The organism is Kribbella sp. VKM Ac-2566 (assembly GCF_004366005.1).
Taxonomy (GTDB): domain Bacteria; phylum Actinomycetota; class Actinomycetes; order Propionibacteriales; family Kribbellaceae; genus Kribbella; species Kribbella pratensis.
In genome coordinates, this window is record NZ_SODT01000014.1 from 289,114 (window position 1) to 346,218 (window position 57,105).

Consider the following 57,105-nt stretch of genomic DNA (forward strand, 5'->3'; position numbering starts at 1 on the left):
GGTGGTGGTTGCTGGGGTGTGTGTCGGGCTGCGTGTTGTTGGCGGGTGGCGGGTGTTGGCGGGTCGGGTGGTGGTGGTTGCTGGGGTGTGTGTCGGGCTGCGTGTTGTTGGCGGGTGGCGGGTGTTGGCGGGTCGGGTGGTGGTGGTTGCTGGGGTGTGTGTCGGACTGCGCGTTGTTGGCGGGTGGCGGGTCTTGGCGGGTCGGATGCTGGTGGCTGCCGGCCTGTGGGACGAACTGTTGGACGTCCCAGGAGTGCGCGACCAATGGGCACGCGACGTTCTGCGTTGTCCGTGCTGCCATGGCTACGAGGTCTGCGACCGTCGGCTCGGCGTCATCGGAGGCAGCTCGGGTGCGGTCCCGTACGCGCAGATCGTGCGCCAATGGACCCACGAGCTCGTCTACTTCACCCCGCCCGACGCGCTCACTGCGACCGGACGATCCGCGTTGTCGGCCCGCGGGATCGGTGTGGTCGCGGGAACGGTCAGCCTCAGCCACAACCGCGCGGAGGTCACGTCCCGCCGCGGCACGGGAGTACAGCTGATCGTCGACGGTGGCCGCTTGCGCGGTGTGCAGTTGGTCGACGGCAGCGTGGTGGCGCGGGATGTGCTGTTCGTGCCGCCCGAGTTCGTACCGAACGACCATCTTCTGCGCAGCCTCGGTTGGGCGGTTGACGACGGCGGCTGGGGCGCAGTCGAGGCGACTGGACGCACCGGCGTTCCCGGCGTCTGGGGCGCGGGCGATGTCGTCGCCACCCGCCCAGGTCGCCACCGCCACCGCCACCGTCACCGCCGACGGCGCCGGCCGCGATCGCGCTCGACGCCGACCTGGTCGAGGACGACGTACGCAAAGCCGTTCACGACCTCGTGCACTGACCTCTCGCGCACACATCACCATCACAACACCAAGGAGCGATATGACCACCCCGAACCCCCGCACCAGTGCCGACCCCAGCCGGCGCGTGGCCGGCCCGCCGTCCAAGCATCAGTTGGCGTTGATGATCTGGCTGGCCGTCTTTCCGACCCTCACCGTGCTCAACCTGACCCTCGCCGACTGGCTGGGCACGCTCGCGCCCGTACTGCGCACGTTCGTGCTGGCCACGATCGCCGTACCGATCGTGATCTACGGCGTGATGCCGCAACTCCACCGGCTCCGCACCCGCATCCTGTCTCGATCCGCGGACCACTGAGCCATCCCACGAAGGAGCTCTGATGTCGACTCTGATCACCCACCCAGGACCTACGACCACCACCGATCTGCCGCTCTACCGTCTGCACCTCATGCGCGCCGGGTACCTCCTCATGGGCGTCGGTCTTGCCGTCGTCAAGTGGCCGATCCTCATCAGCCACGGCAGCTCCTGGCCGCTGTTCGAAGGAGTCGTCACCTGCATCCTCACCGCCATGTCGCTGCTCGCGTTCCTCGGGCTGCGCTACCCGGTCCGGCTGCTGCCGCTCCTTCTTTTCGAGTCCGCCTGGAAGCTCATCTGGCTCTCCGTCGTGGCACTACCCAAGGCAGTCGCCGGAGACATGGACTCGGCTACGCAAGCCATTGCGGTCAACTGCGCTGTGGTCCTGGTCATCCTCGCGGTCACGCCGTGGCGGTACGTCTGGCAGCAGTACGTGCGTGCTCCTGGAGACAGGTGGCGATGACGTCAGACCTCTGGTTGGGGCATGGCCTAGCCTTGAGGGGCTATGTCGCGTAGGAGGCCTTCGAAGTGGCAGCGGCCGGTCAGTGACCGGCCGCTCCTTGGTGGTACCCAGTCTCGCGAGGTGAAGGCGGGCGCCGAGTGGAACGTCCGCCGGGTGTCCGGGTCCGCGTCCGCGAAGTCGTACCGCTGCCCGGGCTGCGACCAGCAGATCCTGCCGGCCACCCCGCACGTCGTGGTGTGGCCGGAGAACCCGAGCCTGCTCGGTGCGATCGGTGGCAGCCAGTCGTTGGACGAGCGGCGCCACTGGCACACGGCCTGCTGGCAGCGCAGTCGGTGAGCAGACGGTGAGCAGTCGGTGAGCAGTCGGTGAGCTCGGTGAAAGGGTGGAGGGCATGAAGCTTCCGGTCACGGCGTACGGCGACACTGGTACGCCGGTCGTGGTGATGCACGGATTGTTCGGCTCGGGGCGGAACTGGATGACCGCCGCGCGCCGTCTCGCGGACCGGCACCGGGTGTTCGCGTTCGACCTGCGCAACCACGGGACCTCGCCGCACGTCGAGACGATGAGCTACCCGGAGATGGCCGACGACGTCCGCGAGACGATCGAGTCGCTCGGGCTCGGGCCGGTCGCGCTCGTCGGGCACTCGATGGGCGGCAAGACCGCAATGCTCACCGCGCTGCAGTACCCCGCGGCGGTCGAGCGGCTCGTCGTCGTGGACGCGGCGCCGGTCGCGTATCCGCCGGCGTTCGTCGAGTACGCCCGGGCGATGCGGAACGCCGACCTGTCGTCGATCACCCGCCGGGCGGAGGTGGACGCCCAGCTCGCCGACGCCGTACCGACGCCCGGGACACGCGCCTTCCTGCTGCAGAACCTGATCCTCGACGCCGACGGTGCGCGGTGGCGGCCCAACCTGCCGGTGATCGAGGCCGCGCTGCCGGCGATCTCCGGCTGGCCCGCGGTCGAGGGACGGCAGTACGACGGGCCGACGCTGTTCATCTACGGCGGCAAGTCCGACTACGTCCAGCAGGACCACCGCGCGACCATCGCGGCGTACTTCCCGCACGTCCAGTACGCCGAAGTCCCGGAGGCCGGGCACTGGGTCCACGCCGAACGCCTCGACGACTTCCTCGCCCTGCTCACACCGTTCCTTCCCTGACGCCGCGGAGTTACATTCGCGAGCAGGGGAAGGGGGCCACCATGCCGGCCTTTGCGGGAATCGATGATCTCGCGCTGACGGTCACCGACCTGGATCGCAGCGAGCGCTTCTACACCGAGATCCTCGGGCTGAAGCCGCTGATGGACTTCGGGACCGTGCGCACGTTCGTCGACCGGGCGAGCGGGTTCGTACTGTCGCTGTGCAGGCACGAGCTCGGGACAGCCGCGCCGTTCACCGAGCTGACAACGGGTCTCGACCACGTCGGGATGGCGGCGGCGAGTCGGGACGAGCTCGTCGAGTGGGAGCGACGCTTCGAGGCGCTCGGGGTCACGTACACGCCGATCCGGGACGAGGCGTTCGGGTCGCACCTGAACTTCCGGGATCCGGACGGCATCGCGCTCGAGCTGAGTGCCTCCAACGAGGTGTACGACGGCTGGATGGCGGAACTGCGGGCCCGCGACATCCCGGCGGACGAGATCCGCGCGCGTGTGATGGACTACCTGGGCTCGCTCGGAACCTGACACCGGCAAACGTTTGTCCGTAATCCATTGACCTTCACCTGAAAACATCGGTAAGTTTTCAACCCAGTTCCTGCAGGATCCACGATCTGGGGTGGTGGCGATGGTGGTCCGGACCGGCGCGCAGCGTCTGGCCGAGGACCCGGGGTTGGTGCCGGACGGGCGCCTGGGACTGATCACGAACTTCACCGGCGTGCTGCCGGACCTCACGCCGACCTCGGTCGCGTTGCGTGCGGCCGGGTTGCCGTTGACGGCGTTGTTCGGTCCCGAGCACGGCCTCCGCGGTACGGCGCAAGCGGGTGAAAGCGAAGGCGAGGGCGTCGACCCCGACACCGGACTGCCGGTGTTCGACACCTATCGGCGTACGGTGGCCGAGCTCGACGACCTGTTCTCCGGTGTCGACGTACTGCTGTTCGACATCCAGGACATCGGGACGCGGTTCTACACCTACATCTGGACGATGTACGACTGCCAGCAGTCGGCCGCCCGGCTTGGTATGCCATTTGTGGTGCTGGACCGGCCGAACCCGCTCGGCGGCCTACGGGTCGAGGGCCCGCTGCTGCAGCCCGGGTTCGAGAGCTTCGTCGGGCGGGCGCCGATCCCACTCCGGCACGGACTGACGGTCGGCGAACTCGCCCTTCAGTTGGGTACGGCAACGGTCGTCGAGGCGGAGGGCTGGAGCCGTACCTCGACCGGGACCGGTCTGCCGTGGGTGCCGCCGTCGCCGAACATGCCGACACCGGAGACGGCTTTGGTGTACCCCGGCACCGGCCTGTTCGAGGGCACGAACCTGAGCGAGGGCCGCGGTACGACGCGACCGTTCGAGACGATCGGAGCGCCGTACGTCGATGACCGGCTTGTGCCGGCGTTGCGCGCGTGTGAGCTGCCCGGGGTGATCTTCCGGCGGACGTGGTTCGAGCCGGTGTTCCACAAGTACGCGGGCCAGCCGCTGTCCGGCGTACAGCTGCACGTCGTGGACCGCGATGCGTTCGAGCCGGTGCGGACCGCGCTGACGATGTTGCGGGTGCTGAACGAGCTGTATCCCGACGACTTCGATCTGTTGCCGTCGCTCGACAAACTGTGGGGTTCGGACTCGCTGCGGAAAGCCTTGGAGGCCGGTGACGACCCGGTCGAGCTCTTGCCCGCGGCAACCACACCGGCCGACTGGGTACGCGACGGAGTACTGCTCTACGAAGGGGCTGCCCGATGATCCGTTCGTTCCAGGTCGGCGACGGGCCGGCACTGGCTGCGGCCTGGGCCGCCGCGGCGCCGGCCGACCCGATCAGCTACCAGCGGTTCCGTGACCTGTTCCTGCTCGACCGCAACTTCGACGCGGCCGGTCTGCAGGTGGCCGTGATCAATGATCAGGTCGTCGGCGCCGCGTACGCCGTCCGCCGGCTGATCGCCGTCGACGCCGACGACCTGGAGCCGGCGTCCGGCTGGATCCCGTTCTTCTTCGTGCATCCGGAGTACCGCGGTCGTGGTCTCGGGCGCGAGTTGTTGTCCGCGGCAATGGACTGGCTCCGGTCCCACGGGCGGTCCGAGGTCTACTTCTCGTCGTACACGCCGAACTACTTCCTCCCCGGTCTCGACGCGGCGCGCTATCCCGCCGCGGCTCGATTGCTCGCCGAGCTCGGCTTCGAGCGCGGGTACGACGCGGTCGCGATGGACCGCAGCCTCGTTGGGTACGCCGTTCCGGACGAGGTCCGTAAGCGGATCGACGCGCTGACGGCCGAGGGCTACAGCTTTGGTACACCATCCGGCGACGAGCTGACCGCGCTGATCGCGATCGCGGGCGCGGAGTTCAACCCGGACTGGGCGCGCGCGATCCGCGAGGGCGTCGTGTCCGGTCTGCCACTCGACCGCATCGTGGTAGCACGCGACCCCAGTGGAGCGATCCTCGGCTGGGCGATGCATGGGACGTACGAGGCGGTGATCGACCGCTTCGGGCCGTTCGGCGTCCTGCCGGCCTCCCGCGGCACCGGGCTCGGGAAGGTGTTGCTGCACCTGACGCTCGAGCGGATGGTCGCCGCCGGCGCGCACAGCGCCTGGTTCCTGTGGACCGGCGAGAAGTCCGCCGCCGGGCAGCTGTACCTGAAGACAGGTTTCGACATCACCCGCACGTTCACCATCCTCCGGGCGCCCCTGGTCCCGGATGGCGGGAAGGAATGACATGAGGATTTCCAGAGGTCTGCGGCTTGCTGTTGCGCTCGGACTGTTCGCCACGGCCGCGGCCTGCGGCGGCGGTGGCGGCGCGGCGGGCGGCAGCGGCGACAAGGTCGAGCTGACGCTGCTGAGCCACTACAGCGACGGCCCGTCCAAGGAAGGGCTGGACAAGATGATCCAGCAGTGGAACAAGGAGAACCCGAAGGTCCAGGTGAAGGCGCAGGTGGTCAAGTTCGACGACCTGCTCACCACGATGACGGTCCGGCAGACCGGCGGCCGCGGCGCCGACATCGTCAGCGCGTACGGCCTGTGGGGCGGCCAGCTGATGAAGGCGAACGTCGTGGCCAAGGTGCCGGAGGACATCGCGACCAAGATCAAGGCGGAGTACAGCCCGGCCGCGCTCGGCGCGGTGACCACCGGCGACACGCTGCTCGGGTACCCGACCGAGCTGAACACCTACGTGCTCTTCTACAACAAGAAGATCCTGGCCGCGGCCGGCATCAGCAAGCCGCCGACCACCTGGGCCGAGCTCGCCGACGCGGCCAAGAAGACGGTGCAGCGCGATGCCAAGGGCAACATCCAGGTCGAGGGCCTGAGCCTGATCCAGGACGGCGACAACAAGTCCGTGCACCCGTTCCTGTCGCTGCTCGACGCAGCCGGCGGGAAGTTCCTCGGCCCGGACGGTACGGCGCAGTTCGACAACGCCGAGGGCAAGGCGGCGCTGAAGTTCGAGGCCGACCTCGCGGCCGCGAAGGCGACCAACCCCTCGATCATGCCGACCAAGCAGTTCCGCAGCGGCGGTGTCGCGATGGCGATCCAGGCCGGCTGGTGGATCGGCAGCCTGAAGACCCAGATGAAGGACAAGTACTCCTCCGACGTCGGCGTGACCGCGATCCCCGGGCCGACGGCGGGCAGCAAGGGCTCGCTGGCGTACGGGTTCTTCATGGGCGTGAATCAGCGCAGCAAGCACGCCGACGAAGCGTGGAAGTTCCTCACTTGGATGAACGAACACAAGGCGGCCGACGGTCAGGTGACCGAGACCGGCAAGTGGCTGGCCGACCAGGGCCTGATCCCGCCGCGGACCGCTGACCAGGCGGCGTACAAGAAGTCGTTGTCCGACCCGAACCTGGCGCCGATCTACGACGCGGCGACGTACGCGATGGCCGAACCCAACCAGCCGGGTGCGTACGAGGCGAAGACCGCGCTGCACAACGCGCTCATGGGTGTGCTTGCCGACGGCAAGAACCCGGACGACGCGCTGGCGCAGGCGGCCAAGGCGGTCAAGCCGCAATGACGTCCGCGGTCGGCAGGGTCGGCACGTTGGCGGTGCCGGCCCAGCGCGTCGGAAAGCTGCAGCGCGAGGGACGGGCGGCGTACCTGTTCCTCGCGCCGGCATTGCTGTTCTTCTGCGTGTTCCTGATCCTGCCGTTCATCTTCGCGATCGTGCTCGCGTTCTCGGACTGGGGCGGCTTCGACCTCGGGACCCTGAAGTGGGCCGGTACGGCGAACTTCGGCGACGTCCTGAGCTTCGACGGGACGTTCGTCAAGCCGATCCTGGTGAACACGCTGCTGTTCGCCTTCGGGTCGGTGTTCCTGGCCACGTTCGGGTCGGTGCTGGTGGCCTACTGCATCGATCGGCTGGCGTTCCAGGGGTTCTGGCGGGTGCTGTACTTCCTGCCCGTGGTCGCCACGGTCGTGGCCATCGGCAACGTGTGGAAGATGATGTACCAACCGGCCGGGCTGATCAACGGTGTGCTGAACAAGCTCGGTGTGAACAGCATCGGGTTCCTGTCCGACGCGTCGTACGCGCTGCCGTCGGTGACCGTCGTACAGGCCTGGGCCTCGATCGGCGGAGCCGTCCTGATCCTGACGGCCGGGCTGAAGGCAATCCCGGAGATGTACTACGAGGCGGCCGAGGTGGACGGGGCGAACTCGTGGCACATGTTCTGGTCGATCACGTTGCCGTTGCTGCGGCCGGCCTTGCTGTTCGTGCTGATCACGCAGTTCATCGGCGGGTTGCAGTCGTTCGCGCTGATCATCGTGATGACGGGTGACGGCGGGCCGGTGAACGCGACCAACGTGGCGGCCTTCGAGATGTACCAGCGGGCGTTCAAGTACGGCGCCTGGGGCACGGCGAGCGCGATGGCGATGGTGCTGTTCGTGATCATCCTGGCGATCACCCTGCTGCAGTTGTGGGTCGCCCGGCGGCGCGGGGAGGAGACCTCGTGAGGCGGCACGGCAAGTTCCCGTGGTTCGCGTACCTGGTCGTGATCCTCGGCGGGGTCGCGATGGTGATGCCGTTCCTCGACATGGTGATGAGCTCGTTCAAGGGCGCGGGCGAGTACGGCGTGATCCCGTACAAGCTGTTCCCGGAGTCGTTCGATCTGGACAACTACCGCGAGGCGTTCTCGCAGCTGGAGCTGCCACGGCTGTTCCGCAACAGCGTGATCGTCACGGTCAGCGTGACGGTGTCGGTGCTGATCACCTCGGCGCTGGCCGGGTACGCGCTGGCCAAGCTGAGGTTCCGCGGGCGGGCGGTGATCTTCCGGTTCATCCTCGCGACGATGATGCTGCCGCCGTTCCTGCTGCTGATCCCGACGTTCCTGATCATGCTCAACTGGCCGCTGGCCGGCGGCAACGACTTCCTCGGACGCGGCGGCGACGGCGGGCTGACGACCAGCCTGCTGGCGCTGATCCTGCCGTTCACGGTCTCCGGGTTCGGGATCTTCCTGATGCGGCAGTTCATGATCTCGCTGCCGGACGAGATGCTCGAGGCGGCCAAGATCGACGGCGCGAACCAGTGGCAGATCTGGCGGCTGATCGTGCTGCCGCAGACCAAGCCGGTGGCGATCACGCTCGGGCTGATCACGTTCATCGGCACCTGGAACGAGTACATCTGGACGCTGCTGATCTCGTCGTCCGACCCGTCGTTGCAGACGCTGCCGGTCGGCATCCAGCTGCTGCAGAGCTTCCTCGATCCGGACCGCACCATGCCGATCGTGATGGCCGGCCTGGTGATCAGCACGTTGCCGGTGCTGGTCGTGTTCCTGGTGTTCCAGAAGTACTACGTGCGTGGCGTCGTACTCAGCGGCCTGAAGTGAGGAGATTGTTGTGACCAGATCAGTGCTCGCCATCGGGGCGCACATCGGCGACATGGACCTGACCGCCGGGCCGACGCTGGCCAAGCTCGTCCTGGAGGGCGCGTCGGCGACGATCGTCGCGCTCACACCGGGGGAGCGCGGCCACCCGCGGCTGACGCCGGCCGACTACAAGAAGCAGAAGATCGCGGAGGGTACGGCGTTCGCGGAGGCGATCGGCGCGGACTTCCTGGTCCTCGACCACAGCGACGGCTTCCTCCCGGACACCGACGACGTGGCCCTGCAGCTCGCCCAGATCATCCGCGAGAAGCAGCCCGACACGATCATCACGCACTGGAAGCACTCGATCCACCGCGATCACGAGCACACCGCTGTGCTGGCCGAGCGCGCCCGCTTCCTCGCCGGTCTGCCGATCGATCCCGCGGACGACTTCGCCGCCATCACGCCGTACGCCGAACTGGCCGCGAAGCTCGCCGCACTGCCGCGGCACGGCGTGCGCTCGTTCCTGCACGCGGAGAACTGGGAGGACATGGAGGGCTTCACGCCTTCGCTGTACGTCCCGATCTCCGACGAGGCGTTCTACCGCTGGGTGTCCGCCATCCGGCACCAGGCCTTCGCCCGCGGCGAGACGTACGGCTTCCGGTACATCGACTACTACACCGCGCTGATGACGACTCGCGGCTGTCTGGCGTCGTACCCCCGGGCGTGCGCCTTCCACACCGATCAGTCCCCAGAGGTCACCAAACTCGCCGGACCATAGGGGATCTGTCGGCGTTTGGTCGTACGGTCAGTGGTGGCTCTGTCGGCGGATGGTGGGAGTAGGCGTGAGTGAAGTCCGGCTGGTTGTTCAGGGTGACGACTTCGGGATGTGTCATGCGGTCAACGTGGGGACGGTGCAGGCCTTTCGCGAGGGGATCGTGACGCAGGCGTCGACGATGGCGGCCTGCCCGTGGTTCACGGAGGCGGCCGCGTTGGCGCGCGAGTTCGCGATCCCGGTGGGTGTGCATCAGACGCTGACGTGTGAGTGGGACTTCCTCCGGTGGCGGCCGTTGACGGACGGTACGTCGTTGGTGGGGGAGGACGGCACGTTCCGGCGTACGGTCGAGGAGTCCAAGGCTGCGGTCAGTCACGCGGACGCGGTACGGGAGTTGTCGGCGCAGGCGGCGAAGTTCGCGGCGGAAGGGCTGACGCTCGAGTATCTCGACGTACACATGGGTCAGGCAGCACCGGCGGCGTACGACGAGGTCTCGGCGGCGCTCGGGAAGCCGTTCATCTACGGGCCGGAGGAGTCGAAACGGTTCACGTCGATCGAGACGTTGAGCGACCGCGACGCCGCCGAGAAGAAGCCCTGGCTGCTCGAGTACCTGGACAAGCTGACGCCCGGCGTCCACCTGCTCGTCACGCACTGCGCAGCCGCCGAACCGGAGCTAGCAGCAATCCACCGGCCCGGCTCATACACCTACCGCTGGGCCGAGGAGTACCGCCTCTCCGACCAGGCGATGGTCACCGACCCGGAGATCCGCCAAGCCATCGAGGCCCACGACATCGAACTCACCACGGTCCAGGCTGCCTTCTGATTCACATGCCCTTGATGCGCAGGGCGCCCGGGGGTGAGCCGGTGGCGGCTTTGATGTGGCGGGTGAGGTGGCTGACCGAGTGGTAGCCGGTCAGGTCGGCGATGGCCTGGAGAGGGAGGGTCGAGTTGCGGATGTGGGCCAGGGCGTGGCGTAGGCGTACTGCCTGAAGGGCGGCCTGCGGGCTGGTGTTGCGGAGGCGGGTGAACGCGGCCCGCAGGCCCGACTGCGAGACGCCGAGGTCGGCTGCGACCTGCGCGATGCGGAGACCGGCCGCGAAGCGTTCCTCCAAGAGCTGCTCGGCTTGGGCGACGAGTTGTTCGGCGAGCGTTGTGGGTGGGGTGGCTGCGGCACGGCGGAGGCGGAGATCCAGCTCGGCCAGGAGCAGGGAGCGGAGGTCCTCGCTCTCGGTTTCGCGGACCAGGGCGTCGAAGACCCGGCGCAGGGTGTGGTCGGTGTCGTCGTAGCACAGGCGCGGCCAGGGGTGGGTGGTTGCGGCGTCGACCTGGAGGAAGCGGTTCGCGTACCCGGTGCGGCTCTGCTCGGCGTGCCAGGTGTGCGGCGGGGTGAGGAGCACGGTGCCCGGAGTGGCGTCGTACGTCTCGTCGCCGACGGGGCAGGTGATCCGGCCGCGAACGTAGTACACGAGCTCCCACGACGTGTGCGCGTGGGGCGGATAGTCCTTGCCGGGCGCCGCCGTGTGTACGCCGGCGCCGAGCAGCCGTGGCGATTTGTGCATAAGCCCTGTCGCCTCCTGCATTGTTTCTCAGGTTACGTCGCAACGATGCTGGCATCGATTCGTGCATCTTGTGAAGGAGCACTCCGATGGATATGGCGACCGCATTACGCGATCTCGGCGTCACTGACGACGTACTCACGCAGGACGAGAAGGACCAGCTCGACCGCCACGGGTTCCTTCCACTGGAGGGGATTCTCACGGCGGAGGAGGTGGCCGCGATCAACGAACGGCTGGCCGAACTGACCGCGGCCGAGGGGGATCGGGCCGGCCTCGAGGTGCATCAGGAGCGGGGTACGGACCGGTTGGCGGATCTGGTGAACAAGGATCCGAGGTTCGAGGTGTGCTTCAGTCACCCGCGGGTGCTGGCGGCCATGCGGCACGTGCTGGGCGAGTTCAAACTCTCGTCCCTCAACAGCCGCGCGGCCCTACCCGGTGAAGGGCGCCAGGGCCTGCATGTGGACTTCGGGCATCCCGTCCAACCGGGCGAGTACGAGGTCTGCAACTCGATCTGGCTCCTCGACGACTTCACCCCCGAGAACGGCGCCACCCGCGTGGTCCCCGGTTCCCACCGCCGCGGCACCATGCCCGGCGACGAGATGCCCGACCCGGGCGCCGACCACACCGACCAGATCCAACTGACCGGCCAAGCCGGCACGGTCGTCATCTTCAACAGCCACCTCTGGCACGGCGGCACCCAGAACCGCACCGACAACCCCCGCCGAGCCCTGCACTCCTACTTCGCCCGACGCCACCTACCCCAGCAGCTCGACCAGCAGACCTACATCCGCCTCAACACCTACAACCGCCTGACCCCCGCCCAGCACTTCATCCTCGACGTCACGTGTTCCTAGCTAGGAGGCGTCGGCTTTGCGGACCCAGACTTCTCGGATGATGAGGAGGATGGCGGCGGCTGACGGGATGGCCAGGAGGGCGCCGACGACGCCGAGGAGGGCGCCGCCGAGGAGGGCGGCGATGACCGTGACGGCGCCGGGGATGTCGACGGCCCGGCGCATGATGCGCGGTGCGACGAAGTAGTTCTCGACCTGCTGGTAGATGACGCCGTAGATCAGGCAGGCGATGCCGATCCCGAGGCCGCCGGTGAAGCCGATCAGCGCGACCACGACGACGCCGATCAGGCCGCCGACCATCGGGATGAAGTCACAGAACATCACCACGATCGCCAGCGCCACGGCGTACTCCCGCAGCCCGATGATCTCGAGAAAGATGAACATCATGACACCGGCGGTCAGCGCCACCAGGAACTGGCCGCTGACGTAGCCGCCGACCCGGCCGAGGACCTCGTCGCCGAGGATCGAGACGCGGGTACGGCGGGTGCTGGGGACCAGGCTGTACGCCGCCCGCTTCACCGAGGGGAGCGAGGCGAGGAAGTACAGCGTCAGCACCAGGATCGTGAACGTGTTGAACAGCGCGCCCGCGACCACCTTGCCGACGCCGAGGATCCCGCCGAACGCACGTTGCGCCAGCGCCGGGTCCTGGACGTATTCCTGGGCCTTCTGGATGAAGTGGTACTTGTCGTCCAGCTCGTTGAGAGTCTTCGACTTGTTCAGCAGGTCGAGCCACTCGGGCGCGTTCTTGATCAGGCTGTTGATCTGGTCCGAGACGACCGGGACGATCGCGACGGCGACACCGGCGACCGCGAGGATCATCAGCAGGAACACCACGCCGACGGACAGGCCGCGCTTCAGTCCGCGGCGCATGAACCACTCGACCAGCGGGTTCAGGCCGACCGCAATGAACATCGAGACCAGCAGCAGGATCAGGACCGAGCGGGCCTGGCCGGCTGCGTTCCACAGACCCAGGGCGACGAGTACGCCGAGTGCCGCGAAGAAGCCGAACGTGAACGGGTTCCCCCGGCGCAGCGGCGGACCCGGCGTACCCATACCGACGGACGGGTGCCGCTCTTCGATCAGCAGTTCGTCCGCGAAGTTCGTGTCGTCGTCGTCCGCATGCGCGGCGGCAGCAGCCTCATCGGCTGCCTCGGTTGCGGATTGTTCGCTCTTGTCGGCGGCGGCCTGGGCTTCCGCGGCGGCGGACTTGGCTTCGCGCGTGGCGTCGGCCAGATCCTTGTCGGGGGTCGCTGTGGAGGTGTCGTCGCCGGATGGCGTCACATCTTGTCCTTCGGGGATCGCGCGCGCGCGGTGGCCGCATCGGTCTTCTCGTCGTCCGCGGGCGACTCGTCGTCGGAGGACTTCGCCGAGCTGGAGCGCCGCTTCTGGACCCGAGTCTCCTCGCTCGCGAGGTCACCCAGCCGGAACTCGTCGACCATCGTCGAGTCCTTCGGCTTGTCGTCGTCGTCCGAGTCCTCGGCACCGGCCGTCTCGACCAGGTCGGCAGAATTGGCGATGTCGGCAAGCTCGGCGAGGTCCGCGGCGTCGGCAGCGGGGTCGGCCGGGCCGCCGGCGGTCTTGCTGGTCTGGCCGGCGAGGTTGCCGGCGTCCTTCGGGTCGATGCGCAGGCCGGTGTCGATCCGGGTCTCGTCGACGCGGGCGTCCCCGGCGTCGATGCCGACGAACGGGCTCGAACCGGTGAACGGGCCCTCGGTGTCGTACGACGACTCGCGCGAGGATCCCGCGGCAGGCGTCGCCCCCGGGAACGGGTTGTCGGCCGGCGTCGTCGCCGGGAACGGGCTGTCGTCATCCCCGAAGTCCGCGGCAGCGCCCGAGTCAGCCGCCGTACCTGCCCCGGCCGGAGCCGAACCCGAGCCAGCCGAACCCGAGCCAGCCGGAGCCGAGCCAGCAGGACCCGAGCCAGCAGGACCCGAGCCAGCAGGACCCGAGCCAGCAGGAGCTGAGTCGGACGGAGCTGAGGGGGCGGAGGGGTACGGGGTCGAGGGCTCTGAGGCGAAGGGGCTGCCGACACCCTGCCCCAGCGCACCGGCCGGGGGCCGGGGGGACTCGGCGGGCCGGGCGAACGGGTTTGCGTACGGCCCCGCGGCGGTCTCCGAGTCGAGCTCGGCGGCCTGGCGGGCGATGTTGCTGGCGATCTCGTTCAGGCCGGCGATCTGGGTGAGGATGCCGTCGCGGCGCTTCGCCAGGCGCTCGGTCTCGCGGGCGACGACGGTCCGGGACCGCTCCGCCTCGTCGGCCGCGTTCGCCAGCTCGGCCTCGGCGCGGGTACGCGCGGTGGTCAGCAGCTGCTCGGCCTCCCGGCGGGCACGCGCGAGCGTCCGCTCGGCCGACTCCTCCGCCTCGGCGCGGATCTTGCGGGCCTGCTCGGTCGCCTCGGCCACCCGGCGCTCGGACGCCTCGGCGGCCTCCTTCATCTGGGTGGTCAGGCTGTCGGTGTCGGCCGCGATCTGCTGGTGCTTGTCGGCCAGCTCCTTGGCCTGCTGCTCGCGCTCGTCCGCCAGCCGCGCGCGCAGGGCTGCCGACTCGCGCTGGATCGCGGTCCGGATCTTCTCGGCCTCGTGCAGCGCCCCGTTCTTCAGCGTGCTCGCCTGCGACTCGGCGGTCAGCTGCAGCTGCTCCGCCTTCCGCCGGGCCGCCTGCAGCACCTCGGCGGCCTCGGTTTCCGCCGTACGCCGCAGCTCGGCCGCGTCACCCTCGGCGGTACGGCGCATGCTGTCCGCCTCGTTCAGCGCGACGGTCCGGATGTCCTCGGCCTCACGCTCACCGGTCGCCCGCGCCGCGGCAGCCTCCTTGGCCGCGTTCGCGCGGAGCTCCTCCGCCTCACGCTTGGCTTCGTCGAGCGCCTCGGACGCCTGGTCCTGGGCGAGCCGGAGGATCTGCGCGGCCCGGTCGCCGAGCCCGGCGTACGACGGGTTGGCGCTGGCCTCGAGCTGGCGCCGCGTCTCCGCGAGCTCGTGCTGCATCGGCGCGACACTCTGCTGCAGCTCGTCGGCGCGGTTGCGTGCCTCGACGAGTTGCATCTCCAGCGCGCGGACATAGTCGTCCACGGCCTGCTTGTCGTACCCTCGGCGACTGACCGGGAAGCCCCCGGCCGCAGTCGCCGTGCGGTCGAAGAACGGCAGGCTCGACTCGTCAGGCATTCTCCCGAGGTTCCCTTCTGGCGGCTCAGTGTGAATCCCCCACCTTAAGCCTGTCAGAACCGACTCGAAACCAGCCAATCGGGAGTCGGTGGCAACTACCTGTTGCGGAAGCGGTTGATGGCGCCCAGGTGCTGCTCGCGCAGCGCGGGGTCGCGGACGCCGAGGCCTTCGGTGGGGGCCAGGGTGAGGACGCCGACCTTGCCCTGGTGGAGGTTGCGATGGACGTCGTACGCCGCCTGCGCGGTGTCCTCGAGTGGGTAGACCTTGCTGACCGTCGGGTGCACCATGCCTTTGGCGATCAGCCGGTTGGCCTCCCAGGCCTCGCGGTAGTTCGCGAAGTGAGAGCCGATGATCCGTTTCAGGTTCATCCAGAGGTACCGGTTGTCGTACTCGTGCATGAACCCGGACGTCGACGCGCACGTCACGATCGTGCCGCCCTTGCGGGCGACGTACACCGACGCCCCGAACGTCTCGCGGCCCGGGTGCTCGAACACGATGTCCGGGTCGTCCCCGCCGGTCAGCTCCCGGATCCGCGCCCCGAACCGCTTCCACTCCTTCTGGTCCTGGGTCGTCTCGTCCTTCCAGAACCGGTACCCCTCCGCCGTCCGGTCGATGATCAGCTCGGCGCCCATCGCCCGGCAGAGCTCCGCCTTCTCCGGCGACGACACCACGCACACCGGGATCGCCCCGCCGTTCAGCGCGAACTGCGTCGCGTACGACCCCAGACCGCCGGACGCGCCCCAGACCAGCACCACGTCGCCCTGCTTCATGTTGGCGCCGTTCGCGGACACCAGCTGCCGGTACGCCGTACTGTTCACCAGCCCCGGCGACGCAGCTTCCTCCCACGTCAGGTGGGCCGGCTTCGGCATCAGCTGGTTCGACTTCACCAGCGCGATCTCGGCGAGACCGCCGAAGTTCGTCTCGAATCCCCAGATCCGCTGCTCGGAGTCGAGCATCGTGTCGTTGTGCCCGTCCGGCGACTCCAGCTCGACCGACAGGCAGTGCGCGACCACCTCGTCGCCCGGCTTCCAGGCGTTGACGCCCGGTCCGGTCCGCAGTACGACGCCTGCCAGGTCGGAGCCGACCACGTGGTACGGCAGGTCGTGCCGGGCCGTCAGCGGCGACAGCTTCCCGTACCGCTTCAGGAACGAGAAGGTCGACACCGGCTCGAAGATCGACGTCCAGACGGTGTTGTAGTTGATCGCGCTGGCCATCACCGCGACCAGCGCCTCACCCGGCCCGAGCTCGGGCGTCGGTACGTCGTCGAGGTGCAGACTCTTGCGCGGATCCTTCTCCTTGCTGTCCAGCCCGTCGAACATCGCGGCCTCGTCGGCATGGACGGTGATTCCGCGGTAATGCTCCGGTACGTCGAGCTCTCCGACGGCGGCGTTGTCGCCGGAGAGGATCGCCTCAAGGATCTGCTTCACGAAAGTACCTCCTGCAGCGGCGGTCCCGTAACAAATCGGTGAGCGGAACTTACCGTTGAGTATGCGCCCCTGGCTGTGCGCTGTAACACAGCGAGCGACGGTTGAGACGACCGTCACTTTTCCAGTCCACCGTTGTCAGTGGTCTTATCGCCTCGAGGTCACCGCAGACGCGTGTGGAGCCGTACCTGGGTGAAGTCGTCCCCCGACCGCAACTGCGCCAGGTCGCACAGTTGGTTGGCGAGCCAGACGCCTCGCCCGCCGAGCCCGTCCAGCGGCGGCAGCACGCGTCCGACGAGCAGGTCGTCGATCCGCCCGCAGTCCCGTACGTCGCAGATCAGCGTGCCGTCGGCGATCCACACCGCCAGCCGCCCGCGTCCGCCGCCGAACCTGATGCTGTTCGTGCAGATCTCGTGCAACGCCAGCGACAGGTCCTCGAGCCTGTCCCTCGACACGCCGTGCGACGCCGCCTGCCCACTGAGCCACTGCCGGACCTGCCCGAGCTCGCCCGGCCCGAACTCCCACCGCTCGGCCCGGTCCGGTACGTCGTCGAGCGCGGTCCGGAACTCCTTCTCCGCAAGAGCTTCCGCGCCGGAATGCGTCACGGTCGGGTCGATGCCGACGGACGCCTGGTACGCGCAGTACAGCCGGAACGCCCGGTCCTGCGCGAACGCGATGTCGGACAGCGCCTCGTGCAGCAGCACCTCGTCGTACGCCGCCGCGCTTCGGCCCGGGTACGCCGGCTCGGAGAGCCCGCGCACCGGGCCGGGGTGCTGCTCGATGACGCTCCGCCAGTACGGGATCAGCCGCGCCGGGTTGCCCCCGGCAACGGTCATGTCGGTGAAACAGACCTCATGGTGGATCGGTCCGAGAGCGTCGCGCAGTACGGCGATGCGCTCCGGAGGCAGCACGGCCACGATGGTTTCCCCCGCCGCCAGACCATCCTGCATGAACGCAGCCGAGCGCTGCACGAACTCCTCGTCCGACACGTGGACAAAGGCGTCGTGCAGGAATCCGGCCGGCGCACCGTGCAAGGAGTCGGTGGCGCTGTCCTTCAGCACCCGAACAGCGTAGTCCGCCAACGACGCCGAGGAGACTCGAACAGCGCGCCGTCACAGCTAGTGCGAGGTTGATGGCTCCACGAGTTCGACCAGGACTCCGCCGGCCGACTTCGGGTGGATGAAGTTGACGCGGGAGCCGGCGGTGCCGCGTTTCGGCTCGTCGTACAGGAGGCGGGCGCCGCGGTCGCGGAGGACCGTCGAGACCGCGTCGAGATCGCGGACCCGGTACGCGAGCTGCTGGATGCCGGGGCCGCGCTGGTCGAGGAACTTCGCGATCGGCGAGGCGTCCGACAGCGGCGCCAGCAACTGGATCGAGGAACCCGAGTCGCCGACCGAGAGCATCGCCTCCCGGACGCCCTGCTCCTCGTTGATCTCCTCGTGCGCCACGGTCATGCCGAACACGTCGGCGTAGTACCGGACGGCCTCGTCGAAGTCGGGCACCGCGATGCCGACGTGGTCGATCGCGTCGAACAGCTGGTCCATCCCGTCAGCCTGGCGCAGCTCGCGGCAGTAGACCATCGAAAGTGGCTCACCTGACACCATCTGTGTGACCCGTCTGACGTGCGCGAGCAGCGGCGTACCAGTGCGGTCGCAGGTATCGTGACGGCATGTCTGACACGCGGAACCACAGCGTCATCGTCGCCGGTGCACGGACCCCGATCGGGCGGTTGCTGGGTGGCCTCAAGGGCTTCACCGGAGCAGAGCTCGGCGGGTTCGCGATCAAGGGCGCACTCGAGAAGGCCGGCGTCGCGCCGGACCAGGTCGAGTACGTGATCATGGGCCAGGTCCTGCAGGCCGGCGGCGGTCAAATCACCGCCCGCCAGGCTGCGGTCAAGGGCGGCATTCCGATGGATGTGCCGGCCATCACGATCAACAAGGTCTGCCTGTCCGGGCTGAACGCGATCGCGCTCGCCGACCAGCTGATCCGCGCCGGCGAGTACGACGTCGTCGTCGCCGGCGGCATGGAGTCGATGACGAACGCGCCGCACCTGCTCCCGAAGTCCCGCGAGGGCTTCAAGTACGGCGACACCGCGCTGGTCGACTCCATGGCGTACGACGGGTTGTGGGACGCGTTCACCGACCAGGCCATGGGCGCGCTGACCGACCAGGCGAACAACGAGCGCCAGAAGCTGAGCCGCGAGGAGCAGGACGAGTTCAGCGCCCGTTCGCACCAGCGCGCCGCCGAGGCCTGGAAGAACGGCCTCTTCGCCGACGAGGTCGTGCCGGTCGAGGTGCCGCAGCGCAAGGGCGACCCGATCGTGGTGGACAGCGACGAAGGTGTTCGCGGTGACACGTCGGTCGAGGTGCTGGGCAAGCTGCGGCCGGCGTTCGGCAAGGACGGCACGATCACGGCCGGTTCGGCGTCGCAGATCTCCGACGGCGGTTGTGCGGTCGTCGTGATGAGCAAGGCGAAGGCCGAGGAGCTCGGGCTCAGCTGGATCGCCGAGATCGGCGCGCACGGTTCGGTCGCCGGACCGGACTCGTCGCTGCAGAGCCAGCCGGCCAACGCGATCGTCAAGGCCTGCGCGAAGGAAGGCATCCAGCCCGCGGACCTCGACCTGATCGAGATCAACGAGGCGTTCGCGGCGGTCGGGATCGCGTCCGCTCGTGAGCTGCAGGTCAGCGACGACAAGGTGAACGTGAACGGCGGCGCGATCGCGCTCGGCCACCCGATCGGGATGTCCGGCGCGCGCCTCGTGCTGCACCTGGCCCTCGAGCTCGGCCGGCGCGGCGGTGGCGTCGGCGCGGCGGCCCTGTGCGGCGGCGGCGGTCAGGGCGACGCACTGATCGTCCGCGTTCCCCAGAAGTGATCTAGAGCTGATCGAGAGCTGATGCCACGACGTACGGCGCCGGTCGGTGAGCTGGTCGAGCGGGCCCGGGAGGGCGACTCCCGGGCCGTCGCTCGGCTGATCTCGCTGGTCGAGGACGAATCCCCGCTGTTGCGCGAGGTGATGGCGGAGCTGGCGCCGCACGCCGGTCACGCGCACATCGTCGGCATCACGGGCTCGCCCGGCGTCGGCAAGTCCACATCGACGTCGGCCCTGGTGTCGGCGTACCGCGAGACCGGGAAGCGGGTCGGCGTACTCGCCGTGGACCCGTCGTCGCCGTTCTCCGGCGGCGCATTGCTCGGGGACCGGGTGCGGATGCAGGACCATGCGACCGACCGAGGGGTGTTCATCCGGTCGATGGCGTCGCGCGGGCATCTCGGCGGGCTGTCGTGGTCGACGCCGCAGGCGCTGCGGGTGCTGGACGCGGCCGGGTTCGACGTGGTGCTGGTGGAGACGGTCGGAGTCGGGCAGTCCGAGGTCGAGATCGCCGGGATGGCCGACACGACGCTGGTCCTGCTGGCGCCGGGAATGGGTGACGGCATCCAGGCGGCCAAGGCCGGGATCCTCGAGGTCGGCGACATCTACGTGGTGAACAAGGCGGACCGGGACGGCGTCCAGTCGGTCACCCGGGACCTGCGGTCGATGCTGGCGCTGGCCGAGCGGCCCGAAGGCGCCTGGTCGCCGCCGATCCTCAAGACGGTCGCATCCCGCAACGAAGGGATCGCCGAGGTGGTGCAGGCGATCGAGGACCGGCTGGAATGGATGCGTGGGAACGGGGTACTGACCGAGCGGCGCCGCGGTCGCGCGCGGGACGAGATCGAGGCGATCGCGACGACGGCGTTGCGGGCCCGGTTCGCGCACCTGCACGGGGACGCGCGACTCGACGTACTCGCCGCGAAGGTCGCGGACGGCGGCACCGACCCCTATTCAGCGGCCGACGAGCTGATCTCTGCTTTGTGACACTTGTCTCGCCGTGGAACAATCGACCACGGTGTGTCACATCGTGTCTTTTGCTTTCGTTCACTGGAAGTTGTACCGATTTCGGGCAAATGCCGCAGGATTTCCGCCGGGTACGGCGATCTGCGTCTCAGGGCGGCGCGCCGATGGCTGCCGTGCCCCCGGATCCGTTACAGAATGGACCTTGTAGCTGGTGAGGATTGTGCGGTGGGCTGTGTTCAGTCAGTGACAATTGGTCACGGTCCGTGATACAAACTCAAAACACAGTCGACCGAGTGGTTAGGAACAAGGAGTGGCGACATGCCGAAGAAGCTGTTGATCTGGTCGCTCATCGCCTTTGCCGGCTTCTATCTGTTCACTCAGCCGGCCAACGCCGCGGGAGCGGTAGGGGGTGCGTTCTCGGCCGTTGGTGACGCGTTCGGAAGCGTCATCACCTTCCTGACGGCGCTGTTCAGCTGATCTGCCGTCTCTCGTGTCCCGTTGCGCGTCGTCGTGCGGGACACTTGAGTCGTACGGGGTCACACAACAGCGTGACAGGGGAGTGAGCGGATGGCCGGAATAGGCCTGTTCCGGATCTTCGACCCGAAGGTCCGGCGCCATCTGATCTCGGACGAGGGCGAAGTCGTCATCGACGAGGTGCGGCACCACTGGGTGGTGTTCACGGTGCCGATGCTCGAGGTCGTGCTCGCGGCGGCCCTGCTGCTCACGATGGCCACCACATCGATCGGCGGGCAGCCGGTGCTGCTGGCGATCGTCCTGGTGCTGCTCAGTCATGCCTTCTGGCAATTCCTCACCCAGCATCGCGACCGCTTCGTGGTCACGAACATGCGGGTCATGCGAATCCGCGGCGTCTTCTCCCAGACCGTCGCGACCACCCCGATCGCCCGGGTCCTCGACATCACGCTGCAGAAGCCGATCATCGGGCGGATGCTCGGCTACGGCCACTTCGTCTTCGAATCCGCCGCGCAGGACCAGGGCTTCCGCGAGATCAAGTGGGTCAGCCGGCCCGACGACCGCGACCTCACCATTCAGCGCGTGATCCAGCGCACCGGGCTGCGAGCCTCCGCGAGCGTCGACGTACTCCAGGGCGACGAGGACTCCGACGACGACGGCACCGGTCCGATCGGGATGGACTCGGCGCAGGAGGTCGCCGGTGCGTACGCGCCGGTCACGACGACGAGCAGCCAGCCTTCCCGGCCGGCACCGCCACCCTCCTCCGGCGCGAAGTCGATCTTCAACAGCGAACGCGGCAACTGGACCGACGAGGACTGACCCGGCTGCGGACAGCTGGTCAGGTGTTCATGGTGGACTTCGCGTCGAACAGGGCTCGGCGGCGTTCCCGATGTGCGCGCTCGGGATGATCGAGCGGCGCGCCGGCCAGCGCTTGGTCCAGCTCTGCGACGGCTTCGGCGTACCGCGAGGTGCGGGCGAGAAGTTCGGCGCGTACGGCGTGTTTGCGTGAGCTGGGCGGGATCTCGTCGAGCAGCTTGAGGGCCTTGTCGACGTCGCCGGTTTCGGCGATCGCGACGACGCGGGCGAGTTCGGCCGCGGGACTGGGGGAGACCTCGACCAGCAGGTCGTACAGCCGGACGATCTCGCGCCAGTCGGTCGCGGTGTAGCTGGGTACACGCGCATGCTCGGCCGCGATCGCGGCCTGCAACTGGTACGCGTCGGCTTGCCGCTCGGACCGCTCCAGCGAGTCGTTGAGGAGCGCGACGCCGCGGTCGATGAGGTCCTGATCCCACAGCGAACGGTCCTGTAGATCGAGCGTCACCACTTCGCCGGAGTCATCGACACGGGCCGGTCGACGCGCCTCGGTGAGGAGCAGGAGCGCCAGCACAGCGGTCGGTGTCGGCTGGTCGGGGAGAAGCGAGTGCAGGAGCTCAGCCAGCCGGATCGCCTCAGCACACAGGTCGACGTCGTACGCCGCTTCGCCCTCGGCCGGCGCGTGACCCGCGGTGTAGAGGCTGTGGATGACGGCGCAGACCGCGGGCAGCCGTTCGGGCAGCTCGGCCTCGGCCGGCACGCGGTACGGGATGCGCGCGGCGGCGATCTTCTGCCGCGCGCGGACCAGCCGCTTCGTCGTGGCGACCTCGGTCGTCAGCAGAACGCCGGCGATCTGTGCGGGTGAGAGGCCGCAGAGCGTGCGGAGCGCGAGAGCCACTCGGGTCGGCGGAGACAGCGACGGGTGGCAGCAGGTGAAGATCAGCCGCAGCAGGTCGTCCTGAACGACGGCTTCGGTCTCGACCTCGCGCTTGGTCAGCTCGATCAGGTCGGCGCCGTCGCGTTCCTTGGCGCCGCGGGATTGTTCTCGGCGGATGATGTCGATCGCCTTCCGGCGGGCGGTCACGGTCAGCCAGGCGCGCGGCTCGGGCGGTACGCCGGTCACCGGCCACGCACCCAGCGCCGCCAACGCCGCCTCCTGGACCGCGTCCTCGGCGAGCTGGACGTTGCCGACGGTCCGGATCAGGGTCGCGAGAATCCGCGTCCCCTCGATCCGGATCGTCTCGGCGACCGCGTCGTACCGCTCGTTCACGGGACCTGTGCTACTTCGCCACGATCACCGGGCGGACCTCGACCGCGCCGCCCCAGGCCGCCGGGATCTCGGCCGCGACCCGCACCGCCTCCTCGAGGTCGTCGGCCTCGATCAGGTAGTAGCCGGTCAGCGCTTCCTTGGTCTCGGCGTACGGCCCGTCGGTGGTGACCACCGGACCGCCGCGGGCACCCTCGACCCGGACGACGGTCGCCGTCGAGGTCGGATGCAGTACGGCGCTCGCCTTCACCTGCTCGGCGAACTCGACGCCGAACCTCCGGTACTCGGCCAGCTCCTCGGCCTGCTCGGGCGCCCACCAGTCGACGTCGGCGGTGTAGGTCAGTGCAAGGTACTGCGCCATCGGACTCCTCCTTCTCGCTGAGACCACTGTGGTCTCTCGGGCTGTGCTCTCTCAATGGGAGAACGAACAGCCCGCCCCCGAGAGGACATTGTCATTGCGAGGCCTCGGAAAGTCTTCCGCGCAACGCCCGCACGACGTCCGGATCGCCGGCCGTCTCGATCGCGTCCTCGCCGGCCCGCCCCCACAACCAGAGGTAGACCCGCGCCGGATCCCCAGAAACCTCCGCCAAGGCATCCCCCTCAGCCCCTTGTTGTACGTCGACACTCGTCGCGTCGGCGTGCACGGTCCAGGACCGGCCTCCCGCGGTCAGCCGAACGGTCGCGTCGATCGGGTAGGCGGTGTCGCCCTCCTCCCACCACGGCCCGCCGAGCGTCGGGTAGAGGACCTCGTCGATCCCGTCGAGGGCGAGGTCGGCGTCGATCGGTGTGACGACGCCATGCGCCTGCTCGACATCGATCCGGTGAATGACGGTCTCGTGTGCCATCCGCCGGTACCAGAACGCGGACGTGCGGTCGCGGGGGCTGAACGTCCACGTCTGCGTCGCGGTCCCGGCCGCCTCCAGGGCGTCGACGATCGCTGCGCGCGCATCGTCGTACCACTCCAGCGAAGTGAGGCCGGAGAAGTCCGGCGGCCACGGGTCGGGGAGGGCGCCGAGTTTCAGCACCTCGACCTTGTGGACGTACACCATCGCGACGTGCCGCACCACGTCGTCCACCGTCCACCCCGCACAACTGGGCACGGCCGCGTCGAGCCCGATCCGCGCAACCTCACCGAGCCGGGCGCTCTCCGTCCGCACGTGCTCCAGGAATCTCATGCCGGCACCCTCGCAGGCTCCATCGACAGTTTCTGATGCCGCGCGCCGTGAGCGCCGCCTGCCAGTTCTCGGTCCGTGGCCAGATCGATGGGGGACTAAGGTTCCGGTCATGGCCAGGAAGAGGGCGTTGCCGTTCGATCCGATCGACGAGGCGTCGCGGCAGTGGGGGCGGCGTTGGGGCGCCGTCGAGCAGATGCGGGCCGTGACGTCGCTGATGCGCGCGCAGCAGATCGTGATCAACGAGCTGGACGAGATCCTCCGCAAGCACGGGCTGACGTTCGCCCGGTTCGAGGCCCTCGTGCTGCTCACCTTCTCCCGGCGCGGATCGCTGCCGCTCGGGAAGATGGGGGAGCGGCTGCAGGTGCACCCGACGTCGGTCACCTCGATCGTCCGCCGGCTCGAGGCGGCCGGGCTTGTGACCCGGACGCCGCACCCGGACGACGGTCGCGCGGTCCTCTGCGAGATCACCCCCGAGGGCCGTGACCTGGTCGAACGCGCCACCGCCGACCTGGTCGCCGCCGACTTCGCCCTGTCCGGCCTCACCGACGAGCAGCTGAAGATGCTTTGGTCCGTCCTGGAACCCCTCCGCCACAACGCCGGCGACTTCAACTGACCCGAACCCGGACGATCGTGCCGGTTGGAAATAGTTGGACGTCCTAGTATTTTGGGACCAGTTCCCTAGGAGGTCTGACTGATGGATGCCGAGCAGATTGCGGCCGGCCGGAGCCGGTGGCAGCAGCGGTACGACGCCGCGCGCAAGCGGGAGGCGGACTTCACCACGCTGTCCGGCACCGAGGTCGAGCCGGTGTACGGGCCGCCCGAGGGTGTCGCCGACCCGCGGATGGAGCGGATCGGCTGGCCGGGGGAGTTCCCGTTCACCCGTGGTCTGTACGCAACCGGGTACCGCGGCCGGACGTGGACGATCCGCCAGTTCGCCGGCTTCGGCAACGCGGAGCAGACCAACGAGCGCTACCGGATGATCCTGAACGGCGGTGGCGGCGGCCTGTCCGTCGCGTTCGACATGCCGACGCTGATGGGCCGCGACTCCGACGACCCGAAGGCGCTCGGCGAGGTCGGGCACTGCGGCGTCGCGATCGACTCGGCCGTCGACATGGACCGGCTGTTCAAGGACATCCCACTCCAGGACGTCACCACGTCGATGACGATCTCCGGCCCGGCCGTGCCGGCGTTCTGCATGTACCTGGTCGCGGCCGAGCGCCAGGGCGCGGACATCTCCAAGCTGAACGGGACTCTGCAGACCGACATCTTCAAGGAGTACATCGCGCAGAAGGAGTGGCTGTTCCCGCCGGAGCCGCACCTGCGCCTGATCGGCGACCTGATGGAGTACTGCGCGACCACGATCCCGGCGTACAAGCCGCTCAGCGTCTCCGGGTACCACATCCGTGAAGCCGGCTCGACCGCCGCGCAGGAGCTCGCCTACACGCTCGCCGACGGTTTCGGGTACGTCGAGCTCGGGCTCTCCCGCGGGCTCGACGTCGACGTGTTCGCACCGGGCCTGTCCTTCTTCTTCGACAGCCATCTCGACTTCTTCGAGGAGATCGCGAAGTTCCGCGCCGCCCGCCGGATCTGGGCCCGCTGGCTGCGGGACGTGTACGGCGCCAAGACCGAGAAGGCGCAGTGGCTCCGCTTCCACACGCAGACGGCCGGGGTGTCGCTCACGGCGCAGCAGCCGTACAACAACGTCGTACGGACGGCTGTCGAGGCTCTCGCCGCCGTACTGGGCGGGACGAACTCGCTGCACACCAACGCGCTCGACGAGACGCTGGCGCTGCCGAGTGAGGAGTCGGCCGAGATCGCGCTGCGGACCCAGTCGGTGCTGATGGAGGAGATCGGCATCACGAACGTCGCCGACCCGCTCGGCGGGTCCTGGTACGTCGAGGCGCTGACCGACGCGATCGAGGCCGAGGCCGAGGCGATCTTCGCGCGGATCAAGGAGATGAGCCCGGACGAGACGATGACCGGCGGCATCCTGCGCGGGATCGAGGACGGCTGGTTCATGGCCGAGATCGCCGACGCCGCGTTCGAGTACCAGCAGAAGCTCGAGAAGAGCGAGAAGAAGATCGTCGGCGTCAACACGCTCACCGACACCGTGTCCGGCGAGCTGGAGATCCTCCGGGTCTCGCACGAGGTCGAGGTCGAGCAGTGCCGCGTCCTCGCGGAACGCAAGGCGCACCGCGACGAGGACCGGGTACGGCGTACGCTGTCGGCTCTGGTGGAGGCGGCCAGCGGCACTGGCAACCTGATCGAGCCCATGCTGGAGGCAGTGCGTGCGGAGGCCACGATGGGGGAAATCTGTCACGTTCTTCGGGAACAGTGGGGAGAGTACCGAGAGCCCGCCCGATTCTGAGGAGCCGCCACCGTCCGGGCGAGAGGCCCCTGGTGCGGCCGATTCCCCGGACGGACGGCGCGTCGTGGTCTGCGGTTCGGACCGCACGATGCTGCGGGTGGTCACCGAACTGGTGAGCTCGGGCGAACGCGTGACCGCGATCGTCAACCCCGCCTCCCGGCACTACGACCGGATCGGTGAGCTGGGCGCGACCGTGATGGGCGCCCGGGTGATCAGCGAGGCGTTGCTGCGGCGGGCCGGGATCGACGCCGACGACGACGGTACGCCGTCCACCGCGCGCGCACTGGTCCTGCTGGACACCGACGACGTACACAACGTGCACACCGCGCTGACTGCGCGGGACATGGATCCGGAGCTGCGGATCGTCGTACAGATGGTCAATCCGCGGCTCAGTAAGCAGCTGAACAGCCTGCTCGGCGACTGCGTGGTGATCAACGGGCCGTCGCTCGCCGCCCCCGCGTTCGTGTCGGACGCGCTGGAGGACGACGAGCTGACCTGGATGGAGCTCGGCGGTCAGCGGGTGGTCGTGGGACAGGCCGATCTGATCCGCGAGCCGCATCTGACGGTGCTCGCGGACACGACCTCGTCCGCGACGCCGCAGCTGTTGCCGATGGCCAGCGCCGACCCGGACGGTGACATCGTGCTCGGCACCGGCGTACGGGCGATCTGGCGCAGCCGCGACGTACGTCCGGCCGGCTGGTTCATGGGGCTCCGCGACATCCTGGACAGCCGGGTCCGGAAGATCGCCGCGGTGATGGCGTTCCTGGTCGCGGCGGGTACGGCGGTCATCCATTTCGTCGGCGGGATCGACTGGTGGCGCGCGATCTACCTGGCGGCCGGTGCGGTGACCTCGGCGGGCATCGAGGACAACGCGTTCTCCGACGCGGACCCGTGGGTGAAGGTCGCGGCGGTCGTCGTGCAACTGACCGGGATCGTGCTGATGGCGCTGCTGACCGCGGTCGTGGTCGACTCGCTGATCGGCGCGCGGCTGTCGCGGATCATCGGCGGTGTCCGCGGGCGGCCTCGCAATCATGTGGTGGTGTGCGGCCTCGGTACGGTCGGCGCTCGGGTGCTCGAGATCCTCACCGAGCGGGGCGTCGCGGTCGTCGGCGTCGATCAGGACGAGGACGCGCCGGGCATCCAGGTCGCGCACCGGCTGAAGATCCCGGTCGTGATCGGGGACAGCAGCAACGAGGAGACGCTGCGGTCGGCCGGCGTCCAGCGATGCCAGTCGGTGCTTGCGATCACCGACGGCGACATCACGAACCTGGAGTCGGCGATGGTGGCCCGGGACCTGAACCCGGACGCCCGGATCACGATGCGGATGTTCGACCACGACCTGGCGCAGCGGGTCGAGCGGCGGCTGGGCCTCGGCCACAGCCGCTCGGTGTCGATGCTGGTGGCGCCGGCGATCGCTGCCGCGGTCGCGAACCGGCGCAAGCAGGTGACGATCCCGGCCGGGCGCCGCGTGCTGCTGCTGACCGAGGTGACCGTCGAGCCTGGGTCGGTCGCCGACGGTCGGCGGCTCGGCGAACTGAACGAGGCCGAGGGCCTGCGGGTGCTCGCACGGCAGGATCGGGACGGTCCCTGGGAGTGGAGTCCGGCGTCCGAGCGGCAGGTCGAGGTAGGGGACCGGCTGGCGGTCGCGGGGACCCGGGCGGGCCTCGCCCGGCTGCTGATGGTGACCCGGGCGCAGCGCAAGTCGGCCGCGTCGTAGAGGATGGACCTGTGAACGTACGGAGTGTGCACGGAATGCGAGGACAGTGGTGAGCCAGTCCAACTTCTCCCGTCCAGGGGCGGTCGACCTGTCGTCCCTCCGTAAACCGGCCGGTGCGCCCGGCGCTCCTGGTGCTCCAGCGGGTGGTGCTGGGGGTGGCGCCGCGGGTGGCGGGCCTGCAGGTGCGTACGTGCTGGAGGTCGGCGAGGCCAACTTCCAGTCCGACGTCATCGAGCGCTCGCTCCAGGCACCGGTTGTCGTCGAGCTGTATTCGCCGCGGTCGCAGGGCTCGAACGCGCTCGGTGCGGTGCTGGCCCAGTTGTCGACCGAGTACGCCGGCAAGTTCCTACTGGCCCGCATCGACGTCGACGCGAACCCACAGGTCGCCCAGGCGTTCGGCGTACAGGCGGTGCCGGTCGTGATCGCGATCCTGCGGGGTCAGCCGGTGCCGCTGTTCCAGGGCGTCCTCGGTGAGCCCGAGGTCCGGCAGTACCTCGACCAGCTGCTGACGGTCGCCGTCGCGAACGGGATCACCGGGCGCGCCGAGCCGGTCGGCCCGGCGGCCGAGGCCGCCGAGGAGGAAGCGGCCCCGAACCCGCGGTACGAGAAGGCCGAGAACGCGGTCGCCGCGGGCGATCTCGACGGCGCGATTGCGGCGTACGAAGAGCTCCTGAAGGAGACGCCGAACGACGCCGAGGCGAAGTCGGGGCTGGCCCGGGTTCAGCTGGTGAAGCGTACGCAGAACGTGCCGGCCGACGTGCGGACGCGGGCGGCCGACGACCCGACCGACGTCGAGGCGCAGCTGCTGGTGGCCGACGTGGACCTGATGGGCGGGCATGTGGACGACGCGTTCGCACGCCTGATCTCCACGGTCCAGGCGACCTCGGGCGATGAGCGGAACGCCGTACGGCTGCACCTGCTCGAGCTCTTCGAGGTCGTCGGCGCGGACGACGAGCGCGTCGTCAAGGCGCGCCGCCGGTTGATGGCCGCGCTGTTCTAACTCTTCGCGAGTGTGCGCCCGCCGGTTCTCGTCGGGCGAGTGCACTGGTCTGACCAGTGCACTGGTCGGCGGATGTTACTTTGCCTGGCCGGAACCGGTCAGTGTGAATTCTTGTAATTGTGGTTGGCGTGCTCTGAGAATTCTTTACATGAGTGCTGTCGAGTCGCCGCCGCCGAGTCTCGAGGCGCGGATCCACGGCCTGTTGCCGGCGCTCAGCCCGGCGCAGGCGCGGATCGCCGCCGAGGTGCTCCGCGACCCGGCGGCGGTCGCCTCGTCGACGATCGGCCAGTTGGCAGCCCGGTGCAGTACGTCGTTGCCGAGCGTCACCCGGTTCTGCCTCGCGCTCGGTCTGTCCGGGTACGCCGAGTTGCGGCTGACGCTGGCGGCCGAGAGTGGTCGGACCAGTCCGAGCTGGGAGCGGGGGACCGGCTCGGAGGTGGGACCGGACGACTCGCTGGACGACGTACTCCGGACTCTGCTGCGCGCCGACACCCGCGCGCTCGAAGACACGGTCGCGGCACTCGACGTCGAAGCGCTCGGGCGGGCCGTCCGGGCGATCTCGGACGCGCGGCGGATCGATCTGTACGCCGTGGCGGGGTCGGCGTCCGTCGCCGAGGACCTGCGGTTGCGGCTGCACCGGATCGGGCGCGCCGCGAGCACCTGGAGCGACGTACACACCGCGCTGGCCAGCTCCGCGCTGCTCGGCTCCGGCGACGTCGCGATCGGGATCTCGCACAGCGGCGAGACGATCGAGGTCCTGGAGCCGATGGCACGGTCCGGCCGGCAGGGTGCGACGACTGTTGCCATCACCAACTATCCCCGCTCGCCGCTGGCCCGGGCGGCGGACATCGTGCTGGTCACCGCGGCCCGCGACGTCACGTTCCGCACCGGGGGACTGTCCGGACGGCATGCCCAGATGATCGTCCTGGACGCGCTCTACCTCGGCGTTGCCCAACGCGACTACCCCCTGGCAGAACAAGCGTTCGACGCGACCGCCGACGCAGTGTCCACGCACCGGCAACCCACCTGAACAACCCTCGCCAGTCCGTTCGACCGCCTTTCGAAGGAGAGACATGCAGAGTCCACACCAGACCCTCGGCATGAGCCGTCGCGCCCTGCTTCTCGGCGCCGGCGCCACCGCCCTCACCGCAGGAGCCGTCTCCGCGGCATCCGCTACGACCGCGTCCGCTTCCACCGCGTCTGCTTCCACCACTTCCGCTTCGGCGGGATCAGCTTCCGCAGGATCCGCGTCGGGTGCAGCCGCTGGCGGTTCGATCGGCTCGGCTGCGGTCGCCGTACCGTCGCCTGACACGTTGCCGTTGACGGGCGGGGCCGACTTCCCGATCGGGTTGTTCTGGCCGCCGCATCCGTACGCGAGTACGGCGGAACGGTTCGGCGAGATCAAGAACGCCGGGTTCGACTTCGTGATCTCCGGCAACTACGCCGGCGACGGCAACATCTTCCAGTACCAGCTGGGGCTCGCCCGCGACGCCGGCCTGAAGATGCTGATCTCGGACGACATCCAGATCCGCAACATGTCCCGCTGGTTCTCGATCTCCGACACCCCGTCGGATTTCCTCAGCGTCACCCCGGCCGAGGCCAGCGCGCTCTACATCCGGGCCCGCGACGCGTACGGGCCGTTCTCCTCCCTCGCCGGCTTCAACTTCTACGACGAACCCGGCGCGGGCTGGTTCGCGACGCTCGCGAAGGCACTGTCGATCTCCCGCGAGCTCGCGCCGCAACTGCTGCCGTACATCAACCTGTTCCCGTCCGACGACGCGTCGTACTACCGCAGCTTCGTCGACGTGGTGAAGCCGTCGCTGATCTCGTTCGACCGGTACCCGCTGCTCTCCGAGGGGCGCGAGGACGCGAACTACTTCCACAACTGGGCGATCGTCCGGGACGCGGCGTTGCACGGCGACATCCCGCCCTGGGTGTTCATCCAGACGCTTGCCTACAACAACCATCGCGAACCGACCGCGGCCGAACTGCTCTGGCAGGTGAACATCAGCCTCGCGTACGGCGCCAAAGGCATCCAGTACTTCACCTACTGGACGCCCGAGGCGGCCCGCGGTGAAGGGTTCGGGCCGGCGCTGATCACCGTCGACGGGGAACGGACGTCGCGGTACTACGCGGCGAAGCAGATCAACACCACTTGGCTGCACCAGGTCGGCCGTGAACTCAAGCCGCTCGTTTCCGAGACCGTGGAGCACGCCAACGAAACACCGCTGCCGAACGGGACCGTCGGCTTCACCCCGACCAACCTGGTGTCGGGTATCACGGGCGACGCGGTCGTGGTCGGCACCTTCCGATCCCGCGACGCCGCGTCGAGCGATCGCTGGCTGCTGGTCGCCAACCGCTCACACAGCGCCCGGGCGCGGGCGGTCGTGTCGGTCAACGAGCAAACGGTCGGCTCGATCGGAACCTTCCAGCCGGCGCGCCAGAAGTACACCCCACAACGCGTCGCACCAGTCCCGATCTCCCTGGCCCCCGGCGCCGCAACCCTCCTCAAACTAACCACCGAGTAGCCCCAGGCCAGTAGTCGCCAGCCACCCACCGGTTAGGTGGTTTGGCCTGTGTAGATGCCTAGGGTTCGGAAGCGGAGGGCGGGGGCTGCGTACTCTTCCAGGGCGTGGGCGGTCCATCCGATCATGCGGGCCAGGGCGAAGAGGGCGTCGCCGGCGTCGGGGCGGAAGTTGTAGGCGTGCATGACGGCGGCGATCGCGAGGTCGCTGTTGGGGAATGTCGGCGTACGTTCGGCGATCGCGTGGATCGTGCTGACGATCGGGTGGTCGCCGAGGAGTTCGAGCAGTACGTCGGCCCGCGGGTCGCGGTGCTGGTAGATGCGGTGGCCGAAGCCGGGGATCGGTTCGCCGGAACGCAACTGGTCCGACAACGCCTTCAGCGGATCGTGTTTCGCTCGGTCCAGGAACTCGTAGGCGAGGGTCGGCGCGGCGCCGTGGTACTGGCCGTCGAGTGCGCCGAGTCCTGCCGAGATGACGGCGTACAGGTTCGCTCGTGCGCTGGCCGCGACTCTGGCCGCGACGGTGGAGACTGCGAGGCCGTGGTCGGCGAGGAGGATGAGTGCGGCGTCGAGTACTTCTGGTCGCGGTTCTGCGTCCGTGAGCTTGGGCCAGAGCTTCCCGCCCAGGGTCGTACGCGTGACGATCGGCCCCGGGAGTGCCGCGACCAACGTCCCGATCAACCTCCCGGCCGCAGCGGTCACCGACGCCGCCGAAAGGTCGAATCGCAACGGATCCGCAGCCCCCAATACAGCCACCGCCACCCGCAACCGATCCGTCAACCGAGCCCCCGCCGGCACCACCTCCATCGCCGACCGAGCCAGCTCCACCCCCGCCCGCTCCACCCCGAACAAGTCAGCCTCCACCCCAGCCGAATCTGCTGGGAGTTGACCTGTCCAGAGGAGGGTGGCTACCTGGTCGAGGGTGGCGGTGGTGGCCAGGGACTGGGCGGAGTGGCCTCGGTAGTAGAGGTTGTCGTCCTGGAGGAGGGTCAGTTCGGACTCGATGCGTTCGACGACGCCCGAGTGTTCTACCGAGCGGGCGGCCAGGCGTTCGACGTCGGCGGCGGGGAAGAGGCTGCCGCGGCGGCCTCGGGCCCGGACGCTGGTGAGGAGGCCGCGGCTGACGTAGGCGTAGACCGTCGCCGGCTTCACCTGCAGACGGCGCGCCACCTCGGCGGTGGTCAGGTAATTCTCGTCACCTTCGGACGGCATCCCCGCTCCTCGGACCATTCATGTTGACTGGATCAATATTGACAATCATTGATCGCCTGTCAACTCTGAAGATATGTCAACAACAATCAATGTTCCGCCCGGCCTGCGCAACGTCGTCGTCACCGAGACGACCCTCGGTGACGTCCGCGGCGACGAGGGTTTCTACCACTACCGCGAGTACTCGGCGATCGATCTCGCCAAGTCCAAGACCCTCGAGGACGTCTGGTACCTGATGTTCGAGGGCCACCTCCCGACCGCCGCCGAGCGCGACCGGTTCGTCGCCGAGCTAACCCCGCTGCGTGTCCTGCCCGACGAGGTCAGTGCCGTCCTCCCGGCGATCGCGACCGCCGGTACGACGTTCAACCCGCTCGCCGGACTCCGCACCGCCTTGTCGCTCCTGGCGGCTGTCCGTGGTCTGCCGCCGCTCTGGGACGCGGACCCGGCCCGCCGCAAGGCCGACGCGATGCTGGTCTGCGCAGTGACGCCGACGATCCTCGCGGCCTTGTATCGGCTTCGCGAAGGACAGCAGCCGCTCGCGCCGCGCGCCGATCTGTCGGCGGCCGAGAACTGGCTCTACCTGGTGACCGGCACCGAACCCACCGCTGTCCACGCGACCGCGATCGAGCACTACCTGGTCTCGACCGTCGACCACGGCTTCAACGCGTCCACCTTCACCGCCCGCGTCATCGCGTCCACCGGTGCGGACGTGGTCTCGGCCGTCGCGGGTGCGATCGGTGCGTTCTCCGGTCCGTTGCACGGCGGCGCGCCGGATCGCGCTCTGGCCAGCCTCGACGAGATCGGTACGCCGGACCGCATCGACGACTGGGTCCGCGCGAAGGTGTCCGCCGGCGACCGGATCATGGGGTTCGGGCATGCGGTGTACCGCACCGAGGACCCGCGATCGCTGATGCTGCGCGACATCGCCCGCGGGATCGGCGGCGAGCTCGTCGACTTCGCGACGACCGTCGAGCAGCGGATCGTCGACGTACTCGCCGAGCTGAAGCCGGGCCGCAACCTGTACGCCAACGTCGAGTTCTACGCCGGTGTCGTGATGGAGCTGTGTGGGATCCCGCGCGCCATGTTCACACCGACGTTCGCCGTCAGTCGCATCATCGGCTGGTCCGCCAACATCCTCGAACAGTCCCGCGACCCGAAGATCATCCGCCCGATCGCAACGTACGTCGGCCCGCAACCGCCCGTACCCGTCCCCTGACCCGCACTGGTCGAACGCCGCGCCCGCACCACCAGATCGGACGACGCCGGACTTGCCCGCTCGACTGGAGGGTTGCCCACTGAGAATTCGAGGGGGCAACCCTCCATCTGCGGGGGTCACCCGCGGGCGGGGGGGGTAGCGGGGTGGGGCTGGCGTGGCGTGGGGTGGGTCGGCGTTGGTCGTGGGAGGTGGTGGTCGCGGGAGATGGTCGGGGGAGGTGGTGGTCGTGGGCCGCCGGGGAAGCTGGGTCAGGGGGTGAATTGCATGACGCCGTCGTCGACTCGGTTGTAGCGGAGGGTGATGAGGTCGCGGGGGTAGTTCTGGCGGAGGCGCCAGGGGCCTTGGGTGCCTTGGCGGGGGAGGATCTGGGCGGCTCGGCGGATGTAGCCGGAGCTCAGGTCCACGACGGGGCGGGGCGGGGCGTCGTACTCGGCCGGGTCGACCTCGGGAACGCAGATGCGGGTGCCGGTGGCCGTGAGGTGGTTGAGGAGCCGGCAGACGTACTGCGAGGTGAGGTCGGAGCGCAGCGTCCACGAGTTGTTGGTGTACCCGATGCACCAGGCGAGATTCGGTACGCCGCTCAGCATCATGCCCTTGTAGACGAACGTGTCGTGCGGCGCGATCGCCCGTCCGTCGACCGTCACCTGGATGTTGCCGAGCGCAACCATGCGGAGGCCGGTCGCGGTGACGATGAGATCGGCCTCCAGTTCACGCCCGGACCGCAACCTCAGTCCGCGAGGGGTGAACCGGTCGATCTCGTCGGTCACCACCGAGGCCGATCCGTTGCGCAGCGCCTTGAACAGGTCCGCGTCCGGGACCAGGCACAGTCGCTGATCCCACGGCTTGTACCGCGGCGTGAAGTGCGGATCGACCGGGATCGACTCGGGCAGTTGCTTCGCCACGGTGCTGTTCAGCAACCACGCCGCATGCGCCGGCCACTTCCGGAACGCGTTGTAGATCGCGGTGCTGAGGACAACGTTCTTCCCACGGATCAAGCGGTGCGCGAGATTCTCGGGCAGTACGGCGCGGATGCGGTCCGACATCGCGTCGTGGGCCGGGCGAGAGGCGACATAGCTCGGCGACCGCTGCAGCATCGTCACGTGTTCCGCCGTACCCGCCATCGCGGGCACCAGAGTCACCGCGGTCGCGCCACTGCCGATCACGACGACGCGCTGGCCCGTGTAGTCCAACTGGTCCGGCCAGTGCTGCGGATGCACGATCTGTCCCTGGAAATCATTCTTTCCGTCGAAGTCGACGACGTACCCCGAGTCGTAGTCGTAGTACCCGCTGCACACGTAGAGGAAGGAGCAGGTGTACGCCGTGTCCGCCGTCTCCACGGTCCACAGCGCGTCCGCCGACGACCACGAGGCCCGTACGACGCGTTGCCCGAAGCGGATGTGCTTGTCGATCCCGTACGTCGTCGCGGTCTCGTGCAGGTAGTCGAGGATCGACGGGCCGTCCGCGATCGCCTTCGCCGCCTTCCACGGGTGGAACGGGAACCCGAGCGTGAACATGTCCGAGTCCGACCGCACCCCCGGGTACCGGAACAGGTCCCAGGTGCCGCCGATCGCGTCGCGGGCCTCCAGTACGGCGTACGTGCGGTCCGGGCACCGGGTCTGGATCCGGTACGCCGCACCGATCCCGGACAGCCCTGCGCCGACGATCAGGACGTCGAGATGCTCCATGTACCCCACGGTAATAAAAATTCTTTCCGGGTGTTGTCGATTCCGTGTCGCGACGATCGTCAGCAAGATGTCCAAGTACAAGACCTCAACGAGGGAGCCTGAGATGGCGCAGTACATGTTCCTGCTGTTCGACAGCGAGGAGTGGTACGACAACCTGACGCGCGACGAGTGGCAGCAGGCGATGAAGTTGCACGGCGAGTTCGCGGCGGCGGTGGAGAAGGCCGGGGCGCGGATCCTCGGCGGGGAGGCGCTGGAGCGGTCCAGTACGGCGAGCACGGTCAAGAACCGTGAGGGTGCCGAGCCGCTGGTCACCGACGGGCCGTTCATCGAGACGCGGGAAGCGCTCGGCGGGTTCTACGTGATCGAGGCGCGTGACCTCGACCAGGCGCTGGAACTGGCCAAGCTCTGCCCGTCCGGCAACATCGAGGTCCGGCCCGTGATGCCGACGTCCGAGGACGCGGCGCCGCCGGCCTGACCGGCGATCGCGATCGCGATCGGCCTGATCATGCCGTTCGACCCGGGTACGCCGACGCTCCGTCCCGTCGGCGTACCCACGGGCAGGGGGACAGGGGAGATGGTGACGGAGGCGGTAGAGGTGACCCGGGTGGTGGACCGGGCGCACCGGGAGAGCTGGTCGACGGTGCTGTCGTCCGTGGTCCGGCTGACTCGGGACCTGGATCTCGCGGAGGACTGCACACAGGACGCGTTCGTCCAGGCGCTGCGTACCTGGCCGGACGGGATTCCGGACAATCCGGCCGGCTGGCTGACGACCGTCGCTCGACGGCTGGCGCTGGACCGGTTGCGGCGGGAGACGAATCTGCGGCGGAAGTTGCCGCTTCTGGTGGAGCAGCCCGACGCCGAGCAGCCTGACGACGCCGAGCAGCCGACAGACCCGTTGCGGCTGGTGTTCACCTGCTGCCACCCGGCATTGGCACGGGAATCGCAGGTGGCGTTGACGTTGCGGCTGATCTGCGGGTTGACCACCCGGGAGGTTGCCGCGGTGCTGCTGATCGGCGAGGCGACGGCGGCGGCGCGGATCACCCGCGCGAAGAAGAAGATCGCGGCGGCCGGGATTCCGTATCGCATCCCGGCGGATCACGAGTTGCCGGCGCGGATGGACGTGGTGCTGACCGTCGTACATCTGGTTTACACGGCGGGGTACGTCGCCACGGGGGTGGAGCTGACGCGGACCGATCTGACCGGGCGGGCGATCGAGCTGGCGCGGATGCTGGAGCGTTTGATGCCGGACGAGCCGGAACCGCTAGCACTGCTAGGGCTGCTGCTGATGACCGAGGCGCGCGGTGATGCGCGGGTCAGTGCGGACGGTGAACTGGTGCTACTGGCGGATCAGGACCGCTCGCGGTGGGACGTGAAGCTGTTGGCGGAGGGCGTCTCCCGGGCGACGGCGGCGTTGCAGCGCGGGCATGGTCGGTTCGCTTTGCAGGCGGCGGTTGCCGGGCTGCATGTGACGGCGCCGTCGTGGGAGAAGACGGACTGGAGGCAGGTGGTCCGGATGTACGACGCGATGATGGTGAGCTGGCCTACCCCGATCGTGGCGCTCAATCGGGTGGCTGCGCGCAGTCTGGTTCCGGGGGCCGATCTTGAGGCGGTCCTGGTCGAACTGGATGCCTTGAGCAAGGAGCCGGCCCTCGCGACGTACGCCTACCTCCCCGCGACGCGAGCCGATCTCCTCACCCGGCTCGGCCGTCCCGGGGAAGCGGCAGAGGCCTACGAGCAAGCGATCCACCTGACGGCGAACGAAACCGAGCGCCGCTTCCTCACCACCCGCCTCACCAACCTGAGCCGCTAACGCCCGTCTGAGGCCATGCCGGTGGTTACTCGCGGGGCGCCCAGAGTTGGTCGGCGTCGCCGGCTTGCATGCGGCCGCGGTAGACGTCGATCTTGTGGTCGATCAGTTCGAGGCTCTCGGTCAGGTCGGCCAGTTGGGTGAGGATCTCGGCGCGGTGGGTCTCGAGGAGTTCGAGGCGGTCCTTCTCGTTGCCGCGACCGGCGGTGACGAGTTCGGCGTACCGGCGGATGGTGCGGATCGGCATGCCGGTGGCGCGGAACTTGGTGCAGATCTTGATCCAGTCCAGGTCGATCTGGCGGTAGCGACGGCGCCCGCCGGCGGTGCGGTCGACGGTGGTGACGACCAGGCCGGCGCGCTCGTAGTACCGCAGCGTGTGGACGCTGACGCCGGTGCGTTCGGCGGCTTCGGCGATGCTGATCCCGCGTTCATTGACTTCGAGCACGCTCTAAATCCTAGCGTGGTGATATGACCCTTCCAACACTCCAGGAAACGGCCAGTGCCCGCCGGTACGTCGTCCTCGCGATCTGCTGCGCGAGCCTGCTGATCTCGGTGATGGACATCTCGATCGTGAACATGGCGCTGCCCGCGATCCGGGACGATCTCGGCGCATCGACGGCCGGTCTGCAGTGGACCGTCGACGCCTACACGCTGGTGCTGGCGAGCTTCCTGCTGCTGGCCGGCTCCACCGCGGACCGGTACGGACGCAAGCGCATGTTCCGCCTCGGTCTGACCGTGTTCGGCCTCGGCTCGCTCCTCTGCAGCCTCGCCCCGAGCATCGAGGCGCTGATCGCCGCCCGCGCCGTCCAGGCCGTCGGCGGCACGCTGCTGAACCCGGTCGCGATGGCGATCGTGGCGACCGTGTTCCCGGAGCGCGCCGAGCGGGCTCGCGCGATCGGGATCTTCGGCGCGACCGCCGGCCTGTCGCTCGTCCTCGGCCCGATCCTCGGCGGCGCGCTCGTCGACGGTCTCGGCTGGCGGTCAATATTCTGGGTGAACCTGCCGATCGTCGTCCTGGCGGTGGTCTTCACCAGCTTGTACGTGCCCGAGTCCCGGGCCGCGCGTGGCCGCCGCTTCGACCCAATCGGCCAGCTCCTGGTCGTCGTACTCCTCGGCAGCGTGGTGTCCGCGATCATCGAGGACAACGGGTGGCGTACGCCGTTGATCGTCGCGGCTGCCGTCGCCGCGGTCCTCCTGATCGCGTACGAACGCCGCCGCGCGGAGCCGTTGCTCGAACTCCGCCTGTTCCGCAGCGTCCCGTTCAGCTCGGCCGTCGTGATCGCGATGTTCGCCTACACCGGGTTCGGCGCGTTCCTGTTCGTCACCACGCTCTACCTCCAGAGCGTTCGCCACCTGTCCGCCCTGGACGCGGGCCTGTGCCTGTTGCCGGTCGGTCTCCTCATCTGCGTCCTCTCACCGCTGACGGGCCGGGTCGTCGGCGCGCGCGGCCCACGCCTGCCGCTCGTCGTCGCCGGTACGGCGCTGACGCTCGGAGCGCTCGCATCGCTCACGATCCAAGCGTCCACACCGCTGCCGAACGTGCTTGCGGTCTTCCTGTTCTTCGGCGTCTTCCTCGGCACCATCAACCCGCCGATCGCGAACTCGGCGGTGTCCGGGATGCCGGGGTCGATGGCCGGTCTGGCCGGTTCGCTCGCCTCGGTCGGCCGGCAGACCGGTACGTCGCTCGGCGTCGCGATCGCCGGATCGATCGTCGGTGCCACCGCGACGACCGATCCGCGACGGTTCGTCCGCGCCGAGCACATCGTCTGGTGGCCGACGCTCGCCATGGGTCTCGTCGTACTGGCGCTGGCTCTCGTCAGCACGAGCCGCCGCGCGCGCCTTACCGTGCAGGAGCTGTAGGCGGCAGACCGAAGTACGTGACGAGGCTCGGGGTGCTGAAGACGTGGATGTGGGTGATTCCGGTCGGAGTGGGCGTGAGTACGGCGACGCCGTACGGATCGCCCTGGAAATAGCTGCCGACCGCGGGCTGGCCGTTCGCGATGATCGGGATCATCCGCCAGTCACCCGGTGCGCCGACCGCGGAAGCCAGCAAGCGCATGCACATCACGCGACCGTTGAACCAGGCCGTCGTACCGACCATCTCGATCGCGGCGTCCGCGCGGAGAGCGCGTTCGAGGGCTGCGGTGTCGGCGTTCTCGAAACCGGCGATGTAGTCGTCCAGCAGTGCTAGCGATTCAGGATCGGTCGGCGCCGAGACGTCACCCTGTGACGGCGCCTTCTCGTCCAAGCGGGCACGGGCGCGTTGAAGCGTGCTCTTCACGGCCGCGACCGACGTGTCGAGCATCGTGGCGACCTCGGCGGCCGGAAACGCGAGGACCTCTCGCAGGATCAGTACGGCGCGCTGCTTCGGCGGCAGGTACTGCAGGGCGGCGATCAGCGCCAGCCGCAGGCTCTCCCGGACGGCGACGATCGACGCGGGATCGGACACGACCAAGGTCTCGGCGATCGGCTCCACGAAGCGCACCGTTGGATCGTCCGGCGGCACGCCGGGACTGAGGTCGGTGGCAGGTGCTCCCAGACCGGAGGGCAGCGCGCGGCGGCCGCGCTGCTCGAGCGCGGTGAGGCTCACGTTGGTCGCGATGCGGTACACCCAGACCCGCACCGACGAGCGGCCCTCGAAGTCGTCCCACGACCGCCAGGCCCGCAGGTATGTCTCCTGTACGGCGTCCTCGGCCTCGTGCACGGACGCGAGCATCCGATAGCAATGCGCCAGCAACTCCTTGCGGAAGGGCTCGGTCCGGTCAGCGAACTCAGCGTCCTCCGTCATCACAGCTCCCTGAGTCATGACAGCCCCAGCACCCGACGAGCAAAGCTTCCCATCCGCTGGATCGCATCGTCCGCCTCCGGCGCGCGTCCGGCCGCCATTTGGAACGTGTGCTGCATCTCCGGGAACACATCCAGCCGCACCTCGACCCCGGCCTTCTCGGCTGCGGCCGCGAGTTGTTGCGCGTCGTCCAGCAGTACTTCGTCCCCGCCGACCTGGATGTAGATCGGTCCGAGCCCGGTCAGGTCGCCGTACAGAGGATTCACGAACGGGTCGCGCGGCGAGCCGTCCGGTCCGAGGAACATCCACGCGAGCCCACGGACCAGGTCCCGGTGGAAGAACGCGTCGCGGTCGCGGTTGGTGTCGTACGACGCTCCGGTCGCCTCGAAGTCCACCGCCGGTGAGAACGGCATCGTGCCGGCGGGAAGTGGCAGGCCGGCCGATCGCGCGCGTAACTGGGTGGTGATGGCGAGGCCACCGCCCACCGAGTCACCCGTGAACACGATGTGTTCGGGCGCGATTCCCTGGTCGAGCAGCCAGCGGTACGTCTCGACCGCGTCGTCGACCTGGGCCGGATGCGTGTGAGCCGGCGCCAGCGGATAGTCGAAGACCAGCGCCCGCGCCCCGACCGCACGGGCGAGGTGCGCGAACAGCTTCCGGTGCGAGTACTGCGATCCGCCGATGAAACCGCCGCCGTGCAGACACAGCAGCACCCGGTCCGCCGCGGCGCCGTGCGGCACGATCCACATCGCCCGCCGTCCGGGCACCGCCAGGTAGTCCACCTCCGGCGGCTCGGTCGTCAGCCCGGCCCAGCGGTGATCGGCCAGCTCCTGATCGCCGTCCTGGATGTTCTCCTCAGCCGCCTTCCGGTTCGCGGCCCAGTGCCGCAGAACCGCTTCCGACTCCTTGCTCGCCATCGTGCATCCCTTTCGTTGCAGGTCTGTCACCGGTATTGACCGAGGACACCGCGAAAAGGAATCGGTGTGCTTGACTGGACTATGAGCACGCCGCTGTCCGGCTCTGAAGAACGCACGTGGGCGATGGTCGCGCACGTCGGTGTGCTGATCGCGGCCTGGCTGGCGATGGGGTTCCTGTGCCCGCTGATCATCTGGCTGGTCTTCCGGGACCGCTCGGACTTCGTACGGCGGCATGCGGTGGAGTCGCTGAACTTCCAGATCTCGCTGCTGATCTACTCGGCGCTCGCGGCGGTGCTGATCTTCATCACGTTCGGGCTCGGCGTGCTGATCGTCGTACCGCTGGTCGTGATCGGCGCGATCGCGGCGCTCGTGGTGATCATCCTCGCGACGGTCGCCGCGTCCGGTGGGAACGACTACAGCTATCCGCTGACGATCCGCTTCATCCGCTAGACGGATCTCGCTGGACGGGGCCGATAGGGTCGGTCCGGTGGAGCTCATCGGGCAGGGGATGGAAGGCGCCGTCTACGATCTCGGCGACGGGACCGTGCGGAAGGTCTGGTTCGATCGGCGGCCGGAGGACGTGCGCCCGTTGAAGGCGTTCCTCGACGAGTTGCCGGAATTGCCCTTCCGGACGCCGCGGATCCGGGAGATCACGGCGGGGGAGGACGGGCTCGCGGTCAGCGTCGAGGACAAGTTGACCGGGGTGCCGCTGCACGAGGCCGGGCTGCCGGAAGACGTTGCGCTGGACGCGTTCGTCGCAGTCGTGGAGGCGTTGCGGGAGGTGCGACCTGGGCCGGCGAGCAAGGCGATGCCGGTAGTGGGGCAGCCGTTCTGGGGGCGGTCCTGGGGTGAGAGTCTGGCGGGCTTGGTACGACGTCGCGCCGAAGCGTCCCGTGCTCACCTGGAGCGTGATGTCTCCGGTTTCCCAGCATTGCTGGACGACGTGCTGCACGGCCTGACCCAGCTGGAGGACGCGTCGAGCGTCGTGCACGGGGATATCTGTCCGCCCAACCTGCTGATGGATGGGCAGCGGGTGGCGGCAGTGCTGGACTGGGGATTCCTGTCGACCGCAGGGGACAGCACATTCGAGGCGTCGCTGGCGGCGGGGTTCTTCGACATGTACTCGCCCGACGCGCGCCGGCTCGACGACCTGCTCACCGCCCGGTTCGAGGACCTTGGACACGATCGAGAGCGGATGCGGCTGTACCGGCGGGCGTACGCGATCATCACCGCCACGATCTACGACGAGAACGCCGGCGACGGCCACTACACCTGGTGCGTCAATCAGCTCACGAGGTGATGGGTGAGCCGTTTCTGAGGTTGTGGAGCTGGTCCGGCGCGTCCAGGAGCATCGGGAGCCGGCGGGCATTGAGCGGCGAGACCAGGCCGGCCAGTTTCTCCGGTGCGTGCCACGAGATGCCCCGGATCTCGAACCCGTCCGGCTGCAACCTGTCGATGAGAGACGGGTCGTGTACGCCGCCGTCGTACAGGATCTCGACGGCGTCGCCCCAGCCCTCCCAGCGCGGCAGCCAGTCGATCGCGAGTACGCCGAGCAGCGGGAGCGCCGTACCGAGCTCCTCCTCCATCTCGCGGGACGCACCCGTCGCGGGGTCCTCGTCCGGCTCGACCACCCCGCCCGGCAGCTCCAGGTCCTTCTTGTAGCTGACCTGGCACAGCAGCACCCGTCCACCGGTGTCGCGTACGACGACGTGCGCGATCACCCGCTTCTTCGGCAGCGTCGAGTCCATCAACGCGGTCCAGCCTGTCACCGTCTCCGGACGCGGATCGTCGACGCGCATCCCGTACACGGCGACATCGCGGCGTTCGCCCTCCACGAGCGCGGCCCCGCGCAGGACTCCCTCCCGCCGGAAACCGGACCGGACCGCGACCCGGGCGGAGGAGTGCAGCTCGGGGTCCACCTCGACCTGCAGCCGCTCCAGACCGAGCTCACCGAACGCGTACTCGCTCACCAGCCGGAGCGCGCGCTGCGCCGCGTCGGAGTTCTCCACCGCCCAGACCACCAGGCCGACGCCGGGCGTGGTCCGGCGTACCTCGACCGTGCCGACCGGTGCGCCGTTCTCGACGTCGAAGGCGATCACCTTCGGATCGTGGCGCAACAGTCGCAGGGTCAGGTCACCATCGGTCAGCGGCGGTACGGCGGTCACGCCGTGAACGCTACCCGGTGAACCGCAGGTACACCGTCGCCAGGGGTGGCACGGACAGCTCGGCGCTACTCTCCAACCCGTGCCACGGCGTGCCGTTTGCTTCGACCGCGCCGAAGTTGCCGACACCGGATCCGCCGTACGAGGTGGCGTCGGTGTTGACGACCTCCTCCCAGCGACCGGCGTACGGCAGGCCGAGGCGGTAGCCGTGGTGCGGGATCGCGGAGAAGTTCGCGATACACGCCACGGTCGGCTCGCCTTCCGCGCCGTACCGGAGGAACGAGAACACGTTGTTGCCGGCGTCGTTCGTGTCGATCCAGCTGAACTTCTCCGCGTCGTGATCGGTCCGCCAGAACGCCGGGTTGTCCTTGTAGACCCGGTTCAGGTCGCGGACCAGGTCCTGCAGGCCCTTGTGGTCGCTGTGCTCCAGCAGCCACCAGTCCAGCTCGCCCTTCTCCGACCACTCCGACTCCTGGCCGAACTCACATCCCATGAACAGCAACTGCTTGCCCGGATGCGCCCACATCATCGCCAGGTACGCGCGGAGGTTCGCCAGCTGCTGCCAGCGGTCGCCGGGCATCTTCCGCAGCAGCGACCCCTTGCCGTGCACGACCTCGTCGTGGGACAGCGGGAGGACGAAGTTTTCGGAGTACGCGTACATCATCGAGAACGTCAGCTCGTGGTGGTGGTACTGCCGGTGCACCGGCTCGTGCTCCAGATAGCGGAGCGAGTCGTTCATCCAGCCCATGTTCCACTTGAAGCCGAATCCGAGCCCGCCGAGATGCGTCGCGCGGGTGACACCCGGCCAGGACGTCGACTCCTCCGCGACCGTGATCACGCCCGGGACCCGCTTGTAGAGCGTCGCGTTCATCTCCTGGAGGAACGACACAGCCTCCAGGTTCTCGCGGCCGCCGAACTGGTTCGGCACCCACTGCCCGTCCTGCCGCGAGTAGTCCAGGTAGAGCATCGAGGCGACCGCGTCCACCCGCAGGCCGTCGATGTGGAACTCCTCGGCCCAGTAGAGCGCGTTCGCGACCAGGAAGTTGCGCACCTGCGGCCGGCCGAAGTCGAACACCAGCGTGCCCCAGTCGGGCTGCTCGCCGCGGCGCGGATCCGGGTGCTCGTAGAGCGGCGTACCGTCGAACCGGGCCAGCGCCCAGGCGTCCTTCGGGAAGTGCGCCGGCACCCAGTCGACGAGGACGCCGATGCCCGCCTGGTGCAGCCTGTCGACCAGGAACCGGAAGTCGTCCGGGTCACCGAACCGCGAGGTCGGCGCGAAGTACGACGTGACCTGGTAGCCCCACGAACCGCCGAACGGGTGCTCCATCACCGGCATGAACTCGACATGGGTGAAACCCATCTCGTTGACATAGGCAACGAGCTCGTCGGCCAGCTCGCGGTACGACCTGCCCTTGCGCCACGAGCCGAGATGCACCTCGTACACGCTCATCGGCTCGGCGTACGCCTGCGCGCCGGCGCGCTTGGTCAGCCAGTCGGAGTCGCTCCACTCGTACGTCGACTCGTGCACGACGGACGCGTTCGCCGGGGGAGTCTCGGCCAGGTTCGCCATCGGGTCGGCCTTCTGCCGCCAGACGCCGTCCCGGCCGCAGATGTCGAACTTGTACCGCGTACCCGGGCCGACGCCGGGCACGAACAGCTCCCACACGCCGGAGCCGCCGAGCGAACGCATCGGGTGCGCGCGACCGTCCCAGAAGTTGAAGTCGGCGGTCAGCCGGATGCCCTGCGCGTTCGGGGCCCAGACCGCGAACGACGTACCCGTGATCTGCCCGGCCGGGCCGTCGTACCGGCGGACGTGGGCGCCGAGCACGGTCCACAGCTGCTCGTGCCGGCCCTCGCCGATCAGGTGCAGGTCGACCTCGCCGAGCGACGGGAGGTACCGGTACGGGTCGTCGACCTCGGTCGCGGGACCGTCGGTGTAGGTGACCTCGAGCCGGTAGTCCGGGACCTTGTCGATATCGAGTACGCCGACCCAGACCCCGTCGTGCTCGTGCCGCAGGTCGAGCCGCTGGCCGTCGTACAGCACGGTCACGCTGTTCGCGTACGGGCGGAGCGCGCGGACGGTGACGCCGTGCTCGCCGAGATGCGGGCCGAGCACCTGATGAGGATCGTGGAACGTGCCGGCGACCAGTCGTTCGAGATCGGTCCGAGCGACCGGAACCGCTGTCACCACAGGCTCGTCGGCCGCCACCACCGGCACCTCAAAAGCTTCACGCTCTCCCATGAACCCCATCCTGCCCGATCCGGACCCTGTACACCGCACCCCGTACCCGACGAGTCCCGAAGTACACAAACGGTCAAAGATTTCGGGGTATTACCGTTCGGCCAGCTGCGCGGCGGCCGACAGCGGGATCGGCAGCCAGCTCGGGCGGTTACGGGCCTCGTAGAGGGTCTCGTAGATGACCTTGTCCGCGAGGAACGCGTTCAGCAGCACGCTGTGCTCGCGCGGATCGCTGCCCGCCGTCTCGGCGTACCCGTCGCAGAAGGCCTGCTGGTTGCGGGTCACCCACTCCGCCGCGCGGTACGCGATCTGCTGGTCGCCCTGGTGATCGGCCAGCAACGACCGGGCCGCGTAGTCGAACGACCGCAGCATGCCGGCGATGTCCTTCACCTCGGTGTCCAGCGCCCGCCGCTCGACCAGCGACTTGGCCGGCTCGCCCTCGAAGTCGATCAGCTTCCAGCCGTCGATCGTCCGCAGCACCTGCCCGAGATGGAAGTCGCCGTGGATCCGCTGCACCGTCACCGGCTGGTCGTACGCCGCCAGCGCGTCGAACGCCCGCGCCAGTCCGTCGGCGTACGGTGCGAGCTCCGGGATCGCCGCAGCGGCCTTGTCGAGCCGGCGACGCATCGCGGCCGCGTGCTCGACCAGCTTGGCCGGCTCCCAGATGTCGGTGCCGAGCGCCTTCGCGAGCTCGGAATGCACCTGCGCCGTGCTCGCGCCGAGCCGGTGCGACTCGGCGGCGAAGTCACCGCCGACCTCCTCGGCGTGCAGGTCCGCCTCGGCGTACAGGTCGCGCACCGACGACGTCGCGAACGTCCAGCCGTCGGTCGCGCTCTTCTGGAACGCCGTCATCATCGCCAGTTCGCCGCTGTCGGTGCCGCCGCCCGCCCGCGGCCACCGACCACGCGCGGACCCCAGCACCGCCGGGACCAGTTCGGACCCGGCCTCGGTGAGCGCCGACTCGATCTCGACCCCGGGGTTGCTCCCGGGCTCGAGGCGCCGGAACACCTTCAGCAGCGCGACATCGCCGAACACGAGCGAGGTGTTGCTCTGCTCGACCGTGAGGACCAGCGACTGCGCGTCCTCCGGCACCTTGATCGACCCTTCCGGCGCCTGGACGGGATGGAACTCCAGCCCGTCCAGCTGCCGTCCGTGCGTGAGCCCGTCCAGCCAGTACGGCGTCGCTTCCTTGTCGTGCAACGCGTCGTACACCCAGACCTCGGTGTCGTCGAGGTCCGGCTCGGTCCACTCACCGACCAGCGCGTGGCCGAGGTTCTCGACCGGCTCGCGGTGGTAGCTGAGCGGCAGCTGGTACACCCGGATCGGGGTTTCCGCCCCGGGTGGACCCGCACAGTAGACGAATCCGATCCGGACCGCGGGCCAGGCGTCCGCGTCCGAGAGCCACGCCGAGGTGGCCATCGCTTCGACGTGAACGTCGTGTCCCTTCTCGCCGAACCACCTCTGGCCCGAGCAGAAGGACTGGACCTGGTCCAGATGGGAAGTCACTTAAATGCTCTCCTCATGCTTTTCCGACTGTGCTTCCGGCTTCGCCACCGGCAGCCGGAACCAGTAGAAACCGTGGGCGCCGAGGGTCAGAAGGTAGGGCAACTCGCCGATCGTCGGGAAGTGCACGCCGCCGAGAAGCTCGATCGGCTCGACGCCCTGCCACTGCCGCAGATCCAGCTCGATCGGCTGCGGGAACCTCGACAGGTTGTTCACGCACAGCACCACGTCGTCGCCGAACTCCCGGACGTACGACAGCACGCTCGGGTTGGAGCCGCCCAGGTCGGTGAAGGTGCCCATACCGAACGACGGGTGCTGCTTGCGGGTCTGGATCATCCGCCGGGTCCAGTGCAGCAGCGACGAGGCGTTCTCCATCTCGGCCTCGACGTTCACCGCCTGGAAACCGTAGACCGGATCCATGATCACCGGCAGGCTGAGCTTGCCCGGCGTCGCGGTCGAGAACGAGGCGTTGCGGTCCGGGGACCACTGCATCGGGGTGCGGACGCCGTCCCGGTCGCCCAGCCAGATGTTGTCGCCCATGCCGATCTCGTCGCCGTAGTACAGGATCGGGGAGCCCGGCAGGCTGAGCAGGAGTGCGGTGAACAACTCCATCTTGTTGGTGTCGTTGTCCAGCAGCGGAGCGAGCCGGCGGCGGATGCCGATGTTCGCCTTCATCCGCGGGTCCTGCGCGTACTCCGACCACATGTAGTCGCGGTCCTCGTCGGTGACCATCTCGAGCGTCAGCTCGTCGTGGTTGCGCAGGAAGATGCCCCACTGGCAGGTGTCCGGGATCTCCGGCGTCTGGGCCAGGATCTCGGAGATCGGGAACCGCGACTCCCGCCGTACGCCCATGAAGATGCGCGGCATCACCGGGAAGTGGAACGCCATCTGGCACTCGTCACCGCCGGAGTCCCGGTCGCCGAAGTACTCGACCACGTCGGCCGGCCACTGGTTCGCCTCGCAGAGCAGGACGCGGTCCTCGTAGTTCGCGTCCACCTCCTTGCGGACCCGCTTCAGGAACTCGTGGGTGCGCGGGAGGTTCTCGCAGTTCGTGCCGTCGACCTCGAACAGGTACGGCACGGCGTCCAGCCGGAAACCGTCGACGCCCAGGTCGAGCCAGAACTTCAGCGCCTCGATCATCGCGTCGCCGACGGCCGGGTTCTCGAAGTTCAGGTCCGGCTGGTTGGAGTAGAACCGGTGCCAGAAGTACTGGCCGCGCACCGGGTCCCAGGTCCAGTTCGACTGCTCGGTGTCGACGAAGATGATGCGTGCGTCGGCGTACTTGTCGTCGGTGTCGGACCACACGTAGAAATCGCCGTACGGACCCTCGGGGTCCTCCCGCGACGCCTGGAACCAGGGGTGCTGGTCCGAGGTGTGGTTCATGACGAAGTCGACGATCACCCGGATGCCGCGGGCGTGTGCCTGCTGCAGGAACTCCGCGAAGTCGGCGACCGTCCCGACCTCCGGCATCACGTCGGTGTAGTCCGAGATGTCGTAGCCGCCGTCGCGCAACGGCGAGGGATAGAACGGAGGTAACCAAAGGCAGTCCACACCGAGCCACTCGAGATAGTCGAGTTTCTCGGTCAGGCCTTGCAGGTCGCCGATGCCGTCGGCGTTCGAGTCCTTGAAGGACCGCACGAGGACCTCGTAAAAGACGGCCCGCTTGAACCACAGCGGGTCACTCTTCGTCAGTCCGTGGTGCTGCTCCGGCAGCATGTCGGTCACGCTCACCTCCATCGGGTGTCATCAAACCTAAGGTCCCGTACCCCGTTCGGGCGCACCTAAAAGGGGAGGGCAGTGCGTTGCGCCCGGACAACTCCCGGGGGTACAGCGATGATGTGGTGACGCCGTCGGCCGGACGGGTCCGCAAGGCGTTCCGCACAGTCTGGCGGCCCTTTGCCAGTACAAGCAAATAGGGCTCGCAATCCGGCTGTACTGCGATTCGATGACGGCAGTTGCGAACGGGCTTCGGGGCGGTCGGTCCAGCGCGGCGGGATCACCGCCGCGGCGACCGCTCCTCACGCTGTTTCGCGGTCTGCTGGGCCGCACCACCGCGACCACCACCACGCCGGTACCGTCGCAACAGCCCCCTGACGTTCACCGACCGCAGCCCCGGATACGCCTCGTCCGCATTGACGCTCCGCCCCTCCTGCCCTTCCCCCGGCAGAATGACGGCGTCCGGCGTCAGCACCTCATCCGGCCCCTGCGTGCCAGGATCAGGTTCGCTCCGGGACAGCTCCTCGCTCATCAGCCGGCCTCCTTCTCTCAGTCGGTCTCAACCGTGACGGTCAGCTGATCGGGCACGCCGATCTCCGCGACGAGGAGCACGATCGCTTCCCGGAGGTCCGCGATCGCGGCGTCACGGGTAGCGCCTTCGCCGTTCGCGAACGCTTCCGAGCTCAGCGCCGCCGCGGCGCACCAGGCGCCGTTCTCGTCCTGTACGACGGTGAAGGGCACGGTGATGTCGCGCTGCACTCCGCCTCCTGGTGATTCGGTGTTGGCGGAATCGTAGGACTGTTGGCGGGTCAGTTGTCCGGGACGTCGATGTCGATGACCAGTTGTTCGGGGGCGCCGGAATCGGCTACTGCGCGGGCGATCTGGACGCGGAGGTCGTCGAGGGAGGATTCGCGGGTGTCGCCCTCGCCGGAGACGAAGATGTCCGGCGTGAGCGCGGCCTCGGCGACCCAGGTGCCGTCCTCGTCCTGGCCGACGATGAAGGGAAGGTGGAGCTGGCGTCGCACGGTCTCTCCCGGGGTTGTTCGCGCGAGGGTCAGTCGCGCGGGTCCGCGGCCTTGCGCGGACGGCGGGTGTACTTGGTGAAGCCGGCCCGCTCGGCGTCGGCCTCGGTGCGGAACCAGACCTCTGGCTTGGTGCGGCCGTAGTACGGCGAATCGGGTGTGTGGAAGAGCATCGACTGCGCGTTGCCCTTGATCGTGAACCCGTCGGGCGGGCCTTGATGCGGCACCGCATCCGCCGATCCCTCGCCGTACCGTCCAGCTGGTACGTCGGTTGGCGCGTCCGGAGTCGTGTCAGCAGCCGGCTGGATGTGGTCGAACAGCGTCTCCTCCTCACCCATCAACTGCGAAAACACCGGCCGCTCAACCTCACCACGCGAAGCTGCGGGCGCTGCCGGAGTTGTCGAAGCTGCAGGAGCCGGGTCAACCTCGGGTCCCGGCGTCGCCGTCGGTTGCTCGGCAGGCGGTTCCGGAGTGGCTCGCTCGGCTGCTGGTGGGGTTGGTGCGGGTGTCGGGGGAGAGGGGGCGGTGGCGGCAGCCGGCTTGGTGCCGGTCGGCTGCTGGGTGGGAGCGGGGATTGCGGGGGCGGGGCTGCGGCGGTCGAGGAGGACCCAGGTGATGCCCGCGCCGACGACGAACGCGAGGAGGGAGCCCAGCCAGTTGTCTCGGAGTAGCCAGCCCATCAGCGTGCTCCTCCGGCCGAATGGCGGACGAGTCTGTGTACCAGCCAGGCGGCGGCGCTGCCCAGTACGAACGCGACCAGCAGCAGAATCCAGGTCTCGGCGATCAGCCAGCTCATCAATTCCCCTGTACTACTCGGATCTCGGCGCGGCGGTTCGCGACCCGCCCGGCGCCCGTGGCGTTGGATGCGATCGGGAACGCCTCGCCGTACCCGTGCGCGAGGATCCGGTCGGCGCCGACCCCGAGCCGCACCAGTTCGGCCTTCAGCGCGGCGGCCCGGCGCTCGGACAGCGGCAGGCTGGTCGCGGGTGAGCCGAGGTCGTCGGTGTGACCGGCCACCTCGACGCGCACCGTCGTACACGACTTGAGGACGGCGGCGGCCTTCACCACGGACGGCTTCGACGCGTTGTTCACGATCGACGTACCGGACAGGAAGTTGATCGGGTGCTGCCGGCTGAACTCGGCCAGCCGGCTCGGGAAGGTACGGCACGGCTCGCTGACCGCGCTCTTCGGCGGCGCCGGGAGCGCCAGTTCGTCCGCGATCACCGCACCCGGAACGGCAGTCGCCGCGGCCCGGCCGATCGTCGCCTTCGTCGCCTGGTCCGGTACCTGACCGGACAACGTCACGGTGTCCCCGTCGTACCGCACCGAGGCGTCACCGCTGCCGATCGCCAGCGCCCGCAGCAGCGCGGACACCGTCGACGCGTCGGCGAGCCCGGTCGCGGCGTCGATCGTCGTGCGGTCGTCGTACTCACGGTCCTCGCCGAGCACCTGGTCGACCTCGGCCGCGATCGCGTCCTTGACCGCCTGGCTCCGCACCGGCGCCTGCACCCGGATCGACCGATCCGTCCGCCCGAGCTCGAATGCCGGTACGTCGGATTGCGGCGGCGTACTGCTGCTGGTCGGAGCAGGTGTCGGCGTTGCGCCGGCCGCTTGCCCGTTGACGAGCTCGACCGACCGCACGCCGTCGACGCCGGAGACGACCTCGCGGACGACCGCCGGATCCACGCCGGACGGCACGGTGATGCGTGCGTTCCGGCCGTCGAAGTCGACGCCGCCGGTCTCGATACCGCGCGCCTTCAGGGCGGCCGTGGTGCGTTCGCGGAGGTCGTCCTCGGTGGTGCCGGCCCTCGCGGGAATCAGCACAGCCGTCAGCAGTACAGGGACTGCGAGGGCCGCGAGCAACCAGATGACGAGCGGCCGTCGAACGAGACCGGGCACTGTTCCTCCGTGGATGCGGTCAGAGTGACCGTGCGCGAGGAGACTACTCCGCTTGGCGGGCCGATCGCACACCTGTCCGGGGAGCGGCGCGAGGTTTTGCCAAGGTTTGCCTGTCCTGTCTCGGACAGGACGCATATGTGCCAGCCCACGGAGCGGCGAATCCCTTGACTTGGTTCGCGCCGTGAACCGTACTTGTGGCGGGCCGGTTCGACTGGGAGGGGCGAGCTTGTGATGCCGATCGAGAGGCCGTCCGATTCGTCATTGATCATCGGCGTGGCCGCGTCCACGGCCGAACGGGTACACCTGGCTCGCCTGCTCGGCGGAGCCGACGCGCTGCTGCTGGTCTCGAACGCCGACCAGGCCCGCGCATTCCTGGAGCTGACCGGCGTCACGGTCGCCCCGAGCGCGGCAATCAGTGCGGCAGGCGGCGTACCGGATGTGGCGGCGCCTGTTGAGCGCCGGATGCAGGCGGTGCGTGAACCTGAGCCGGTCGCCGAGCTGCGGCTGGACGTCCACCGCCGGGTGGTCCGCTGGAAGGACCGCGAGCTGCCGCTGACCCGGCTGGAGCACGACTTCCTGCACTGCCTGGTAGCGGAACCCGGCCGGGTCTGGACGTACCAGCGCCTGCACCACGCCGTCTGGGGCAACGAGCACCTCGGCCACGGCTCGCACATCCACTCGGTGGTCAAACGCCTCCGGCAAAAACTCACCAACCTCGGCGCCACCGTCTCCATCCACGCCGTCCGAGGCGTCGGCTTCCACCTCCTCCCCACCACCTGACCCTCACGAACTGGGGAATCCAGCAGGTCAGTTCAGGTTCGCTGCGTTCCCCAACCCAACCGGACACTTGGGGCCGCACGCGGTAGCTGGACCGGGCCAGCCGCGGGTGCGGAGGACCGTGGCGACCTGGACTGCAGCACCGCACGGATCACTCACGATCTGGTAGCCGAACCGAAGGGTCGCCTTCGCCGCCACGCGCCGGGGCAGTTGCTGCATCCGGGCCAACTCGGCGAGCAGACGTTGTGGCGTCGTACGACGTTGACGACATACGTCGAGCACGAGCGCCGCCGCGTCGTCCGGCCGGGACCGTCGACTCGCGACCGTCAGGACAGCGACTTCGAGCCGGACCATCGGCGGCTCGCGTGATCCGAGCACCCGGTCAGCGAAGTCGCGAGTTCGAGTGATGACAACTCCGGCCTCGCCGCGCAGCCTGCACATGCACCGATCCCCACCCCAGACTGCCGCCCAACTTCCCTCCTGTGCACGAGTCTCTGGAGTGGGGAGTCCTACTGGTCGTCTCAGGTGCGTTGGATTCCCCACTCCCTCTGCAAAGGGCTCGGCCCCCGGACCGTGTGTGGTCCGGGGGCCGAGCTTTACTGCCTGCTTACTTGATCGACTTCAGGGCGAAGTCTTCGGTGACGGGGGTGCCGGCGACCAGCTTGGTGGTGCGGGTCTGAGGCTTGTAGCCGTCCTTCGCGGCGATCAGGGTGAGCGGGTTGTTGCGACGGTCGAGCCAGTAGGCGTACTTACCGTCCTTGTCGGTGATGAAGGTGTAGGACTGGGCCCACGAGTCCACCTGCACGATTGCGCCCGGGAGGGCGGCGGAGGCGCCGGACGAGCTGACGCCCGTGACGGTGCCCTGCAGCTTGCTCCACGTGGTGGGCGGGGTGACGGTCATCGTCACGCCGACCGGAGCGACCGTGTAGGGGGTGTTCTCGCCGATCGTCACGGCTCCGCTGTAGGTGCCGGGCTGGTCGACGCTCGCGGAGAGCGTGACCTTGACGGTCGCCGACTGTCCCGGGGCCAGGGTGACCTCGGTCTGGTCGATGGACATCCAGCTCACGTCCGCCGACGACTCGGAGCAGTCCTCGAGACCCGGCAGGGCCTCACTGTCCGCCGTCGCGTTGAAGCTGCCGGACGAGCCGCCGATCTTGTAGAAGCCGCACGCCGCACCACCGCGGTACCGCGGCAGGTTGGCGTTCGGCAGCGCGGTCCAGCTCTCCGACGACGGGTCGTACGAGAACCCGGCGTTGGTGACCGCACCGGCCTGGACACCGCCGACGATCAGCAGCTTGCCGCCCGCGACGGCGTACGACGCCGCCCAGTGGTCGGCCGGAGCGTCCGCGATCGCGGTCCAGGAATCGGCTCCCGGGTCGTAGACGTACGCCGCCTTCAGCGAGTTCGTGCCGTCGTTACCGCCGGCGCAGTACAGCTTGCCGTCGATGGCACCGCAGGACGCGAACGCGACCGACTGCGGGTAGTTCGCCAGCGTCTCCCAGGCGTTCGCCGCCGCGTCGTACCGGACGACCGTGTTGCTCATCGGCAGACAGCTGGAGGTGGTGCACCCGCCGACGGCGTACAACTTGCCGTCGAGCACGGCCTGACCGGCCGCGGCCCGCGGGGCCGGGTTGGCGGCCAGTGCGGTCCAGGCGTTGGCGGCCGGGTCGTAGGACCAGGTCTCCGGCGCCGGGCCGGACGATCCCCAGCCGGAGCTGGCGATGATCTTGCCGCCGATCACACCGACGCTGATGGCGTTGCGAGCACCCGGCAGCGGGGCGATCGCGGTCCAGGCGAGGGTCGCCGGGTCGTACACGTAGCTGTTCCCGGTCGACGCACTACCGTTGCCACCGGCAATCGAGTACGTCTTGCCCTCGAGGCTGACCACCCGGTTGTCCATCACGGACGCCGGGTAGTCGGCGATGTCGGTCCACGGAGCCGCCATCGGCTTCGCGGCGGCCGGCCCTGGTGACACCGGGCCGGTCTTGCCGGTCAGCATCCGGGCGAACGAGGTGTCCACGGCGAGCCGCTGCAGCGGTGCGCCGGGTCCGTTCTCCACCTGGGCCTTGGTCGTCGTGCTGCCGTTCGCGTTCTGCAGGACGAAACCGCTGTCCTTCTCGCCGAACTTGACGTCGACATCGGCACCGCCGGTGTTCTTGACGGTGAACGACTTGGTCACCTTGCCGGTCGGCAGCTTCAGGCTGCCGCTGACGGCACCCGGCGTCACGGACAGCTGGCCGGCCTTCAAGGTGTAGTCGGCCGTGGTCGTCCAGTCGGCCTCGACCCCGACGGTCGCGGTCGAGCTGACGTAGTTGCCGGCCTTGGCGGTGAAGCCCTGGTCGCCGTCAGCGGACGAGTACAGCCAGTAGAAACCGTCGTTCAGACCGGTGTCCTCGGGCGTCGCCACGGTGGTCGCGGACTCGATGCTGCCGTCACGGGTGACGACCGCGCCGTTCACGAAGCCGCTCGTGTTGGCGTCCTTGACGTTGCCGACGACGATCCCGCCGCCGGTCGGCACACAGCTGACCTGGCTGCCGACGAGGACGTTGTCGACCTCCCACCACCATTCGTACGACGCGTTGTAGTAGTGGAACCGCACCTGGACCGCGGACTTGCCGGCCGCCTGCGGGATCGCGATCTCCTTGACGCCGCGGGCGTCGACGGACTGCGTGAGCACGTTGCTCCAGGTGGCGCCGCCGTCGATCGACAGGTCGACGTCGCCCTTCTCACCGCCGAGGTAGTTCAGGTCCTGGTTGAACCGGATCACCGGAGCGGTGACCGAGGTCAGGTCCACGACCGGGCTGACCAGCGACGTGTCCTGCGATCCGCCACCGCCGTACTTGTCGCTGTCGATGATGGCGAACTTGCCGCTGCCGCCGGCCAGGTTGCCCCGGTTGCCCGGGTCGTCGAACTTCCAGACCTGACCGTTGCCCTTGTTGTCGACGACGGTCCAGCCGCTCGGCGCGGCACCGGAGTCGAAGGTCTCGTACACGCCGTCCGAGCCCCACTTGTAACCGGGCGCGGTGCTGCACGAGTTGCTGTCGGCGGGTACGGCGATGTTCTTCGTCAGGTTGCCGGTGCCGACGGTGATCGGCTGGCTGACGGTCTGGTAACCCGGGTACTTCGACTCGACCTTGAGCGAGTACGCCGCACCGGACGGGACCTTGAGGCTGTACCGGCCGTTGCTCGGGGTCGTGTAGTCGAACACGCCACCCGGACCCTCGACCGACACCTTCGCGTACAGCGGCCAGCCGTGGCCGGAGCCGTCCGTGACGGTGCCGCCGACGCTCACCTGCGGCGTGCTCACCAGAGCGAAGTTCTTGGTGGTGGTCTGACCCGTGGTGATGGTGGCGGTGGCGGTCTGCGTCGCGTAACCGAACGATGCGACCGTCAGGTTGTAGTCGCCGGCCGGCAGCACGGTCGAGTACGTGCCGTTGCTGCTGGTGGTCAGCGTCTTGTCCGGCTGGCCCGCTGCCTTGACCGTCACGCTGGCGCCGGCGAGAGCGGCACCACCGGTGGCGGCGGTGACAGTGCCGGAGAGCGTGCCGGTGTCGCCGATCGGCGCCGCGTTCAGGAGCGCCAGCGCGTCCAGACGGCCCTGACCGAAGACGTTGTTGTTCGCGTCGGTGCCGCCGCACTGGCTGTTCGGCGTGTCGATCGCGGTCGAGTTCAGGAGCGCCCGCGTCGCCGCGACGTCACCCTTGAGGGCCGGCGAGGCCGACCACAGCAGGGCCACAGCGGCGGTCAGGTGCGGTGTCGCCATCGACGTACCGTTGAAGGCGCCGTACGTGTTGCCCGGCAGGCTGGAGCGGACGTTGACACCGGGGGCCGAGATGTTCGGCTTGATGGTGCCGTTCTGGCCCACACCGCGGCCGGAGAACGACGCGATGTTGTTGTTGATGTCGTAGGCGCCGGCCGAGTAGTTGCTCGTCAGGCTGCCCGGTGAGCCGGACGTGTTGCAGCCGCCCTCACCGCTGTTGCCGTTGGCGAACGTCCCGAAGATCCCGGACGCGGTCCAGGCCAGGGTGATGTCCTCCATGAACGGGTCGTTCGACGGCAGCGTGGAGCCCCACGAGTTGTTGATGACGTTCGGCCGCTTGCTCGCGTCCGGGTTCTGCCCGGCGAGGTCGGTCGGCTCGAGCATCCACTGGCCGGACGTGATCAGCGCGGCGTCGCTCGGGCAGCAGCCGTTCGCGGCGATCCACTTCACGCCCGGGGCGACACCGATCTGGTTGCCCGCGCCGTCGTCACCGACCATGGTGCCCATCGTGTGGGTGCCGTGGCCGTTGCCGTCGGCCGGCGCGTTCGGCGAGGTGCCGGCCGCGTCGAACCAGTTGTAGTTGTGGTTGAAGGTGCCGTCACCGTTGTTGCCGCGGTACTGGTTCACCAGCGCCGGGTGGTCGTACTGCACACCGGTGTCGATGCTGGCGACGACGATCCCCTCGCCCTTGTCGCCGTACTGCGACCAGACCTGGTTCGCCTTGATGTTGGCGACGCCCCACTCGACGGCCTGGATCGCCTTCTCCTGCTGGCCGGGGGTGACCTTCGGTACCTCGATCTGGACGGGCGCGTACAGGCCCTCGACCTCGGTGTGACCAGCCAGGTTCTGGGCGAGTTCGAGCGAGCCGCTCTCGATGCGGATCGCGTTCGTGCCCCAGAAGGACTGGTACTTC

General features: G+C 68.7%; 55 protein-coding genes and 1 pseudogene (1 of these 56 only partly in view). 31 read left to right on the top strand and 25 right to left on the bottom strand.

The features are described 5' to 3' along the window. Positions 1-205: 205 nt before the first annotated feature. The 13 genes and pseudogenes from EV647_RS43765 to EV647_RS35330 all read left to right on the top strand — a co-directional run. A pseudogene (locus EV647_RS43765) lies at positions 206-709 on the top strand (hypothetical protein); the annotation flags it as partial. Between the two features lie 205 nt (positions 710-914). Next, the gene (locus EV647_RS35275) at positions 915-1,187 is read left to right on the top strand and encodes a hypothetical protein (protein WP_134010875.1); all 273 of its coding nucleotides are present in this window, start codon (positions 915-917) and stop codon (positions 1,185-1,187) included. A 22-nt stretch (positions 1,188-1,209) separates the two neighbouring features. After that, positions 1,210-1,647: a hypothetical protein gene (locus EV647_RS35280; RefSeq protein ID WP_134010877.1), complete on the top strand. Its 438-nt coding sequence runs from the start codon at positions 1,210-1,212 to the stop codon at positions 1,645-1,647. Positions 1,648-1,767: 120 nt separating this feature from the next. Then, positions 1,768-1,983, top strand: coding sequence for a hypothetical protein (locus tag EV647_RS35285; protein WP_238175847.1), 216 nt, complete (start codon positions 1,768-1,770; stop codon positions 1,981-1,983). A 55-nt stretch (positions 1,984-2,038) separates the two neighbouring features. Beyond that, a complete protein-coding gene (locus EV647_RS35290; protein WP_134010881.1) occupies positions 2,039-2,803 on the top strand; it encodes an alpha/beta fold hydrolase in 765 nt (254 codons plus the stop codon). Between the two features lie 41 nt (positions 2,804-2,844). Beyond that, positions 2,845-3,324 (top strand): VOC family protein, encoded by a 480-nt coding sequence (locus EV647_RS35295; protein WP_134010883.1) that lies wholly within the window; start codon positions 2,845-2,847, stop codon positions 3,322-3,324. A gap of 100 nt (positions 3,325-3,424) precedes the next feature. Then, a complete protein-coding gene (locus EV647_RS35300; protein ID WP_134010885.1) occupies positions 3,425-4,531 on the top strand; it encodes an exo-beta-N-acetylmuramidase NamZ domain-containing protein in 1,107 nt (368 codons plus the stop codon). Continuing rightward, positions 4,528-5,493 (top strand): GNAT family N-acetyltransferase, encoded by a 966-nt coding sequence (locus tag EV647_RS35305; RefSeq protein WP_134010887.1) that lies wholly within the window; start codon positions 4,528-4,530, stop codon positions 5,491-5,493. The genes EV647_RS35300 and EV647_RS35305 overlap by 4 nt, the downstream gene beginning before the upstream one ends. A gap of 1 nt (position 5,494) precedes the next feature. Further along, positions 5,495-6,781: an extracellular solute-binding protein gene (locus EV647_RS35310; RefSeq protein WP_134010889.1), complete on the top strand. Its 1,287-nt coding sequence runs from the start codon at positions 5,495-5,497 to the stop codon at positions 6,779-6,781. Continuing rightward, complete coding sequence (locus EV647_RS35315; protein WP_238175846.1) at positions 6,778-7,716, top strand: carbohydrate ABC transporter permease; 939 nt, start codon at positions 6,778-6,780, stop codon at positions 7,714-7,716. The genes EV647_RS35310 and EV647_RS35315 overlap by 4 nt, the downstream gene beginning before the upstream one ends. Continuing rightward, positions 7,713-8,588 (top strand): carbohydrate ABC transporter permease, encoded by an 876-nt coding sequence (locus tag EV647_RS35320; RefSeq protein WP_134010891.1) that lies wholly within the window; start codon positions 7,713-7,715, stop codon positions 8,586-8,588. The genes EV647_RS35315 and EV647_RS35320 overlap by 4 nt, the downstream gene beginning before the upstream one ends. A 10-nt stretch (positions 8,589-8,598) precedes the next feature. Continuing rightward, positions 8,599-9,345 carry a PIG-L deacetylase family protein gene (locus tag EV647_RS35325; protein ID WP_134010893.1) on the top strand — a complete coding sequence of 249 codons (747 nt, stop codon included), beginning with the start codon at positions 8,599-8,601 and terminating at the stop codon, positions 9,343-9,345. A gap of 64 nt (positions 9,346-9,409) precedes the next feature. Further along, positions 9,410-10,162 carry a carbohydrate deacetylase gene (locus EV647_RS35330; RefSeq protein ID WP_166680502.1) on the top strand — a complete coding sequence of 251 codons (753 nt, stop codon included), beginning with the start codon at positions 9,410-9,412 and terminating at the stop codon, positions 10,160-10,162. A gap of 1 nt (position 10,163) precedes the next feature. On the opposite strand, the gene EV647_RS35335 is transcribed toward EV647_RS35330, so the two are convergent. Continuing rightward, complete coding sequence (locus EV647_RS35335; RefSeq protein WP_166680503.1) at positions 10,164-10,898, bottom strand: AraC family transcriptional regulator; 735 nt, start codon at positions 10,896-10,898, stop codon at positions 10,164-10,166. An 86-nt stretch (positions 10,899-10,984) separates the two neighbouring features. On the opposite strand from EV647_RS35335, the gene EV647_RS35340 reads away from it, so the two are divergent. Next, positions 10,985-11,749, top strand: coding sequence for a phytanoyl-CoA dioxygenase family protein (locus EV647_RS35340; protein WP_134010898.1), 765 nt, complete (start codon positions 10,985-10,987; stop codon positions 11,747-11,749). On the opposite strand, the gene EV647_RS35345 is transcribed toward EV647_RS35340, so the two are convergent. The 5 genes from EV647_RS35345 to mce all read right to left on the bottom strand — a co-directional run bounded on the left by EV647_RS35345 (position 11,750) and on the right by mce (position 17,875). After that, positions 11,750-13,027, bottom strand: a complete 1,278-nt coding sequence (locus tag EV647_RS35345) for an AI-2E family transporter (protein ID WP_134010900.1) — start codon at positions 13,025-13,027, stop codon at positions 11,750-11,752. It lies immediately after the preceding gene. After that, complete coding sequence (locus EV647_RS35350) at positions 13,024-14,907, bottom strand: transposase (protein ID WP_134010902.1); 1,884 nt, start codon at positions 14,905-14,907, stop codon at positions 13,024-13,026. Before EV647_RS35350 ends, EV647_RS35345 begins: the two co-directional genes overlap by 4 nt. A gap of 95 nt (positions 14,908-15,002) precedes the next feature. Beyond that, on the bottom strand, positions 15,003-16,334 hold the full coding sequence (ccrA, locus tag EV647_RS35355; protein ID WP_202876421.1) for a crotonyl-CoA carboxylase/reductase: 1,332 nt from the start codon (positions 16,332-16,334) through the stop codon (positions 15,003-15,005). A gap of 158 nt (positions 16,335-16,492) precedes the next feature. Then, positions 16,493-17,392, bottom strand: coding sequence for a sensor histidine kinase (locus EV647_RS35360; protein WP_134010904.1), 900 nt, complete (start codon positions 17,390-17,392; stop codon positions 16,493-16,495). A gap of 57 nt (positions 17,393-17,449) precedes the next feature. After that, on the bottom strand, positions 17,450-17,875 hold the full coding sequence (gene mce / locus EV647_RS35365; RefSeq protein ID WP_134010906.1) for a methylmalonyl-CoA epimerase: 426 nt from the start codon (positions 17,873-17,875) through the stop codon (positions 17,450-17,452). A gap of 125 nt (positions 17,876-18,000) precedes the next feature. Here mce and EV647_RS35370 point away from each other — a divergent pair, with 125 nt between their 5' ends. The 4 genes from EV647_RS35370 (at position 18,001) to EV647_RS35380 (ending at position 21,450) form a co-directional block, all read left to right on the top strand. Then, positions 18,001-19,203 carry an acetyl-CoA C-acetyltransferase gene (locus EV647_RS35370; RefSeq protein WP_134010908.1) on the top strand — a complete coding sequence of 401 codons (1,203 nt, stop codon included), beginning with the start codon at positions 18,001-18,003 and terminating at the stop codon, positions 19,201-19,203. Between the two features lie 21 nt (positions 19,204-19,224). Beyond that, positions 19,225-20,181 carry a methylmalonyl Co-A mutase-associated GTPase MeaB gene (gene meaB / locus EV647_RS35375; RefSeq protein ID WP_134010910.1) on the top strand — a complete coding sequence of 319 codons (957 nt, stop codon included), beginning with the start codon at positions 19,225-19,227 and terminating at the stop codon, positions 20,179-20,181. A 297-nt stretch (positions 20,182-20,478) separates the two neighbouring features. After that, positions 20,479-20,637: a hypothetical protein gene (locus tag EV647_RS42270; protein ID WP_165546737.1), complete on the top strand. Its 159-nt coding sequence runs from the start codon at positions 20,479-20,481 to the stop codon at positions 20,635-20,637. Positions 20,638-20,727: 90 nt separating this feature from the next. Then, the gene (locus EV647_RS35380; protein WP_134010912.1) at positions 20,728-21,450 is read left to right on the top strand and encodes a PH domain-containing protein; all 723 of its coding nucleotides are present in this window, start codon (positions 20,728-20,730) and stop codon (positions 21,448-21,450) included. A gap of 19 nt (positions 21,451-21,469) precedes the next feature. Here EV647_RS35380 and EV647_RS35385 read toward each other — a convergent pair whose 3' ends face one another. The 3 genes from EV647_RS35385 to EV647_RS35395 form a co-directional block, all read right to left on the bottom strand. Next, positions 21,470-22,714: an RNA polymerase sigma factor gene (locus EV647_RS35385; protein WP_134010914.1), complete on the bottom strand. Its 1,245-nt coding sequence runs from the start codon at positions 22,712-22,714 to the stop codon at positions 21,470-21,472. Between the two features lie 10 nt (positions 22,715-22,724). Continuing rightward, entirely contained in the window at positions 22,725-23,072 is a 348-nt protein-coding gene (locus EV647_RS35390) for a YciI family protein (RefSeq protein WP_134010916.1), read from the bottom strand. Between the two features lie 91 nt (positions 23,073-23,163). Next, positions 23,164-23,886, bottom strand: coding sequence for a maleylpyruvate isomerase family mycothiol-dependent enzyme (locus tag EV647_RS35395; RefSeq protein ID WP_134010918.1), 723 nt, complete (start codon positions 23,884-23,886; stop codon positions 23,164-23,166). Between the two features lie 109 nt (positions 23,887-23,995). Here EV647_RS35395 and EV647_RS35400 point away from each other — a divergent pair, with 109 nt between their 5' ends. The 6 genes from EV647_RS35400 to EV647_RS35425 all read left to right on the top strand — a co-directional run bounded on the left by EV647_RS35400 (position 23,996) and on the right by EV647_RS35425 (position 31,499). Further along, a complete protein-coding gene (locus EV647_RS35400; RefSeq protein ID WP_134010920.1) occupies positions 23,996-24,499 on the top strand; it encodes a MarR family winged helix-turn-helix transcriptional regulator in 504 nt (167 codons plus the stop codon). An 81-nt stretch (positions 24,500-24,580) separates the two neighbouring features. Beyond that, complete coding sequence (locus EV647_RS35405; RefSeq protein ID WP_134010922.1) at positions 24,581-26,254, top strand: methylmalonyl-CoA mutase; 1,674 nt, start codon at positions 24,581-24,583, stop codon at positions 26,252-26,254. After that, positions 26,175-27,971 carry an NAD-binding protein gene (locus EV647_RS35410; protein ID WP_134010924.1) on the top strand — a complete coding sequence of 599 codons (1,797 nt, stop codon included), beginning with the start codon at positions 26,175-26,177 and terminating at the stop codon, positions 27,969-27,971. Before EV647_RS35405 ends, EV647_RS35410 begins: the two co-directional genes overlap by 80 nt. Before the next feature lie 49 nt (positions 27,972-28,020). Next, positions 28,021-28,971 carry a tetratricopeptide repeat protein gene (locus tag EV647_RS35415; RefSeq protein ID WP_134010926.1) on the top strand — a complete coding sequence of 317 codons (951 nt, stop codon included), beginning with the start codon at positions 28,021-28,023 and terminating at the stop codon, positions 28,969-28,971. A gap of 148 nt (positions 28,972-29,119) precedes the next feature. After that, positions 29,120-30,001 (top strand): MurR/RpiR family transcriptional regulator, encoded by an 882-nt coding sequence (locus EV647_RS35420; protein WP_134010928.1) that lies wholly within the window; start codon positions 29,120-29,122, stop codon positions 29,999-30,001. Between the two features lie 43 nt (positions 30,002-30,044). Further along, a complete protein-coding gene (locus tag EV647_RS35425) occupies positions 30,045-31,499 on the top strand; it encodes a hypothetical protein (protein WP_238177561.1) in 1,455 nt (484 codons plus the stop codon). A 32-nt stretch (positions 31,500-31,531) separates the two neighbouring features. Here the strand turns inward: EV647_RS35425 and EV647_RS35430 are convergent, their stop codons facing one another. Continuing rightward, positions 31,532-32,707: a citrate/2-methylcitrate synthase gene (locus EV647_RS35430; protein ID WP_134010930.1), complete on the bottom strand. Its 1,176-nt coding sequence runs from the start codon at positions 32,705-32,707 to the stop codon at positions 31,532-31,534. 73 nt (positions 32,708-32,780) lie between these two features. Here EV647_RS35430 and EV647_RS35435 point away from each other — a divergent pair, with 73 nt between their 5' ends. After that, entirely contained in the window at positions 32,781-33,920 is a 1,140-nt protein-coding gene (locus EV647_RS35435; protein ID WP_134010932.1) for a citrate/2-methylcitrate synthase, read from the top strand. A gap of 248 nt (positions 33,921-34,168) precedes the next feature. Here EV647_RS35435 and EV647_RS35440 read toward each other — a convergent pair whose 3' ends face one another. After that, positions 34,169-35,605 carry an NAD(P)/FAD-dependent oxidoreductase gene (locus tag EV647_RS35440; RefSeq protein ID WP_134010934.1) on the bottom strand — a complete coding sequence of 479 codons (1,437 nt, stop codon included), beginning with the start codon at positions 35,603-35,605 and terminating at the stop codon, positions 34,169-34,171. A 103-nt stretch (positions 35,606-35,708) separates the two neighbouring features. On the opposite strand from EV647_RS35440, the gene EV647_RS35445 reads away from it, so the two are divergent. Both EV647_RS35445 and EV647_RS35450 read left to right on the top strand, forming a co-directional pair. After that, positions 35,709-36,080 carry a YciI family protein gene (locus tag EV647_RS35445; RefSeq protein ID WP_134010936.1) on the top strand — a complete coding sequence of 124 codons (372 nt, stop codon included), beginning with the start codon at positions 35,709-35,711 and terminating at the stop codon, positions 36,078-36,080. A 30-nt stretch (positions 36,081-36,110) separates the two neighbouring features. After that, positions 36,111-37,415 carry an RNA polymerase sigma factor gene (locus tag EV647_RS35450; protein ID WP_370344564.1) on the top strand — a complete coding sequence of 435 codons (1,305 nt, stop codon included), beginning with the start codon at positions 36,111-36,113 and terminating at the stop codon, positions 37,413-37,415. A 25-nt stretch (positions 37,416-37,440) separates the two neighbouring features. Here EV647_RS35450 and EV647_RS35455 read toward each other — a convergent pair whose 3' ends face one another. Further along, a complete protein-coding gene (locus EV647_RS35455; protein WP_133790712.1) occupies positions 37,441-37,857 on the bottom strand; it encodes a MerR family transcriptional regulator in 417 nt (138 codons plus the stop codon). A gap of 23 nt (positions 37,858-37,880) precedes the next feature. Here EV647_RS35455 and EV647_RS35460 point away from each other — a divergent pair, with 23 nt between their 5' ends. Next, positions 37,881-39,272, top strand: coding sequence for an MFS transporter (locus tag EV647_RS35460; RefSeq protein ID WP_134010938.1), 1,392 nt, complete (start codon positions 37,881-37,883; stop codon positions 39,270-39,272). Here the strand turns inward: EV647_RS35460 and EV647_RS35465 are convergent. Both EV647_RS35465 and EV647_RS35470 read right to left on the bottom strand, forming a co-directional pair. Then, positions 39,253-40,200, bottom strand: a complete 948-nt coding sequence (locus tag EV647_RS35465) for an RNA polymerase subunit sigma-70 (RefSeq protein ID WP_202876422.1) — start codon at positions 40,198-40,200, stop codon at positions 39,253-39,255. The genes EV647_RS35460 and EV647_RS35465 overlap by 20 nt on opposite strands. A 14-nt stretch (positions 40,201-40,214) precedes the next feature. Then, on the bottom strand, positions 40,215-41,114 hold the full coding sequence (locus EV647_RS35470; RefSeq protein ID WP_134010942.1) for an alpha/beta hydrolase: 900 nt from the start codon (positions 41,112-41,114) through the stop codon (positions 40,215-40,217). Between the two features lie 66 nt (positions 41,115-41,180). Between EV647_RS35470 and EV647_RS35475 the strand changes: the two genes are divergently transcribed. Then, a complete protein-coding gene (locus tag EV647_RS35475; RefSeq protein ID WP_202876423.1) occupies positions 41,181-41,564 on the top strand; it encodes a DUF4870 domain-containing protein in 384 nt (127 codons plus the stop codon). Between the two features lie 37 nt (positions 41,565-41,601). Beyond that, positions 41,602-42,414: an aminoglycoside phosphotransferase family protein gene (locus tag EV647_RS35480; RefSeq protein WP_134010944.1), complete on the top strand. Its 813-nt coding sequence runs from the start codon at positions 41,602-41,604 to the stop codon at positions 42,412-42,414. On the opposite strand, the gene EV647_RS35485 is transcribed toward EV647_RS35480, so the two are convergent. The 9 genes from EV647_RS35485 to EV647_RS35525 form a co-directional block, all read right to left on the bottom strand. Then, the gene (locus tag EV647_RS35485) at positions 42,404-43,279 is read right to left on the bottom strand and encodes a GNAT family N-acetyltransferase (RefSeq protein ID WP_134010946.1); all 876 of its coding nucleotides are present in this window, start codon (positions 43,277-43,279) and stop codon (positions 42,404-42,406) included. The genes EV647_RS35480 and EV647_RS35485 overlap by 11 nt on opposite strands. 10 nt (positions 43,280-43,289) lie before the next feature. Next, the gene (glgB, locus tag EV647_RS35490; RefSeq protein WP_134010948.1) at positions 43,290-45,518 is read right to left on the bottom strand and encodes a 1,4-alpha-glucan branching protein GlgB; all 2,229 of its coding nucleotides are present in this window, start codon (positions 45,516-45,518) and stop codon (positions 43,290-43,292) included. Between the two features lie 90 nt (positions 45,519-45,608). Next, a complete protein-coding gene (locus tag EV647_RS35495; protein WP_134010950.1) occupies positions 45,609-47,021 on the bottom strand; it encodes an aminoglycoside phosphotransferase in 1,413 nt (470 codons plus the stop codon). Next, on the bottom strand, positions 47,022-48,755 hold the full coding sequence (treS, locus tag EV647_RS35500; protein ID WP_133790726.1) for a maltose alpha-D-glucosyltransferase: 1,734 nt from the start codon (positions 48,753-48,755) through the stop codon (positions 47,022-47,024). Between the two features lie 259 nt (positions 48,756-49,014). Continuing rightward, positions 49,015-49,266, bottom strand: a complete 252-nt coding sequence (locus EV647_RS35505; protein ID WP_134010952.1) for a hypothetical protein — start codon at positions 49,264-49,266, stop codon at positions 49,015-49,017. Positions 49,267-49,283: 17 nt separating this feature from the next. Continuing rightward, positions 49,284-49,493, bottom strand: coding sequence for a hypothetical protein (locus EV647_RS35510; protein WP_134010954.1), 210 nt, complete (start codon positions 49,491-49,493; stop codon positions 49,284-49,286). A gap of 50 nt (positions 49,494-49,543) precedes the next feature. Then, complete coding sequence (locus EV647_RS35515) at positions 49,544-49,759, bottom strand: hypothetical protein (protein WP_134010956.1); 216 nt, start codon at positions 49,757-49,759, stop codon at positions 49,544-49,546. Positions 49,760-49,788: 29 nt separating this feature from the next. Then, positions 49,789-50,436 (bottom strand): hypothetical protein, encoded by a 648-nt coding sequence (locus EV647_RS35520; protein WP_134010958.1) that lies wholly within the window; start codon positions 50,434-50,436, stop codon positions 49,789-49,791. Between the two features lie 115 nt (positions 50,437-50,551). After that, entirely contained in the window at positions 50,552-51,655 is a 1,104-nt protein-coding gene (locus EV647_RS35525; RefSeq protein WP_238177562.1) for an OmpA family protein, read from the bottom strand. Positions 51,656-51,886: 231 nt separating this feature from the next. On the opposite strand from EV647_RS35525, the gene EV647_RS35530 reads away from it, so the two are divergent. After that, the gene (locus EV647_RS35530) at positions 51,887-52,435 is read left to right on the top strand and encodes a winged helix-turn-helix domain-containing protein (RefSeq protein WP_134010963.1); all 549 of its coding nucleotides are present in this window, start codon (positions 51,887-51,889) and stop codon (positions 52,433-52,435) included. A 27-nt stretch (positions 52,436-52,462) separates the two neighbouring features. Here the strand turns inward: EV647_RS35530 and EV647_RS35535 are convergent, their stop codons facing one another. Together EV647_RS35535 and EV647_RS35540 are read right to left on the bottom strand one after the other, a co-directional pair. Continuing rightward, positions 52,463-52,873, bottom strand: a complete 411-nt coding sequence (locus tag EV647_RS35535; RefSeq protein WP_134010965.1) for a hypothetical protein — start codon at positions 52,871-52,873, stop codon at positions 52,463-52,465. A gap of 166 nt (positions 52,874-53,039) precedes the next feature. Beyond that, positions 53,040-57,105: the 3' portion of a S8 family serine peptidase gene (locus EV647_RS35540; RefSeq protein ID WP_134010967.1), read on the bottom strand. The gene runs 350 nt beyond the window's last position; the window shows 4,066 of its 4,416 coding nt (coding positions 351-4,416); the start codon falls outside the window, past its right edge — the gene reads right to left on this strand; the stop codon is at positions 53,040-53,042.

Coding starts and splice junctions, on each gene's coding strand:
- EV647_RS35275 (WP_134010875.1), top strand. CDS start 915: ATGACCACCCCGAACCCCCGCACCAGTGCCGACCCCAGCCGGCGCGTG.
- EV647_RS35280 (WP_134010877.1), top strand. CDS start 1,210: ATGTCGACTCTGATCACCCACCCAGGACCTACGACCACCACCGATCTG.
- EV647_RS35290 (WP_134010881.1), top strand. CDS start 2,039: ATGAAGCTTCCGGTCACGGCGTACGGCGACACTGGTACGCCGGTCGTG.
- EV647_RS35295 (WP_134010883.1), top strand. CDS start 2,845: ATGCCGGCCTTTGCGGGAATCGATGATCTCGCGCTGACGGTCACCGAC.
- EV647_RS35300 (WP_134010885.1), top strand. CDS start 3,425: ATGGTGGTCCGGACCGGCGCGCAGCGTCTGGCCGAGGACCCGGGGTTG.
- EV647_RS35305 (WP_134010887.1), top strand. CDS start 4,528: ATGATCCGTTCGTTCCAGGTCGGCGACGGGCCGGCACTGGCTGCGGCC.
- EV647_RS35310 (WP_134010889.1), top strand. CDS start 5,495: ATGAGGATTTCCAGAGGTCTGCGGCTTGCTGTTGCGCTCGGACTGTTC.
- EV647_RS35315 (WP_238175846.1), top strand. CDS start 6,778: ATGACGTCCGCGGTCGGCAGGGTCGGCACGTTGGCGGTGCCGGCCCAG.
- EV647_RS35335 (WP_166680503.1), bottom strand. CDS start 10,898: ATGCACAAATCGCCACGGCTGCTCGGCGCCGGCGTACACACGGCGGCG.
- EV647_RS35340 (WP_134010898.1), top strand. CDS start 10,985: ATGGATATGGCGACCGCATTACGCGATCTCGGCGTCACTGACGACGTA.
- EV647_RS35350 (WP_134010902.1), bottom strand. CDS start 14,907: ATGCCTGACGAGTCGAGCCTGCCGTTCTTCGACCGCACGGCGACTGCG.
- mce (WP_134010906.1), bottom strand. CDS start 17,875: ATGGACCAGCTGTTCGACGCGATCGACCACGTCGGCATCGCGGTGCCC.
- EV647_RS35370 (WP_134010908.1), top strand. CDS start 18,001: ATGTCTGACACGCGGAACCACAGCGTCATCGTCGCCGGTGCACGGACC.
- meaB (WP_134010910.1), top strand. CDS start 19,225: ATGCCACGACGTACGGCGCCGGTCGGTGAGCTGGTCGAGCGGGCCCGG.
- EV647_RS42270 (WP_165546737.1), top strand. CDS start 20,479: ATGCCGAAGAAGCTGTTGATCTGGTCGCTCATCGCCTTTGCCGGCTTC.
- EV647_RS35380 (WP_134010912.1), top strand. CDS start 20,728: ATGGCCGGAATAGGCCTGTTCCGGATCTTCGACCCGAAGGTCCGGCGC.
- EV647_RS35390 (WP_134010916.1), bottom strand. CDS start 23,072: ATGGCGCAGTACCTTGCACTGACCTACACCGCCGACGTCGACTGGTGG.
- EV647_RS35395 (WP_134010918.1), bottom strand. CDS start 23,886: ATGAGATTCCTGGAGCACGTGCGGACGGAGAGCGCCCGGCTCGGTGAG.
- EV647_RS35400 (WP_134010920.1), top strand. CDS start 23,996: ATGGCCAGGAAGAGGGCGTTGCCGTTCGATCCGATCGACGAGGCGTCG.
- EV647_RS35405 (WP_134010922.1), top strand. CDS start 24,581: ATGGATGCCGAGCAGATTGCGGCCGGCCGGAGCCGGTGGCAGCAGCGG.
- EV647_RS35420 (WP_134010928.1), top strand. CDS start 29,120: ATGAGTGCTGTCGAGTCGCCGCCGCCGAGTCTCGAGGCGCGGATCCAC.
- EV647_RS35425 (WP_238177561.1), top strand. CDS start 30,045: ATGCAGAGTCCACACCAGACCCTCGGCATGAGCCGTCGCGCCCTGCTT.
- EV647_RS35430 (WP_134010930.1), bottom strand. CDS start 32,707: ATGCCGTCCGAAGGTGACGAGAATTACCTGACCACCGCCGAGGTGGCG.
- EV647_RS35435 (WP_134010932.1), top strand. CDS start 32,781: ATGTCAACAACAATCAATGTTCCGCCCGGCCTGCGCAACGTCGTCGTC.
- EV647_RS35440 (WP_134010934.1), bottom strand. CDS start 35,605: ATGGAGCATCTCGACGTCCTGATCGTCGGCGCAGGGCTGTCCGGGATC.
- EV647_RS35445 (WP_134010936.1), top strand. CDS start 35,709: ATGGCGCAGTACATGTTCCTGCTGTTCGACAGCGAGGAGTGGTACGAC.
- EV647_RS35450 (WP_370344564.1), top strand. CDS start 36,111: ATGCCGTTCGACCCGGGTACGCCGACGCTCCGTCCCGTCGGCGTACCC.
- EV647_RS35460 (WP_134010938.1), top strand. CDS start 37,881: ATGACCCTTCCAACACTCCAGGAAACGGCCAGTGCCCGCCGGTACGTC.
- EV647_RS35465 (WP_202876422.1), bottom strand. CDS start 40,200: ATGACGGAGGACGCTGAGTTCGCTGACCGGACCGAGCCCTTCCGCAAG.
- EV647_RS35470 (WP_134010942.1), bottom strand. CDS start 41,114: ATGGCGAGCAAGGAGTCGGAAGCGGTTCTGCGGCACTGGGCCGCGAAC.
- glgB (WP_134010948.1), bottom strand. CDS start 45,518: ATGGGAGAGCGTGAAGCTTTTGAGGTGCCGGTGGTGGCGGCCGACGAG.
- treS (WP_133790726.1), bottom strand. CDS start 48,755: ATGGAGGTGAGCGTGACCGACATGCTGCCGGAGCAGCACCACGGACTG.
- EV647_RS35505 (WP_134010952.1), bottom strand. CDS start 49,266: ATGAGCGAGGAGCTGTCCCGGAGCGAACCTGATCCTGGCACGCAGGGG.
- EV647_RS35520 (WP_134010958.1), bottom strand. CDS start 50,436: ATGGGCTGGCTACTCCGAGACAACTGGCTGGGCTCCCTCCTCGCGTTC.
- EV647_RS35530 (WP_134010963.1), top strand. CDS start 51,887: ATGCCGATCGAGAGGCCGTCCGATTCGTCATTGATCATCGGCGTGGCC.
- EV647_RS35535 (WP_134010965.1), bottom strand. CDS start 52,873: ATGTGCAGGCTGCGCGGCGAGGCCGGAGTTGTCATCACTCGAACTCGC.